Origin of the sequence: Microbispora corallina, assembly GCF_016863035.1 — a bacterium.
Lineage (GTDB): Bacteria > Actinomycetota > Actinomycetes > Streptosporangiales > Streptosporangiaceae > Microbispora > Microbispora corallina.
This window is the reverse complement of record NZ_BOOC01000019.1, coordinates 1-56,656: the sequence shown is the minus strand read 5'-3', so window position 1 is coordinate 56,656 and position 56,656 is coordinate 1. Positions and strand designations below refer to the sequence as shown.

Genomic DNA, 56,656 nt, shown 5'->3' with positions numbered 1-56,656 from the left:
TGAACCTTGGCAGCTTCAACTACATGATCCTCGCCACCGAGGGATACCAGAGCAGCGGCAGCTCCAACATCACGGTAGGCGGCTCCACCCCCTCGCCGTCGCCCACGCCGTCCCCGTCGCCCTCTCCCTCTCCTTCGCCCTCGACGTCGCCGACGCCCGGCGGAGGGAACGGCGCCTGCAGCGTGTCCTACGTGAAGAACGAGTGGAACAACGGCTTCACCACCGACATCAAGATCACCAACACCGGCAGCAGCACGATCAACGGCTGGGCCCTGACCTGGTCCTTCTCCGGCAACCAGCAGATCACCAACTCGTGGAACGCCACCATCAGCCAGAGCGGCTCGTCGGTCACCGCCCGCAACGTGTCCTACAACGGCTCACTGGCCCCCGGCGCGTCCACCTCGTTCGGCTTCCAGGCCACCTACAACGGCAGTAATCCCAACCCCTCGGCCTTCAGCCTCAACGGCTCGGCCTGCACCGCCGGCTGATCCGGCCGTACGACACGCTCATGAGAAAGGCGGGGGGAGCGGGCGCACGCGCCCGCTCCCCCGTCATGTGGGGCGAACGGGACGAACGACCATTCACGTCTACGTAACACCCGATTCCCGGTTGTAGGCGATTTGGTCGGAACGGGCGCCGCCATATGGGCGCGGCCGGAAATCCGCCGCGCAGCATAACTACGCGATTGACAACGCAGTCGGGAATCCGCGATTCTTCACCCCGATGTCCGATCGGGGCGGAGTTAGGGTGGATTTCCACGTACTGGGGCCGCTCGAGGTGTCCCGCGACGGCCGGCAGGTCCCTGTCAGCGGAGCTCCGAAACTCCGGCTCACCCTCGCCGCGCTGCTGTCCAAGGCCGGTCAGCCGGTGTCGATCGACTGGCTGATCGCCGCGGTCTGGGGCGACCGGCCGCCGGCGTCCGCGCGGCGCAACATCCACCTCTACGTCCACCAGCTGAGGCGGGCGTTCGGCGCCCACGTCCTGCCGGGACGGCCGGGCGGGTACGCGATCGTCACCGACTCGCTCGACGCCGCGCGCTTCCGCGGCCTGGCCGCGCAGGGGAGCGCCACCCTCGACGAGGGAGACCTCGGACTCGCCCGTGACCGGCTGCGCGCGGCCCTCGACCTGTGGCGGGGGCCGGCGTTCGCCGAGTTCGGCGACTGCGCGCCGATCGCCGAGGAGGCCCGGCGGCTGGAGGAGGCGCGGCTCACCGTCCACGAGCGGCTGGCGGAGGCCGAGCTCGGCCTGGGACGGCACCTGGAGGTCGCCACCGAGCTGGCCGAGCTGACCCGGGAGCATCCGTACCGGGAGAGCCTGCGCGGCCACCTGATGCTCGCGCTGTACCGGTCGGGCCGCCAGGCGGAGGCCCTGGAGGTCTTCCGGCAGACCCGCGACCTGCTGACCGCCCAGCTCGGCATCGAACCCGGCCAGGCGCTCCAGCGGCTGCACGAGGCGATGCTCCGCGGCGACGAGGACCTCCTCCCGGCCCCGCGCCCACCTGCCGGGGACGGGGACGGCTGGGCCGCGGACGACTGCCCGTACCGCGGCCTGGTGGCGTTCCAGCCGGAGGACGCCGACTGGTTCTTCGGCCGCTCACCCCTGGTCGAACGACTCGGCGAGCTGGTCGGGCGGCTTCCCGTGGTCGGGGTGTTCGGCGCGTCGGGAAGCGGGAAGTCGTCCCTCCTGCGTGCCGGCCTGCTCGGCGAGATCTCCGGCGGACCCGGCGAGCCGTGGCGCGGCATGATCATGACGCCCGGTGACCGCCCCCTGGACGCCCTGGCCGAGCTGGTCGCCAAGGCGACCCGCGGCGACTTCGAGACGCTCCGCGACGACCTGGCCCGCGACCCCGCCGCCGTGAACGCGGCCGTCGGCGCCGCCCTCGACGTCGCGCCGGACGCGTCCCCGCCGGCCCGCCTGCTGCTGGTGGTGGACCAGTTCGAGGAGACCTACACCCTGTGCGACGACGACGGGGAACGGCGCCGGTTCGTGGAGGCCCTGCTGGCCCTGGCCCTCGGGGACGGCGGCCGAGCCGTTCTCGTCCTCGGCGTCCGGGTCGACTTCCTCGCCCACCTGAGCCAGCACCCGGACCTGGTGGACGCCCTGCGGGGCGAGGCCCAGCTGCTGGTCGGGCCCGTGTCGTCGTCGGACCTGCGGGAGATCGTCGTACGGCCCGCCGAGCAGGCGGGGCTCACCGTGGAACCCGACCTGCTGGCCACCGTGCTGGCCGACGCCGCCGAGGAGCCGGGGAGCCTGCCGCTGGTCTCCCACGCCCTGCTGGAGACCTGGCGCGGCCGTTCCGGCCGGAGTCTCACGCTCGCGGCCTACCAGGCGGCGGGCGGCGTGCGCGGGGCGATCGCGCAGAGCGCGGAACGGGTCTTCGGCGAGCTCGGCCCGGCGGAGCAGCAGGCCGCGCGCCGGATCTTCCTGCGCCTGACCGCGCTCGGGGACGGGACGGAGGACACCAGGCGTCCCATCTCCCGGGCGGAGCTCGTCGGCCTGGCCGACCCGGGCGTCACCTCCACGGTCCTGGACCGGCTCGCGGCGGCGCGGCTGGTCGTCCTCGCGGAGGAGACGGTCGACGTGGCGCACGAGGCGCTGATCCGCGCCTGGCCCCGGCTGCACGGCTGGCTCACCGACGACCGCGAGAACCTCGTCGTCCACCGTCGGCTCACCGACGCCGCGCACACCTGGCGGGAGCTGGAGCGCGACTCCGGCGCGCTGTACCGGGGCGCCCAGCTCCTCGTCGCCCGGACGTGGGCGGAGGACCATCCGCAGGAGCTGAACGAGGTCGAGAGCGCCTTCCTCCGGGCCAGCCGGGCCCTGGAGGAGAGCGAGCGCACCGCGACGAGACGCCGCACCCGGCTCCTGCAGCGCCTCCTGGCCGGGATGGCCGTGCTCTTCCTGCTCGCCCTGCTCGGCGGAGGCGTTGCCCTACGGCAGGGTCAGGAGGCCGCCCACCAGCAACTCGTCGCGCTGTCCCGGCAGCTGTCCCTGAAGGCCCGCTCGCTGCTGGAGACCGATCCCGACCTGGCCGGCCTGCTCGCGATCGCCGCGTTCCGGCTCAACCCCGAGCCGGAGACGCGGGGCGCCCTGCTCAGCGTGGCGGCCGCCGCGCGCCGCCGGGTCGAGCTGAACGCCGAGGGGCCGGCGGTCTTCGGCCTGGCCTTCAGCCCGGACGGGACGCGGCTGGCATCGGCCGGCACCGACGGCACGGTCGGCCTGTGGGACCTGCGCACCCTCACCCGCGTCGCCACCTTCTCCGGCCCCCCCAAACCGGCGGGGTCGGGGGAGATCAACGCCAGGGCGGTGGCCTTCAGCCGCGACGGCCGGCTGGTCTCCTCCGTCATCAGGGACGCCACGCTCGGGTCGAGCAGGGGCGCGGTCGTGGTGTGGGACGTGGCCTCCGGCCGGCCGGTGTTCCAACGTGAACGGGAGCGGCTCACCGACGCGTTGGCGCTGAGCCCCGACGGGACGAAGGTCGTCGTGGGGGTCGCCGGGGGTGGCGTCGAGCTGTGGGACCTGCGCACCGGCGGCAGACGCGTGCTGAAAGGACACCACGAGGAGGTCGTGGCGCTCGCCTTCAGCCCCGACCAGGGGTTCCTGGTCTCGACCACGGGCGGCGCGGAACGACCCCTCGTCTGGGACGTCGCCACCGGCTCCCGGGTCGCCGCGCTCCCCGCCACGAACGTCCACCGGCTGGGCTTCGACGCCGCCGACGGCACCCTCGCCACCGGGTCGGCGTATCACGGCGTGGGGTTCTGGCGGATCCGCCGCGACGGGGTGACCCGGCTGCCCGGGCTGCCCAAACGGACGCCCTACACGTGGGACATGTCCGCCCCCGCCCATGGCCGGATCGCCGTCGCTGACGAGGACGGCCTCATCACGGTCTACGACGTCGCACGACGGCAGCCCATCGAGACGTACCAGGACAGGAGCCGCACCGAGACGCTGTCCCTCGCCTTCAGCCCCGACGGCACCATGCTCGCCTCTGCCGGGCTGGGCCGGACCATCGTGCTCCGCCGCCAGGCCGTCCCGCCGTTCAGCGGGCACAGCGCGGCAGTGAACGACATCGAGATCAGCCCGGACGGCCGCGTCGTCGCGTCGGCGAGCAGCGACCGCACCGCCCGGCTGTGGGACGCGCGCGGAAACCCGATCGCCACGCTGGGAGACCATCCCGACCAGGTCAGGGCCCTGTCCTTCAGCCCGGACGGCCGGCTGCTCGCGACCGTCACCCGCAGCCACACCCTCAGCGTCTGGGACCTCGCCGCGCCGCGGCGGCTCAGCACGGTCTCCTACCAGGGGCTGGGCGCGACCACCGACGTCGGCTTCGACCCGAGCGGGCGTTTCCTCGTCGCGACCGCGCTCGGCCGGTTCCGGTGGGACGTGCGGGATCCCGGGAAGCCGGTGGACGCGCCGTTCGCGGGTCCCGGGTACCTGGTCTCGGCGCTGGCGTTCAGCGCGCGCGACCCGCTGCTCGCGACCACCGGCCCCGCCGGCGACCTGCAGGTCTGGGACCTGGCCAGGGACCGGGAGGTCCGCGCGCTGAGAACCCGGCAGGGCTCGGTGCTCGACGTCGCCTTCAGCCCGGACGGCCGCCTGATCGCGACGGCCGGCGCCGACCGCACGGTCAAGCTCTGGGACACCTGGACGGGCACCCTGCGCGCCACGCTGACCGGGCACACCGCCCCGATCCAGGTCCTCGCCTTCAGCAGGGACGGCCGGTCGCTCGCGTCCGCCGGCGACGACCACACGATCGTCGTCTGGGACGTCGCGTCCGGGAGGCAGAGCGTCACGCTCACCGGGCACACGGCCCCGATCAGAGGCCTGGCCTTCACGGCCGACGGAGACCTGATCTCCGGAGGCGACGACGGCAGGATCATCCGCTGGTCGCTGCTGCCCGGCCCGCTCGTGGGGAGGCTCTGCCAGGAGATCGGCCGCGACCTCACCCGGGCCGAGTGGGCGACCTACCTGCCCACGGTCGGCTACCGCCCGACGTGCCCCCGCTGAGCCCCGGGGGGCGGACGGGCGACCGCGCGACGCCGCGCCCGTCAAGCGCCGGGAGCCTCAGTCGAGCACGAGGAACTGCCTGCCGTCGATCAGCTCGCGGACCGCGTCGAGGTGGCCGGCGTGGGTCGCCGTCTCGACGAGGACGTGCAGGATCGCCTGGCGCAGGTCGCCCGGCGGCCGGTCGTCGCGGTAGTCCGGCCACCAGCGCGGCGCCTGGTCCGGGCTGCTGGAGGCGATGACCTCGTCGGCCCGCGCCGTCTCCTCGCGGTAGAGGCCGAACACCTCGGAGGCGGGCCGGTCGTCGGGCACCCGCCACGCGTCCGAGGGGGTGGCGAACGAGGCCACCGCGCCGGGGTCGCCGCCGAAGACCGCGCCGAACCAGAAGCGCTCGACGTCGAGGGCGAGGTGGCGGACGAGGCCGGCCGGGGTCCAGGCCGACGGAAGGACCGGGCGCCGCAGGTCGGCCTCGTCCAGGCCGTCCAGGATGTCGAGGACGTGCCGCCGCTTCCAGTTCAGGTAGCCGAGGAGGGACGAAACCTCACTCGATGCCGGTGTCGGGCTCACTCGCGCTCTCCCAGATGTGGACTACGGGGTCGGTACGGCCGGAAGGTCCCGCGAGGAGCGTGGATGCCGTTCGCCCACGCGTCCGCAGGAGTCTCCCTTGCAGGTGGTCAGTCGGCAGAGAGGGCGTCCAGCAGCCGCTGGAGGGCGCGGCGGTCGCCGCTGATCTCCAGCCGCTCCCCGAACTCTCCGGGCGGCGTCCCGTCGATCACCAGGCCCATGAGGACGGCGGGACCGGCCCGCAGGGCGGCGTCCCACCGCTCCGGCTCGCCCCTGCGGATCGCGAGCTCGCCGCCGGACGTGCGGAGGGTGAAGACGTCGCCGTCGACGTCCACCAGGAACGTGGCGTCGAGGTCGCCCAGGCGGGCGGGTTCGAGATGGCTCTTCAGGGCCAGCATCAGCGAGTCGGTCCCCAGGGGCTTCGCCGGCTCCTTCTCCGGCGACCGGCGGCCCCACCGGCCCAGGTGCACGAGGAGCGGCTCCAGGTCACGGCCCCACTCGGTGAGCTCGTAGACCCAGGCGCGGGCCGGCGGCCCCAGCTTGCGCCGCCGGATCACCCCGCCCTCCTCCAGGTCGCGCAGCCGCTGCGAGAGCACGGTGGGACTGGCGTTGGCCAGGCCGGCCTGCAGGTCGCTGTAGCGCTTCGGGCCGAAGAGCAGATCCCGGACGATCATCAGCGCCCAGCGCTCGCCGACCAGGTCGAGGGCGCGCGCGACGGCGCAGGAGTCGCCGTACGTGCGTGCCGTTGTCACGTCCTCATCCTACTCATCCCGAAGCAGATGCTTGCTTCCCTGTAGCCCGGTGACGGATGAGGCGGCGACGGTCCGCCGCCGCCTCATCCGCCGGGGGAAGGGGGTGAGGCGTCAGTTGGGCAGCCAGTTACGCGTGGCGGTCATGTCGTCACCTCCTCTCGTGAGCGGTACGAGCGCCCCGTCCCGGTCGCGCGTACCGATCGCAGTACGCCGAGGACGCTCAACGTCCCGATCGCCCCGCCCGCGGCGATCACCGCGTACGGCGGGAGCACGTCCGCCGCCGCTCCACCGGCGGCCATGCCGAGGCCCTGGAGGGTCATGACCCCTCCGCCCAGCACGGACATCGCGCGGCCGCGCAGGCGTTCGGGCACCGCGTCCGCGAACCACCGGTCCATGCCGAGCGTGTAGGCGGCGCACGCACCGGTGAGCAGCATGAGTCCCACCGCCGCCGGCAGCGCCGGGCGCAGCGCGAAGGCGGCCATCGGCAGCGCCGACACGGCGGCGAGCGGGAGCGCGATCCGGTCGCGGGCGGCGGGCCCGAGCAGCGTGCCGGCCAGCACCTCGCCCGCGACGGTTCCCGCGGGCATGGCGGCCAGGAACAGGCCGAACCCCGCCGCGCCGGCCCCCGCGGCGTCCGCGAAAGGCGCGGCCGCCCCCTCGGCGACGACGAAGAACATGGGCGGGATCCACCACATCAGCAGCAGGGCGCGGATGCGCGGGTCGCCCAGCAGCCGCCGGGTCGCGCCGGTTCCCGGCGCCGCGGCCCGCGCGGCACGGGCGGGCCGGTCGCCTGTCCCGAGGCGCAGCAGGAGCGCGGACCCGAGGAAGGTGCCGACGGCCACGCACAGCGCGGCGCGGGGCGGCAGCCACACCAGCGCCAGGCCGCCCAGGCCGTACCCGGCGATCTGGGAGGACTGCGCGACGATCCGCACCAGCGAGCGGCCCAGAACGTACGCGTCGCCCCGCAGGATGTCCGCGAGGCTCGCGGCCCGGGTGCCGGTGAACAGGGGGGCGATCGACGCCACGGCGAACCGGAGGACGAACAGGGCGGCCGCCGGAGTCGCCGGTACGGCCATCAGCGCCATGCACGCGGCGCAGAGCAGGTCGCAGGCGACGAGAAGCCGGCGGGGCGGGTACCGGTCGGCGAGGCCGGAGAGCAGGGCCGCGCCGACCGCGTACGGCAGGAAGCCGAGCGCGAAGACGAGACCGGTCAGCAGCGCCGAGCCGGTCTGGCGGAAGACCAGGACGGCCAGGGAGATCTCGGCGAACACGCCGCCCGCGACCGACAGGACGTGGGCGGCGAGGATCGTCCGGAACTCCCGCACCGCGAGGACGTCGCGGTAGGTGACCGGTGCGGAGTCCTCCTCCGGGTGGAGGTCCTCCCGCACCTCTCGCGGGCGGACGCGGCGACCGGCAGGCGGGTCCGTCACCACCACCGGTTCCCGTGCGCGTCCCAGGGCGCCTCTCGCCCGCCGGGCGCGCTCGTCGGGGCGGCGTCCGCGAGGAACGCCTCCGCGTGGCGGCGGGCGAACTCGGCGAAGCTCGTGGGCCGTACCCCGAAGGTCCTGTGGGTGTCCAGCAGGACGTGCGACTCGGGGCGCCGCCTCCGTTCGGCGAACAGCTCGCGCAGGATACGGATGGTCGGTTCGGGTATCCCGGCCTCCGCGCTCTCGCGCAGCTTGTCCTCCGGGGACAGCTCCACGTGGCGGAAGGCGGTCCCGGTCGCCTCGGAGATGCGCTCGACGACCTCCTTCATCGTCAGCGCCTCCGGGCCGGTCATGTCGTACGCCCTGCCCTCGTGGCCGTCGGAGGTCATCAGTGCCACCGCGACCTTCGCGACGTCCTCGATGGCGACGGGCGACAGCCGGCTGTCGCCGATGGGAATGCGCAGCTCCCGCCGCCGCGGGTCCACCCCGGTGAGGGTGCCCGGCAGGTAGACCTCCATGAACTGACTCGGGCGCAGATGGGTCCAGGCCAGGCCGGACGCCTCGAGGTGGCGCTCGATGTCCCGGTGCTCGCGCGTCCTCGTGAAGCTGTCGATGTCGAAGCCGACGCCGGACTCCCTGCTGGAGTACTTCACGATGTGCGGCACCCCCGCGGCCTTGGCCGCGTCGATGAACGTGCACTGCGTCTCCGGCATCCGCTCCCTCTCCGAGGAGATCAGGAGCACGCGCTCCACGCCGCGCAGGGCGGCCGTCAGGGTCTCGGGGCGCAGCATGTCGCCCTCGACCACCTCCACACGCGGCAGCCTGTGGAGCTTCCTGGCCTTGTCCGGGTTCCTCACCAGCGCGCGGACGGGAACGTTCTGCCGCGCGAACTCCTGGACCACGATCGATCCACTGAGCCCCGTCGCTCCGGTGACAAGAATCATGGCTAAGACGGTAGTGTCATCTCCTACAGAAAAACAAGTAATTGGTATTGAATATGGAGAAGATGGGTCGCCAGTGAGAGGGGTCCGATGCCGGACTACATGCTGTTGCTGTACACGCCCGAGACCGGCGAGGACGAGCGCCCGGAGCACGACCGATGGGCGGAGTTGCCGCTCTGGGCCGAGCTGACCGAGAGCCTCCGGCGGGCCGGGCTGCTCGTCGCCCACGGCCCGCTGCACCCGGTCGCCGCCGCGACGACCGTACGCGTCCGGGACGGCGAGGCCGAGCTCACCGACGGGCCGTTCGCGACGACGAAGGAGGTCCTCGCGGGTTACTACGTCCTGCGGTGCGCCGACCTCGACGAGGCGCTGCGCCACGCGGCGCGGATGCCGACGGCGCGCCACGGCTCGGTTGAGGTGCGGCCGATCGTCGACCCGGCCCGGCTCACGGCCCTCGGCGAGGGGTGGGCGTGACCGGCCGGACCGTCCCGGATCACCCGTCTCCGGACGCGGCCGCCGCGGCGGCCGCCCGGGTGTTCCGGGAGGAGCGGGCCGCCGTCCTGGCGACCCTGATCAGGTATGCCGGCGACGTCCAGCTGGCCGAGGACGCCGTGCAGGACGCGTTCGCGGCGGCGCTCGCGACCTGGCCCCGCGACGGAGTCCCGGAGAGCCCGGGCGCGTGGATCACCGTGACCGCCCGGCGGCGGGCGATCGACCGGTTGCGCCGTGACCGGTCGGTCGCCGACCGCGCCGAGCGCCTCGCGGAACTGCTGCGCCTCGACGGGCAGGAGCATCCCTTCGCCGGCGACCCCGGCCCGCTCGACGACGACCGGCTGCGGCTGATCTTCACGTGCTGCCATCCGGCGCTGGACATGCCGGCCCGGGTCGCGCTGACGCTGCGCGTGGTCGGCGGCCTGACCACGGGTGAGATCGCGCGGGCGTTCCTGGTCGCGGAGCCCACGATGGGCAAGCGCGTCGTCCGCGCGAAGCGCAAGATCGCGGACGCACACATCCCCTACCGGGTGCCGGCCGGCGAGGAGCTCCCGGGCCGCGTGCGCGGCGTCCTCCGGGTCGTGTACCTGATCTTCAACGAGGGCTACGCGGCCGGCGGGGGAGACCGCCTGGTCCGCGGAGAGCTGTGCGACGAGGCCCTCCGCCTGGGCCGGCTCGTCTGCGAACTGATGCCCGGCGAACCCGAGGCGTGGGGCCTGCTCGGCCTGATGTCGCTGCACGACGCCCGCCGCGCCGCCCGCGTCGACGGGCGCGGCGGCTACGTGGCGCTGCACGACCAGGACCGGTCGCTGTGGGACGAGGGCCGCCTCGCCGAGGGCATGCGGGCGCTCGAACGCGCCGTGCGGCTCGGCCGTCCCGGGCCGTACCAGCTCCAGGCCGCCATCGCGGTGGCGCACATCCAGGCGCCCGGCGACGATCCCGCGCAGTGGGCGCGGATCGCCGGCCTGTACGACGCCCTCGGCAGGCTCAGCCCCTCGCCCGTCGTGGAGCTGAACCACGCCGTCGCCGTTGGCTTCGCGTACGGCGCCGCGGCCGGTCTGGAGCGGCTCCGGCCGCTGCTGGGCGATCCCGCACTCGAGCGCTACCAGCCGCTGCACGCCGCGCACGCCGAGCTGCTCCGGCGGGCCGGCGACGTTCCGGGCGCCGCGCACTCCTACGAACGGGCCATCGCGCTGTCGGGCAACGCGGTCGAGCGCGCCGAGCTCACGCGGCGGCTGGAGTCGCTGACCGGCTGACGCCGCCGCCGGGCGTCCGGCTGGGCCCGGCCATGAGGAGGGCCCGGAATGAAGGCGCCGGCTTTTTCGGCGACCGACTCATTGTTGCTTTCGCCGTGTCCGGCGCAATAAAGTGCATATCGTGACTGCCGGGTCGGCCATGGGCCACGCACGAGTGAGGCGCCCGGCCGCGGCGTGAGCGCCCGGCGGCCGAGAGGCCCGCCTTTTCCCCGGTCACCCTGCTCTTTATTTCCCGTCGGCCGCGCTGCCGACGCCGCACGTCCCGTGCCCCTTTTCGCCTTTTCGCCGTGCCGCGAGACCGTTCCGCCGTGCGGTGAATTCCCCTGCCCGCCGGCGATTCGCCATGCCTGGAAATCGCCGTGCCCACAATCCGGAGAAGAAACAGAGAATGCCGATCGATTTCAACACACAGGTCGTCGAGGAGTTCCGCGCGAACGGCGGACGAGTGGGCGGCCCGTTCGAGGGCGGCCGCCTCATCCTGCTCACCACCACCGGCGCGCGGTCCGGACGGCCGCACACCACGCCGCTGGGCTACCTCCCCGACGGCGGGCGGATCCTGGTGATCGCCTCGGCCGGAGGCGCGCCCCGGCATCCGGCCTGGTTCCACAACCTGGTGGCCCGTCCGCGGGCCACCGTCGAGGACGGCGTCTTCACCTACGAGGCGGACGCCGTCGTGCTGGAGGGCGCCGAACGCGACGCGGCCTTCGACCGGGCGGCCGAGGCCGACCCCGGCTGGGCGGCGTACCAGGCCAAGACGTCGCGGGTCCTTCCCGTCGTCGGGCTCGTGCCGGTGCCCGGGCCGCCGAAGCCGGCCGCGGCCTCACCGGGCGGGGCGCTCAAGGCGATCCACGACGCCTTCCGGCGGGAGCTCGCCCTGATCCGCGCCGAGCTGGGGCGATCGGGGCCGGGGCTGGGCGCCCAGCTGCGGGTGAACTGCCTGACCCTCTGCCAGGGACTCCATCACCACCACACGGGGGAGGACGGGGCGATCTTCCCGTTCCTCGCCGAGCGCCGTCCCGGGCTCGGCCCCGTCCTCGAACGGCTGCGCCGGGAGCACGAGGAGATCGCCGCGCTCCTGGCCCGGCTCCGGGAGGCCGTCTCCGCGACCGGCGCCGACCCCCGGGACGTGGCCCGCGAGGTCGGCCACCTGACCGCGGAACTCGAACGCCACCTGACGTACGAGGAGGAGCACCTGATCCCGGTCCTCGACGCGCCGGGCGGCTGAGGCGCGCCCTTGCTATGGTGATCGCCATGTTCTGCGCGTGCTTCACGAGGATCCGCCGCTCCTAGCGGCGGGCCGTCCTCATCGTCTGACCGGCTCCGCCGCCCTCGGTGTCCTATCGCCGGAGCGGCGCCCTTTTCCGCGCGCTCCCGGCTCTCCATCCGGTCATTCGCGGAGCACACCCATGCGTCACCCCTATCAGGGCGGACGGCACGAGCTCGGTCAGAACTTCATCGCCGACCGCTCGGTCATCGCCTCCATCGAGCACATCGTCGCCCGGACGACCGGCCCGATCGTCGAGATCGGAGCCGGCGACGGCGCCCTGACCGTGCCGCTCAGCCGGTACGGCAGGCCCGTCACGGCCGTGGAGGTCGATCCCGGGCGGGCGCGCCGCCTGGACCGGCGGACGCCGGATCACGTGGCCGTCGTCACCGCCGACATCCTCAATTTCCGTTTCCCCCGGCACCCCCATGTGGTGGTGGGCAACCTGCCGTTCCATCTCACGACCTCGATCATGCGCCGGCTCCTCGCGGCCGACCACTGGACGGCGGCCGTGCTGCTCGTCCAGTGGGAGGTCGCCCGGAGGCGCGCGGGGGTCGGCGGGGCCAGCATGCTGACCGCGGCCTGGTGGCCCTGGTACGACTTCGCGGTGCACTCCCGGGTGCCCGCCCGGTCGTTCCGGCCGGTTCCCTCGGTCGACGGCGGCCTGCTGACCGTGACCCGCCGGGCGTCGCCGCTGGCCGGCCCGCGAGAGCCGTACCAGGACCTCGTCCGCCGGGTGTTCACGGGCCGCGGGCGCGGGCTGCGGGAGATCCTCGGGCGGGCCGGGCTCGACCAGGCCGCCGTACGGCGATGGCTCCGCGAGACCGGGCTGTCGCCGTACGCGCTGCCCAAGGACCTGACAGCCGACGACTGGGCCTCGCTGTGGGAGGCCCGCGTCACAGGTCGAGCTGGTACCGGTGCTCCTGATGGGTGGGGACGTAGCCGAGGGCGTCGTTGACGCGGCGCATCGGGGCGTTGCCGTCGGCGGTGTCGGTCAGCAGGCCGTCCAGGTCCGGATGGCGCTGCCGCGCCTGCCGGATGGCCTCGGCCTTCATCCACAGGCCGAGGCCGTGGCCGCGGTGCTCGGGGAGCACGCCGGTGCCGTAGTGCTGGCCGTCGCCCCTGCCGTCGCCGGCGACCACCAGTTCGGTGAAGCCGGCGATCGAGCCGTCCGAGGCGTCCACCGCGACGACGGTGTGCAGCAGGTCGCCGCGTTCTGCGACGGCCCGGGCCACGGCACGGACGCGCTCGGCGTCCCAGGTGCCGGGGACGTGGTCCGCGTCGCCCATCGGCATGTCGTCCATCGCCCGGCGCGACGCGGCGAACGTCTCGGCCAGGTCGTCCGGTACGACGCCGTCCCACGACACGAGCAGGTAGCCCGGGTGCGGCCGATCGGCGATTCCCGCCAGGGCGTCCGGGTCGACGGCGGCGAGGGACAGCCGCGCGAACGTCAGCGTGAGGACCCGGCGGAAGCCACGCGCGGCCAGGAAAAGCTCGCCGGGCGAGCCGGCCTCGACGTGGGCGTACACGCTCCGGCGGCCGTCGTCCCGCGCTCCGGCGACGGCCTCCGCGAGGAGTCGTGTGCCGACGCCGCGGCGCCGCTCCACGGGATGGACGGCGAGGTCGAGCTCGGCGGGGAGGGCCCGGCGGGTGAACAGGCGCAGGAACGCCGAGCCGGCCGGGGTTCCGTCGGGGTACGAGGCCAGCCAGGCGAGGCGCCGGCTCGACGAGGTGAGGTGGGGGTCGGTCAGCGCTGTGATGCGAAGGGACACGTCGTCTCCGTCGTGAGGAGGTGGATCGGGGCAGGGCGCGAGGTCGGCTGCCGAAGGCTCCTGCGCATGTGCCGTACACCTCCTTCACAACGAGGTCCGCCGATGTCACGGCGACGGGCCGACCGGTGGCGACGAGAACGCCGCACGGCGGAGGGCCGGGTCAGGGGCGGGCGATGACGGCGTATCTCTCGTCGTCGATCGGGCCTCCCCACAGGTCCGGGTCGGGCAGCGGTTCGACGTCCACCTCTCTGACGAGGGGACGCAGCGACCCCGCGAGCCGCTCGGCCGTCACGCCGCCGAGCCAGGGAAGCGACTCCGATCCCGGCACGTACGGCGGGCCCTCGTGCGCGTGCCAGTGCCCCTCGACGAGCACGAGCCGCCCGCCGGGACGCAGCAGGCCGAGCCAGCGGCGCAGAGCCAGGCCGGGCTCGGGGAGCGTCCACAGCAGGTGCCGGACGAGCACCACGTCGAACGACGATCCGACGCTCGCGGGCGGGTCGCTCGCGTCGCCCGCGACCGCCGTGAAGGCGTGGCCGGCCGCGGAGAGCTTCCTGCACGCGTGCTCCACCATCACGGGTGACAGGTCCACGCCGACCGGCCGGTGCCCCTGCTCGGCCAGGAGCAGCGACAGCGAGCCGGTGCCGCATCCCAGGTCGAGCACGTCGGCCGGGGCGGGAGGCATCCAGGCGCGCAGCCGGCCGGCCCACGCCGCCCGCACGGAGGGGTCGCGCAGGCCGTGGTCGGCCTCCTCGTCGAAGGTGGGCGCGGCCGCGTCCCAGTAGGACGAGACCGCAGCGGGATCGACCGTTTCCATGCCTGCGATCCTGCCACCCGACACCGACAAACCCCTCCCCCTCCCGCATCGGAAACCGTCGCCTCACCGGCAGAACCGTCCCGTCGCCGCTCACGGCCGGGCCGCCTCCCCCCGGGCGCAGGGGCACGCGCGACCGTCCTCGCCCGGCGGCACGGGCCAACGGGCCTCGCCCTGGGCCGTGCACATCGGGGGTGGCAGGTCGGCCGCAGGGGGCCGGGCTCCGGGCGGCCGGGGAAAGTCCCGGAAAAACACGGGCGGCATCGGGGAACAACACGCCCCGCGGGGTGGTTACATAGACCGTGGCCGGTGTGCAGGTGTCCCCGGGCCTCACCTAATTTGCCTTCGCGGACTACCGTTCGGCTGGAGCCGCGTTGTGCCTTTCGCCGAGAGGCGACCCGGCACCGGCACCACACGTGCGGGACCCCGGCAGGAGTAACCTCCTGCCGGGGTCCTCGCGTTTCCGGCGCCGCGGCGCGGCCAGGCCCCGGCGCGCCCCCCTCGGCCCCGCCGGCTCGCGCGGACGGGTGGTCCCCCATGACGAGAGCACGAGGAGACGCATGACCGAGTTCCACACGCCGGGCACGCTGCCCCCCACGAACGGCTACAGCCACGTGGCCTCGGTGGCGCCGGGCAGCCGGCTCGTCTGGACCTCGGGCCAGGTTCCCCTCGCGCCCGACGGGACGCCGGCTCCCGCCGGCGACTGGGAGGCCCAGACCCGCCTCACGATGCGCAACGTCGGCGCGGCGCTGGAGGCCGCCGGGGCGACGTGGGACGACGTGTTCAAGCTCACCATCTATGTCGTGGACACCTCGGCCCTCCCCACCGTCCGGAGGGTCCGCGACGAGTTCGTGAACGTGGAACGGCCCCCGACGAGCTCGCTCGTCCAGGTCGCCGGCCTGTTCCGGCCCGACCTCCTGGTCGAGGTCGAGGCCGTCGCCGCCGTCCCCTCCGACCGTCCGCCGGCGTCCGCCGTCCCCTCCGATCGCTGACCCGGCCGCCTCCCCGCCGGCCGCCCCCGTCACCCCCGCGGAAAACGGGTTGCCCTCGCCGGCGGCGCTGCGCGAACCTCCCTGGGATGAGCGAGAACCGACAGTTCAGGGCCGGTCCCGACGGCGTCCCGGCGATCAGCTTCGTGGAGGCGGTCCGCGACGGACGGCCCAAGGCCGACCTGGTCGAGGTGCTCGGCCCGGGGGCCGTCGACGTGATCATGTCCCAGCTGCGCGGCTGGACCGTCGCCGGCCCCGTCGACCTGGCGGAGCGGCTTCTCGACAGGGGAGCGGTCCTCGTCAGGCACGCTCACGAGATGAGGTGCGACCTGCCGGGCAGGCCGCCCGTGCCCTCCGCTGCCCCTGACGGCCATCGGTTCACGCCGTGCGACCGGCCGGCCGAGGACCTCCTACCGGCCTGGCTGGCCGCCTACCCGCCCGGTCACCCCGACCACCGGCCGCGCGACCCCGGGACGGACTCCGCCGGCGAGCTCGCCCAGATCCTGGCCGGGAAGGTCCTCGGGCCCGTGCTGCCGTGCAGCGCCCTTGCCGTACGGGAGGACGGGGACGAGGTCGTCGCGGCCGTCGTGATCACTGACAGGGACGGCCTTCCCTGGGTCATCGAGGCCTTCCGTCACCCGGCGCGGTCGCCGCGGGGGCTCGGGGCGCCGCTGCTGGCGCACGCCCTCGGCCGGGCGGAGGCGTCCGGCCTGGCCTCGGTCGGCCTGGCCGTCACCGAGGGGAACCCGGCCCGGCGCGTCTACGAGCGCCTGGGCTTCCGGGTGGTCCGCACGACCGTCACCGTCCGCGTATGAGGACCGGTCACAGCGACGAGACGAACGACCGCAGCTCCCGCTCGTAGCGGGCGGGGTCGGCGTTCCACGAGCCGGTGTGGCCGCCGCCGGTCGTCCGGACGAGCGTCACGAGGTCGGGCCGCGCCTTCGCGAACGCCAGCGCGGGCTCGACCGGCACGGTCGCGTCGTCGGCGTCCACGAAGATCAGGGCGGGCGTCTTGAAGTCGCGGGCGTGCCGCACCTGGTCGAGGTCGTCGAACGACAGGCCGGTCCGCCGCTCGACCACCCACTCGCCCACGCTGACCAGAAAGCCGGGAACCCCCATCTGCCGTGCGCCCAGCGCGATCGGCGCCCGCCAGTCGATGACCGGGCTGTCGAGGATCATTCCCCTGATCGGCGCGTCGGGCAGACTCCGCACGGTCATCGGGACGATCCCGCCGCCCATCGACCATCCGTACAGCACGACGCCGGTCGCGCCGTGCGAGCGGGCGTACGCGATCGCCGCGGCGACGTCCTCCCATTCGGTCGCCCCGAGGTGCAGCTTGCCGTCCGGGCTCGCGGGCGCGCCCACGTCGTTGCGGTACGTGATCCCGAGCACGGGCATCCCCAGGCTGTGGAAGACCGGGAGCACCCGCAGCGCCTCGGCGGGGTTCGCGTTCCGGCCGTGCACGGCGATCACCCAGGTCGGGGACGTGCCCTCGGTCCGCCACGCGGGGAACCCGCCGAGCGCGGAGGGGACCGTGACATCGGTGTACGGCACGCCGGCCGCGGACGGCTCCGCGTGCCCCCACAGCCACCGGTCGAGGTAGGCGCGCACGCCCGGCCGCAGGTCGCCGCGCAGCACCCGCGCGACCTTCCTGGTGACCGTCCCCGCGTCCGAGGCGACCGCGGGACCCAGCAGCGCGTTGCCGTCCGCCCAGGTCAGGCCGTACGTACCGGGGGAGGCGGTGTCGGCGCCGCCCTTCAGCGTGACCTCGTCCCCACGGACGGCCGTCACCTCGAGCGGGTATTCCGGGGTGTGGACGGGGTCGATGACGAGACCCGAGTAGTACCAGCCGGCCGCGCCGACGGCGAGCACCCCCACGGCCCCGACCGCGCCGACCGTCCACAACAGGCGGCGCCGCCACCGGGGGTTCACGTACACGCCGCGAATCTAGTCCCGAAAAATCACGATTTGTGAGCGTGGGCACGGAGAGAGCCGCGTTTGCCGCGACGCCGGCTGCCACCTCCCGCGACGCCGGCTGCCCGCCGGCAGTGCCTCAGGCGCGGACGACGCCCTTGGTGCGCATGAGGAACTCGGCCAGGTAGCGGTCGTGCGGGACCCACGACGCCATCCAGTACGTCGGGACGTCGCCCAGGTAGACGTTGCTGATCGTCGGCTCCTCCATCAACCGGTCGATCAGGTCGCCGTCCTCGGTGACGGCGGTGAGGACGAGGCTGTTGCGCAGCGGCCCGATGCCGTCCGCCCGCGACCAGGGGGCGAACCACACGCAGGGGAAGGACATCTCGATCCCCGTCTGCGGCGCGTCCGCGCGGTCGACCAGGAACACGGCCGGCCGCAGCACGGCGCTGCCGTCGCCGAGGTCGTCCGCCACGCCCTCGCCGCCGAGCAGGGCCTTCGCCCCGGCCGCGTGGTCCAGCAGGTACTTCTCGATGTCCCGGGCACCCGAGGCCGACTGGGCCGGGAGCACCGCCTCGTCGTGCTGGGGCGGCAGGGTGGGGATGGCCGACAGCCGCTCGGCCACCGCCTCGGCCACCGGCGCCGGGTCGCCCTCGACGAACACGGCCGTGGTGTTCACGCAGGCGGTCCCGCCGTGGGCGCTCACCGAGTCGACGACGGCGTCGACGTGGGACTCCCAGTCGTCCCCGGTGAGCAGGATCTTGGACCGTCCGGGCCCCTGCGGCAGCACGGTGTCGTGGCCGCCGTACTTGGCCACGACCTCCTCGCCGCCGTACACCATGGCCAGGTCGGCGTTCCTGATGACGTCGTCGGCCACCGAGTAGTCCGTCGGCAGCAACGTCACCTGGTCTCCGGCGAAGCCGGCCTCGCGCAGCGCGGTGATCAGGCGGTGCGGCGTGAACGGCTCACGGCGCGAGGGCCGCACGGCAACCCGGTAGCCCAGCGCCAGCGCCTCCAGCCACAGCGTGTGGACGCCCGGGTGGTTACCCGCCGCGTGGACCGCGAAGACGTCGCCGCGCCGCGTCCACACGGCCCGCCCGGATCGGGTCAGCGGGTCGCGCCAGTCGTTGACCGCGCCCGTCGGCCGGGCGTACTGCGTGGCCCGGTACGCCTCGGCCGCGCTCTCCTCGATCCGCCGCGTGGCCGCCCGCACCACGGAGATCGGCATGCCGGAGACCCGGCTGACCGTGTGCTGGTAGTCCTCGACCCGCATCCCGCCCACGTCCGCGGTGGCGAACAGCTCGCCGGCCCGCCGCAGCGCCCGCGCCCGCTCGTCCGCCGGCATGGCCGGGGCGTCGTGCTGCGCGGCCATCGTCCGCTGGACGAACAGCCGCGGCACCAGGCTCAGCTCGGCGACCGGCGCGCCGCCCAGCTCGGTGACGGTGAGGCGCTGCCGGGTCCGGTACGGCCCGCTCGGGCCCAGCGCGTCGAGGTCGACAGGCCCAGTCATCAGTACACCCCCTCGATGACCTGCTCGTTCTCGAACGTGCGGAGTGGCCCGACGTCGGCCACCGAGTCGCCCAGCTGTCCGGGCGGCCCCTCGATCCGGGTGGCGAGGTCGCGCTCGAGGTTGTTGGGCAGGAGCATGCCCTTGCTCACGTGGTTCATCACGACCTGGCCCCGCTCGCCGTACGGCACGTCCTCGCCCGTGTCGGGATCCACCACGCGGAGCGACACGTACGGCGAGAACGCGTCGAAGACGCACGGGTCGTCCTCGGTCAGCCCGGCGCGCTCGGCGAGGCCGCTGAGGATCATCGTGCTGCCGTACATGCCGTAGAGCCGGACCTTGGGGAAGACCTCGGTGCGCAGCAGGTGCCGGGTGTCGGGGTCCATGTGGGCGCCGCCCCACACGATCACGGAGATCTTCTCGTTGACCAGGTCGACCAGGCGGTTCCTGCGGGCCAGCCGTTCGAGCAGCGGCGGGGTGGTGATCAGCACGCCGGCGTCCTGGGTCTCCAGCGGGAACGTCGCCTGGTCGATCAGGTGCTCGGCGTACCTCTCGGCCTCGTCGAGGCGGCCCTCGGCGATGCACTTCTTCACCCAGCGGGGGTCGAGGTCGATCGAGAACCGGACGCCGCCGCGGGCCAGGGCCTGCCGCGCCACCAGCTCGCCGAAGATGTGCGGCCCGGACGGGCCCACGAACAGCCAGTTGACGCCGCGGGGATAGGACCGCTCGTCCATGTCGCGCATGGCCCGCCTGGTCACCCGGTCCAGCCAGTCGGCCAGCAGGACGACCCTCTTGGGGGGACCGGTGGTGCCGCCGCTCTCGTAGACGCCCACCACGCAGGGCTCGGGGCCGTATCCCCGGGGGATCAGGTCCTCCACCCGGACGTCGCGCAGCTCGTTGGCGACGTTGGGGAACATCCGCAGGTCGTCCAGGGTGTGGACGTCCCGGCGCGGGTCGAAGCCGAGGGTCCGCGCCCGTTTCAGCCAGTACGGCGAGCCGGTGTCCGGGTCGAAGTGCCACCGCATGGCGGCCTCGATGAACTCCCGCGCGTCCGGGACCTCGTCCGGCGGGTCGTCGAGCACGGGATCCGCGTGAGATGACATGGCGAGCCTCTCGACGATGCGATGCCGCTCCGCTTGACCAGCCTATTTCGGGTTCCGTGGCCGTTCGGTCAAGCCGCCTTTGGCCGATTCCCGTTCTTGCGGAAAATGTCGGCCCCCCAGGGACGGCCGCCCCACCCGAAAGCGCCATGGACATCCGCCGGAGTTGTCCTGATAATTCGGGAGAACTGTTGCTCGTGAGCCTCTGTCACCGGGCTCCGCCTCCCATCGCGTCGTCGATGCCCGGTGACCTCGCACGCCCGGGCGACAGAAGGGCTGTCCCCCACGTGAAACGAACCCCCCGCCCGCTGATCCTCGCTTTGTCGTTCCTGCTGGCGATCGCCGGCGTCCTCGTGACGCAGACGACGGCGAGCGCCGCCAACCTCCTCGTCAACCCGGGCTTCGAGACCGGGTCCCTCTCGCCCTGGTCCTGCACCGGAGGGCTCGGCTCGGTGGTGAGCTCCCCGGTCCGCTCCGGGACGAAGGCCCTGTCCGGAGCCGCGAGCTCCTCCGACACGGCGCAGTGCAGCCAGACCGTCGCGGTCAGGCCCAGCACGTCGTACACGGTCTCCGCCTGGGTCCGCGGCGCCTACGTGTACCTCGGGGTCACCGGCGGCCCGTCCACCTGGACCCCCTCTGCGGCCGCGTACACGCAGCTCACGCTCTCCTTCACCACCTCGTCCAGCCAGACCACCGCGGTGGTCTACCTGCACGGCTGGTACGCCCAGGGGACCTACTACGCCGACGACGTGAACGTCGACGGCCCGGGCGGCACCACCTCTCCCTCTCCCTCTCCCTCTCCCTCACCGTCACCGTCTCCCTCACCGTCACCGTCTCCCTCACCGTCACCGTCGCCCTCCCCGTCTCCTTCGCCGTCGCCCTCTCCCTCGCCGTCTCCGTCGCCCTCTCCTTCGCCGTCAGTGACCCCGACAGGGAGCACCTGCGCGGTGAAGTCGCGGCCGGCGGGCAAGGTCCTGCAGGGCTACTGGGAGAACTGGGACGGCGCATCCAACGGCGTCCACCCGCCGCTCGGCTGGATCCCGATCACCGACTCCCGCATCAAGGCCCACGGCTACAACGTGATCAACGCGGCCTTCCCGGTCATCCGGTCCGACGGCACCGTCCTGTGGGAGGACGGCATGGACGCCGGCGTCAAGGTGGCCACCCCGGCCGAGATGTGCCAGGCCAAGGCCGCCGGGGCGACGATCCTGATGTCCATCGGCGGCGCGGCCGCGGGCGTCGACCTCGGCTCCAGCGCCGTCGCCGACCGCTTCGTGGCGACGATCGTCCCGATCCTGAAGAAGTACAACTTCGACGGCATCGACATCGACATCGAGACCGGGCTCACCGGCAGCGGCAGCATCACCACGCTGTCCGCCTCGCAGGCCAATCTCATCCGCATCATCGACGGCGTGCTGGCGCAGATGCCGGCGAACTTCGGCCTGACCATGGCCCCCGAGACGGCGTACGTGACCGGCGCCAGCGTGACCTACGGCTCGATCTGGGGCGCGTACCTGCCGATCATCAAGAAGTACGTCGACAACGGCCGCCTGTGGTGGCTCAACATGCAGTACTACAACGGCAGCATGTACGGCTGCTCGGGCGACTCCTACTCCGCGGGCACCGTCCAGGGCTTCACCGCGCAGACCACCTGCCTGAACAACGGCCTGACCGTCCAGGGCACCACGATCAGGGTCCCGTACGACAAGCAGGTGCCCGGCCTGCCCGCCCAGGCGGGGGCCGGCGGCGGCTACATGGCGCCCAGCCTGGTGTCGCAGAGCTGGAACGCCTTCAACGGCGGCCTCAAGGGCCTGATGACCTGGTCCATCAACTGGGACGGGTCGAAGGGCTGGACGTTCGGCGACAACGTCAAGGCGCTGCAGGGCCGGTGACGGCCCGCCGCCGGCCGCGTCCGCGCGGCCGGCGGCACCCCGCCGACCCGGCGGTTAACCGGTGGCGTCGGCCCGGCGCCTGCTCCTACCCTGGCCGGTGGCCCCCTCCGTCCGATTGAACGTGCAGGCTCACCGTGATCGAAGTCGCCCATCTGACGTACGTCCTGCCGGACGGCAGGCCGCTGCTCGACGACGTGTCGTTCCGCGTGGGGGAGGGCGTCAAGGCGGCCCTCGTCGGACCCAACGGCGCGGGCAAGACCACGCTGCTCCGTCTGGTCGCCGGCGACCTCCAGCCGGTCGAGGGCTCGCTGAACCACGCGGGCGGGCTCGGCGTGATGCGCCAGTTCATCGGCAGCCTCCGGGGCGGCGACGGCGGCCCTGGCCGCGACGGCCGCGACAGCCGCACGGTCCAGGACCTGCTGCTGAGCGTCGCGCCGGTCCGGGTGCGCGAGGCGGCCGCCCGGCTGCACGAGGCCGAGCTCGTCATGATGGAGCGGGACGACGAGAAGACCCAGATGCGGTACGCCCAGGCGATCACCGACTACACGGACGCCGGGGGCTACGACATCGAGGTGCTCTGGGACACCTGCACCATGGCCGCGCTCGGGGCGCCGTACGACAACGTGAAGTACCGGGACGTCGCCACGCTGTCGGGCGGCGAGCAGAAGCGGCTGGTGCTGGAGGCCCTGCTGCGCGGCCCCGACCAGGTGCTCCTGCTCGACGAGCCCGACAACTACCTCGACGTGCCGGGCAAGGTCTGGCTGGAGAACGCGCTCCGGGAGACGCCCAAGACCGTCCTGCTGGTCTCCCACGACCGCCAGCTGCTGGCCAACGCGGCCGACCGGATCGTGACCGTCGAGGCCGGCAACGTGTGGGTCCACGGCGGCGGCTTCGGCACCTACGCCCAGGCGCGCAGGGAGCGCAACGAGCGGCTCGACGAGCTGCGCCGCCGGTGGGACGAGGAGCACGCCAAGCTCAAGCGGCTGGTGGTCATGCTCAAGCAGAAGGCGACGTACAACGACGGGATGGCCCCCGCCTACCACGCCGCGCAGACGCGGCTGCGCAGGTTCGAGGAGGCCGGCCCGCCGGAGGTCGCGCCGAAGGACCAGCTCATCAGCATGCGCCTGCGCGGCGGCCGGACCGGCAAGCGGGCCGTGATCTGCGAGGGCCTCGAGCTGACCGGGCTGATGAAGCCCTTCGACCTGGAGATCTGGTACGGCGAGCGGGTCGCGGTGCTCGGCTCGAACGGGTCGGGCAAGTCCCACTTCCTGCGGCTCGTCGCGGGGGAGGACGTCGCGCACACGGGCGCCGCCCGCCTGGGGGCCCGTGTGGTCCCGGGGCACTTCGCCCAGACCCACGCCCGTCCCGAGCTGGCCGGGCGCACGCCCTGCGAGATCGTCATGACCGAGCACGCGCGGCTCAAGAACGAGGCCATGAAGGCCCTCGCCCGCTACGAGCTGGCCGGGCGTACGGCCGAGCAGCGGTTCGAGACGCTGTCGGGCGGCCAGCAGGCGCGGCTGCAGATCCTGCTGCTGGAGCTGTCCGGCGCCACGCTGCTGCTGCTCGACGAGCCGACCGACAACCTCGACCTGGCCAGCGCCGAGGCGCTGCAGCAGGGTCTCGACGCGTTCGACGGGACCGTGCTGGCCGTGACCCACGACCGCTGGTTCGCCGCCGACTTCGACCGCTACCTCGTCTTCGGCTCCGACGGGCGGGTGTACGAGGCGCCCGAGCCGGTCTGGGACGAGACCCGGGTCGTCCGGCAACGATAAGTGGATAAATAACAGTAAAAACGGTAAACGACGAAAATCGCGTCTCCAGGGATACGCGATGGAGGCCGGTAAAGATACCGTACGGCCTGCGCGTGTCCCCGGGGTCGCCGTCCCATTCAGGGGTTATGACGGCTAAGTGACGCGACGTTGCCGAATGACGATCGCACTCGCCGCCATCGCCCTCGTGATGGCCGGGTGCGCGAGGGAAGACACTTCGCCGGACCTCCGGCCGCTCGCCGTCGAGGAGCAGGCCTCCTCGATCTCGCAGTCGGGCGCCGGCTACGTGGTGAGCTGGGCCGGGCTGCTGGCCAACCCGAACCGCTGGCACTTCGGGGAGAACGCGAGCGCCGTGATCAGTGCCGTGGACGCCGCCGGCAAGGAGGTCGTCCACATGGAGCAGCCGCTCGACGCGGTGCCGCCGGGCCGCACACTGCCCTTCAGCGGCCAGGTGGTGGCCACCGGGAAGCCGGTCCGGGTCACCATTCGCTACCGGCCCGCCTCGTGGCGGCCGACCCCGCGCATCCCTTCGGCGTTCCTGGCCTTCCCGGTGTCGGACATCCTCACCGAGAAGGTGTCCAACGGCTCCTATCTGGTCACCGGTTACGTCACCGACCCGTTCGCCAAGGCGGCCCCGAGCCTGTCGGTGACCGCCCTGCTGCGCGACGCGGCCGGCAAACTCCTCGGGGGCGCCACCTCGTACGTGGACCGGGTCGCCCCCGGCGCGCGGCGCCGGTTCGTCATCACCGTGGACGGCCTGAACGGCGCCAAGGTGGCCAGGACCGACATCACGGCCGGCACGTGGGGAGCGACGGCCAAGCCGTACGTGGACCTCGTGCGCGGCGGCGCCGCCCCGCTCCACACGGTCATGCCGAGTACCGAGCCGTTCGAGAAGGACCGCGGGTACCAGCCCATGGCCGACCGCCGGCAGTGAGCGGGCCGGACGCGCCGGGAGGCGATGCCGGGCCGCCGGCCTCCGGCGGCGCCGCGGGAGCGCCGCAGGGCGACGCGCGGCCGGGGGGACGCGACGCGGAGGCCGCCGCCCCGCTGCCGGGGGGCGTGCCGTCGCCCGGTTACCGTAGCGGGATGACGACCGCGCGGATCGTGCTCTTCGGGGCCACCGGGTTCACCGGCAGGCTCACCGCCGAGGCCCTGGTCAGGCGCGGAGCACGCCCGCTCCTCGCCGGACGCGACCAGGGCCGGCTGGACGCCCTGGCCGCCTCCCTGGGGACGGACCCGCCGACGGCCGTCGCCGACGTGAGCCGTCCCGAGTCGGTGCGCAGGCTCATCGAGCCGGGCGACGTGCTGATCTCGACGGTCGGCCCGTTCCTGCGCTGGGGCGAGGCGGCCGTCACCGGCGCCATCGACGCCGGAGCCGTCTACCTCGACAGCACCGGGGAGCCGCCGTTCATCAAGCGGGTCTTCCAGCGGTACGGCCCGGCGGCGGCGGCCCGGGGCGCGGCCCTGCTGACCGCCTTCGGGTACGACTACGTGCCCGGCAACCTCGCCGCCGCCCTGGCCCTGGACAAGGCCGGGACCGAGGCCGTCCGGGTCGACGTGGGGTACTTCGTGAGCGGTGACATGGCCCGCCGGGCCAGCGCCGGCACCCGCGCCTCCGCGCTCGGCATGATCCTCGAGCCTATGCACGGCTTCCGGGAGGGCCGGATCGTCCGCGAGGAGGGGCGCACCCGGGTCTTCCGGGTGGGCGGCCGGCGGCGGCACGGCCTGGCCGTGGGGGCGTCGGAGCACTTCACGCTGCCGCCCGCCCATCCCGGGCTGCGCGAGGTCAACGTGTACCTCGGCTGGCTCGGCGCGCTGACCAGGCCGGCCGGTCTGCTGGCCCGGGCGACCCCGTTCGTCGCCGCGATCCCCGGCGTGCGCCGCGCGACCGAGGCGCTGGCCGACCGGGTGCTGCGGTCGGGGGGAACACCGTCCGCCGCCGGCCCGGACGTCTCGTCCCAGATCGTCGCCGAGGCGTACGACGGGCGCGGACGGCTGCTGGCCGCGGTCGAGCTGGACGGCGGCGACCCGTACGACTTCACGGCCGAAATCCTGGCCTGGGCGGCGGTCACCGCGCTGGAGGACGGCGTGCGGGGGACGGGAGCCCTCGGGCCGGTGGACGCCTTCGGCCTCGACGCGCTGACCCAGGGCTGCGCGGAGGCGGGGCTCAACGAAGCGGCCTGATCGGAAAAATCCCTTTCGCCGGGCTAATTCTCTGGATTTTCCATCAAAGCGGCAAAACGTAAATGCTGTCGATGTAGTCACGCGACTTCGCGAGAATCGGTAGAGCGGGCAGTTACTGAGCCTTTACGCTCAGTTATATGAATGATGGCGTCCTGGTCGAGGCATTGCGTGCTCGCGATCCGGGAGCTCTGGCCGCCCTTTATGACACTTATGCCGAGAACATCTACCGCTACTGCCGATCGCTGCTGTCCGGTCCCGACGGCGCTCAGGTCGCGCTGCGCGACACGCTGATCGCGGCGGAGGCCCTCGTCGGCTCGCTGAGCGTCCCCGCCGCGTTCCGGCCCTGGCTGTACGCCCTCGCGCGAGGCGAGTGCATGCGCCGGCACACCCCCGGCGAGGAGGAGCGGACGCGGTCCCTTCCCTCTCCCGCCCCCGCCACCATGCCGTTCGCGAGCCCCGCGGCGGACGGGGCCGACGCCGACCTGCGGCTGGTCGCCGCGAGCGCGGTGGGGAGCCTGTCGTACCGCGACCGCGAGATCCTCGAGCTGACCGCGCGGCACGGCATGTCGCCGGCCGACCTGGCCGCCGTGTTCGGCGGGGGCCAGCGCCACGCCGAGGCCCTGCTGGACGCGGCGACCGACCGCCTGCGCGACGCCGTCACCGCCGAGGTCCTCGCCCGCAGGTCCTCCCGCGACTGCGAGCGGGCCGGCGCGCTGCTCGCCGGCTCCACCGGTGAGCTGACCTCCGAGACGCGCGCCCACCTCGTCAGGCACCTGTCCCGGTGCGAGACCTGCTCGCGCCATCGCCTGCGGCAGATCTCCCCGGCCAAGGTCTTCGGACTGCTGCCCCTGGTCTCCCTCCCGGACACGCTGCGCGTGCGGGTGCTCAGCTCGTTCATCGATCCTGAGCTCGTGCCGTACCGGCGGTACGTCGCGCGGCGGGTGGGCAGGCTCGACCCCTCCGGCTTCCCCGTCGTGGGGACGCGCCGGGAGGGCCGGCTGGCGCAGGCGCTGGCCGGAGCCGTGGCCACCGTCGCCGCGGTGGCGGCGATCGCGCTGGTGTTCGCCCAGTTCGCCGATACGCCGAAGGAGTGGGCGGCCGACATCGGGGCGCGGCGTCCGGCGCCCGCCGGCACGATCCCTGCCCCTTCGACGTCCGGTTCGGGGACACCGGAGGACACGCCGGCCACGGCCCTGCCGAGCGTCGTCCGGTCGCCGCTTCCTCCGCTCTCCCGCGACCTGGTGGAGCCGGTCGTCCCGGTCATGCCCGCCGGGCCCCAGCCGCTGCCGCATCCGATGCCCCAGCCCTCGCCGACGCACCGGCCGACCGTCCCCCCGCCGCCGCCCCGGCCCCCCACGGGCGTGCCGTCGAGCCCGGCGCCCGGCGGGCCGTCCGGTCCGTCGCCCACGCCGTCCCCCACCGCGTCCACGGTCGACCCCACCGGCGGGCCCACCCCCACCGCGAGCCCGACGGACTCCGGCCCCGAGGGCGGTCCGCCGCCCGCCCACTGGCACGAACGCAACCCGCGGCCCTGGCGGCGGGGCGGGGAAGGGCCGGGCCGCGACCACCAGCACCATCCGGGCTCCGGACACGACTGCCCCGAGACACCGGGCGGGTCTCCCACGCAGACGCCCACCACGAGTCCCGCGACCACGCCGTCGGCGAACCCCTCTCAGGAGGCGCCGCGCGACCCGGGCGACCGGCGGGACGGCCGGGGCGGCGACCGCCGCGGCGGCCCGCCCAGAGGCTCGTTCGTCGGCTCGTCGGGTCGTTCGCCCGGGGGTTCGTCCGGGGGTTCGTCCGGGGGTTCGTCCGGGGGTTCGTCCGGGGGTTCCTCACGTGGTTCCGACGACGGCGGCCGCGGCCGGTCCGGCGGTGATCGGCGCGACCGCACCGGCGACGGCTCCCGCGACGGCTCCCGCGACGGCTCCCGCGACGGCTCCGGCAGCGGCACCGGCTCCCACAATGGCTCCGGCGCATCCGATGGCTCCGGCGACTCCGGCTCGGGTGCCTCGGGTTCGTCCGGTGGTTCGGGGTCCCGGGACGGCTCCGGCTCTCGGGACGGCTCCGGCTCTCGGGACGGCTCCGGCTCTCGGGACGGCGGCGACGGGACGGGAGGCGGCGGAGGCGGGACGCCCGGCGGCGGCGCCGCGACCCCGCCCGCACGGCCGACCCAGCAGGCGTCCGGGCGCCGCCACCGCCGCTTCACGCCGCCTCGCTGACCGGCGAGGCGGCGGGGAGGGTACGTCGTCACCGGCTTCCCCGGGGTGACGCCCGGCCCTCCGGGATCGCGACCGATCGCGGTCGGCCGCGGTTACAGAACGTGACCGACCCGGGCCTCCCGGGCGGACCAGAAAAGCGCGTCCTACCTGGGCGATCTACTGCATATGCCGATTACTGTCCGCGTCTTAGATGTGTACGGAGAGTAGCGGCCGGGAAGTGAGGGGAGTGGAGCAAGGAAGGGGTAGGAATGCCACTCCTCAAAGCATCGGGCCTGGTCGTGGGGCTCGGGTCGGGTCTCGTCCTGACCCTCTGCCCTCCCGCCGGGGCCGATCGGGGGCCTTCCGCGAGTGAGGTCGCGAAGGCACGGCAGCAGGCGGACGACCGCGCCCACGAGCTGGGCAGAGCGGAGGCCGACCTGGCGACGGCCCAGGCCCGCCAGGAGGACCTGGCGGCGGAGGCCGAGCGGCTGGTCGAGGCGTACAACGGCGAGCTGGTGCGGCTGGCGGCGGCGAAGCAGAGCTACGACCAGGCCGAGCTCCGTCTGCGGCAGGCGGGCGAGCAGTACGACCAGCTGCGGGACTCGGTCGCGACCGATGCGGCGCAGAGCTACGGCGGGCTGGGCGTCGACCCGTCGAGCGCCGCGCTGATCGCGGGATGGGGCGACCTCGGCGGGTTCCTGCGAAGAGCCAGCGTGCTCGCGCAACTGGGCGACGAGCAGGAGGCGAGACTCCAGCGACTGCGCGACGCGCAGCGGGTGTACGCGATCCTCAGGACCCAGGCCGAACGGGCCTACGACGAACAGGTGAACAGCGCTGAGCAGGTCCGGCTGGCGAAGGAGGCCGCGGAGCAGGCCGTACAGGATCAGACCGGGCGGACCCGCGAGATCGAGCAGCAGAAGGAGGAGATCTCCCGGCGGCTCGACGCGGCCCGCTCCCAGGTCGACCGGCTGAAACAGGTCAGAGACGAGCAACACCGGTCGAGGGTGCGCAAGGAGCGGACGACCCGCGTCCGGTCGGTGGCCCGGCGAAAAGGCGTGGTGGTGCCGTCGTGGGCCGGGAGGGCCGAGGCTGGACGGGGCGGCACGGCGGCCCAATGGGCCCTGAAACAGCTCGGCAAGCCGTACGTCTGGGCCGCGGCCGGCCCCTCGGGATTCGACTGCTCGGGCCTCACGATGCGGGCCTGGCAGCGGGCGGGGGTGCCGCTCGACCACTGGACGGGCACCCAGTGGAACGCCGGCAGACACGTCCCGATCAAGAGTCTCCGCACCGGTGACCTCGTCTTCTACGGCCGCGTGAGCCGCAACCCCGGCACGATCCACCACGTGGGCATCTACATCGGCAGAGGGCTGATGGTCCACGCCCCCCAGACGGGGGACGTGGTGCGCATCGCGCCCATCTGGCGCCGCGACCTCATCGGCGCCACCCGGCCGGGCTAGGAGTGGTCGTCCCGTGGACCGGCCACCCGCTCCGGCCGCCCGTACGGCGGCTCCTCGCGGCGGGATCCGCGGAACGTTCCCCGGCTCAGTGTTCCTTCCCCTCCTCGGTCTCCTCGGTCTCCTCGAACCGCTTGATCGACGCCAGGATCTCGGCCTCGGCCTCGGTGCGGCCCACCCAGTTCGCGCCCTCGACCGACTTGCCGGGCTCCAGGTCCTTGTAGACCTCGAAGAAGTGCTGGATCTCCAGCCGGTCGAACTCGGCGACGTGGTGGATGTCCCGGATGTGCTCCATGCGGGGGTCGGTCGCGGGGACGCACAGCACCTTGTCGTCGCCGCCCTTCTCGTCGGTCATCCGGAACATCCCGACGGCCCGGCACTTGATCAGGCACCCGGGGAAGGTCGGCTCCTGGAGCAGCACGAGGGCGTCGAGAGGGTCTCCGTCCTCACCGAGGGTGTCCTCGATGAAGCCGTAGTCGGCGGGGTATTGGGTCGAGGTGAAGAGCAGACGGTCCAGTCGGATGCGGCCGGTCTTGTGGTCGACTTCGTACTTGTTCCGTTGTCCCTTGGGAATCTCAACGACAACGTCGAACTCCACTGGTTCCTCCGCTCGAGCCCCCGGTTTCCCGGGCTGGCGTTAATGTCTCGTAAGCGTGATTCCGGTCGGCGCGAAATGAGGGTGACGTGGTGCGACGTGAGCGGTGGGTGGTGGTCGCCACCCTCGCCCTGCTGCAGATCTTCGTCGTCCTCGCGGGCAGCTATGTGATCACGCATGACGCCGCGAGGACGCCGGACCCGATCGCGTCTCCGGAACCGGCCCCGACCCCCCTGGTGACCGCGGGTCCTGTTCTGGCCGCGGCGGGGGACGGGGCTGTCCCCGCCAAGGGTACTTTGACGAGCCGCCTCGGCGGCGCGATGGGGGACCCCGCGCTGGGCAGGAGCGTCGCCGGGGTCGTGCTCGACGCGCGGACCGGCGCCACCCTCTTCGACGGCCGATCGTCGCGGCCCGTCACGCCCGCCTCCACCACCAAGATCGTCACCGCGGTGAGCGTGCTGTCCTCCGCGGGCCCCGACGCGAAGCTGGCCACCACGGTCGTGAAGGGCGCCAAGCCCGGCTCGATCGTCCTCGTCGGGGGAGGCGACCCCACCCTGGCCGGGCCGAAGGCCGACCGGGACGACGACGTCTACCCTCGGCCGGCGTCCCTGGCCCAGCTCGCCTACCGCACGGCCAAGGCCCTCAAGGCGTCCGGGATCACCTCGGTCGACCTTTCGTACGACGCCTCGCTGTTCGGCGGCCCGACGACCGGACCCGGCTGGAAGCCCAACTACGTCCCCGAGGGGACGGTGGCCCCGGTGACGGCCCTGACCATGGACGAGGGGCGTGCGCCGACCGGCGGCCGCTTCGCCGACCCGCCGCGGGCGACCGCGGACGCCTTCGCCGGGCTGCTGAGGAGGAACGGCCTGAAGGTGGGCAAGAGCGTCGACGAGGGCAGGGCGCCCGCCGGGGCGGCCGAGGTGGCCCGGGTGGAGTCCCCGCCCGTCTACGCGCTGGTCGAACGCATGCTCACGCTCAGCGACAACGACCTCGCCGAGGCCCTCTCGCGCCAGGTGGCGATCAAGGAGGGCCTGCCCCACACGTTCCTCGGCGAGGTGGACGCCGTCCACCGGGTGCTGGGCCGGCTCGGCGTCGACCAGGGCATCGAGGTCAACGACGGCAGCGGCCTGTCGACCAGGAACCGCATCACCCCGGCCGCGCTCGCCCGCCTGCTGGCCGCGGCCGCCTCCCCCGCGCACCCCGCCCTCCACTCGCTGATCAGCGGTCTGCCGGTCGCCGGCTTCACCGGAACCCTGCACGGCCGCTACGGCAAGGGGGGAACACAGGCCGGGGCCGGATTGGTCCGCGCCAAGACGGGCACGCTGACGGGGGTGAACACCCTGGCGGGCATCGCGTACACGACCGACGGACGGCTCCTGACCTTCGCGTTCATGGCCGACGAGGTGGCCGACGCGCAGGGGGCGGTGACCGCGCTGGACACCATGGCCACGATCGTCTCCCAGAGCTGACCGGTGCGCTCGCACGGGCCCGGGGTCGCTCCGCGGCCGCGCGGAGCGACGAGGGCCGCGATGAACGTGGCCCTCGTCTTTCCGGAAGCCCGTTCCTCGCTTCCTCACTCCTCAGTCCAGACACGGCCGCGCCCCTCGCAACACGGCTCGCGCGGCGCGACCGACGAGAACGTACGGTGGTGGGTATGCAGGTGATCGACTGGGATCTGGCCGTGACGACCGGTGTCCGCCTCGTGCGCCCCGGGCCTCAGGTGAGCCGGGAGGAGGCCAGGCAGGCGGTCGCCGAGCTGAGGCGGCTGTCCCGCGACGCCGAGGGCCACGTGCGGGAGTTCACCCGGATCGACTCGGCGCCGCCCGAGGCCGCGACGGTCGTGGACCGGCCGGGGTGGATCCGGGCCAACGTGGACGGCTTCCGGGTCGTGCTCGAACCGCTGACCGACAAGATGTCGAACATGCCGGCGATCGTCGGGGCCGTGGGCTCCCGCATCACCGGCCTCGAGGTGGGCGCCGTGCTCGCCTTCCTCGCCTCCCGGGTGCTGGGACAGTACGAGCTGTTCCTGCCGCCCGACCCGTCCGGCGCCGCCCCCACGGGCCGCCTGACGCTGGTCGCGCCCAACATCGTCCACGCCGAGCGCGAGCTGGGCGTCGACCCCCGCGACTTCCGGCTGTGGGTGTGCCTGCACGAGGAGACCCACCGGGTGCAGTTCACCGGGGTCCCCTGGCTGCGGGAGTACGTGCGCGGCCAGATGACCGAGTTCCTCCTCGCCTCCGAGATGGACCTCACGACCCTCCTCGAGCGGCTGCGCGCCGCCTCCGACGCGGTCGCCGACGCCTTCAAGGGCGGCGAGGGCAACCTCATCGAGGCCATCCAGACCCCCGAGCAGAAGGCCGTCCTCGACCGGGTCACCGCCGTGATGACGCTGGTCGAGGGCCACGGCGACTACGTGATGGACGCGGTCGGGCCGTCCGTCGTCCCGTCGGTCGCCGATATCCGGGCCAAGTTCCAGCGCCGGCGCGAGGGCGGGTCGCGGATCGACCAGCTCGTCCGGCGCCTGCTCGGCATCGAGCTCAAGATGAAGCAGTACGCCGAGGGCTCCCGGTTCGTCCGCACGGTCGTGGACGAGGCGGGCATGGAGTCGTTCAACCGCGTCTGGACCTCCCCCGAGACCCTCCCCGACCGGCAGGAGATCGCCGAGCCCCGCCTCTGGATGTCCCGGGTGCTCGCGGCCTCCTGACCGACGTCCCCGTCACGGGCCGGGGCGGCCACAATGGCTGCATGGGCCCGCATCCCGCCGTCGCCGACGTCCGCCGCGCCGTACGGCTGTCGCTCGCGGACGTGCCGTCCGGGGCGCTCGTGCTCGCGGCGTGCAGCGGCGGCGCCGACTCGCTCGCGCTCGCGGCGGCCCTGGGGTTCTCCGCCCCCCGGCTCGGCCTGCGGGCCGGGCTGCTCACCGTGGACCACGGCCTCCAGGAGGGCTCGGCCGGGCGCGCCGCCGATCTCGTACGGCTCTCGCCCTCGCTGGGCCTGGACCCCGCCGAGGCCCTCACCGTCGCCGTGGGCCGCGCGGGCGGCCCCGAGGCCGCGGCCCGCGACGCCCGCTACGCCGCGCTGTCCGCGGCCGCCGGACGGCTCGGGGCGGCCGCCGTCCTGCTCGGCCACACGCTCGACGACCAGGCGGAGACCGTGCTGCTGCGGCTGGCCAGGGGCAGCGGAACCCGGTCCCTGTCGGGCATGGCGGACGTCAGCGGGCTCTACCGGCGTCCCCTGCTGGGCCTGACCCGCTCGCGCACCCGGGAGGCGTGCGAGGCGCTCGGCCTGAAGCCCTGGGACGACCCCCACAACGACGACCCGGCGTACGGCAGGGTCAGGGTCAGGCGCGACCTGCTCCCGGCGCTGTCGGCCGCGCTGGGGCCCGGCGTCCCCGAGGCCCTCGCCCGTACGGCGCGGCTGTGCCGGGACGACGCGGACGCCCTCGACCAGTGGGCCGGCGAGGTCCACGACCGGGCGCGGGGCCCGGGCGGAGAGCTGTCGGTGAGCGTCCTGGCGGCCGTGCCGGGCGCGGTGCGGCGCCGGGTGATCCAGCGGGCGGCGGTGGAGGCGGGGGCGCCGGCGTCGGCGCTCGCCGCCGTGCACATCGAGGAGGCCGAGCGGCTGGTCACGGCCTGGCACGGGCAGAAGTCCGCAGGGCTCCCCGGGGGGGTAAGCGTGGTCAGACGCTGTGGCACCCTGATATTCGCCGTCGACAACGTCTCACTCTAGTAAGGAAAACCCCAGGTGGATGCCGCCGACATGGGCAGGGACCTCGCCAGCGTCCTCATCCCGGAAGAAGAGCTCCAAGCGAAGATCAAGGAGCTCGCCGGCCAGATCGACGCCGACTACGCGGGGGAGGAGCTCCTGATCGTGGGCGTCCTCAAGGGCGCCGTCATGGTCATGGCCGATCTCGCCCGCGCGTTGCACGTCCCGGTCCAGATGGACTGGATGGCCGTGTCGTCCTACGGCGCGGGCACCAAGTCGTCCGGCGTCGTGCGGGTCCTGAAGGACCTCGACACCGACATCGAGGGCCGGCACGTCCTCGTCGTGGAGGACATCATCGACTCGGGCCTGACCCTGTCGTGGCTCATGAACAACCTGAAGTCGCGCAACCCGGCCAGCGTGGAGATCTGCACCCTTCTGCGCAAGCCCGACGCCGTGAAGGTCCCGATCGACGTCCGGTACGTCGGTTTCGACATCCCGAACGAGTTCGTCATCGGGTTCGGCCTCGATTACGCCGAGCAGTACCGCAACCTGCCGTTCATCGGAACCCTCGCTCCCCACGTGTACGGCGGGGAGTAAGCCCTGAGCGAAGTGACCCGGCAATCGTGCGTTATTCGCTCCCAGGTCCGGGAACACGGCATTGCCTGACGTACGTTGGAAGGGCAAAGCCGGAGACGCCCGGGAAGTTACCCGACGCGGTCGCCGGGTGTACCTTCGGATATCCGTGTGGTGCCTCACGGTTACCTACGGGTAGACAGAAGGAGCGGTAAGGGATGCCGCGTCCCCGGGGTTTCCCGGGGTAGGCCTTGGTCAGGAAGGGACGGGCCCGCCGGGGTTCCGCAACGGATGGATCTCAAGCGATTTACACGTGGCCCACTGCTGTGGATCCTGGGCATCGTCGTGCTTCTCCTGCTCGTCACCACGATGTTCGGCGGCGACGGAAACTACACAACCGCCGACACCTCCACGGTCGTCCAGCAGATTCAGCAGCACAACGTCAAGAACGCCACCGTGGTCGACAAGGACCAGCGGATCGAGCTCACGCTGAAGAGCCCGATCGACGTGGCGGGCAAGTCCACCGACCGGATCCAGGCCCCCTGGGTCGAGGGTCAGGGCGTCCAGCTCACGCAGGCCCTGGCGTCCGCGCAGCCGGACAAGGGCTGGACCGTCGAGGTGCCCAAGGAGAACTTCCTGGTCAGCCTCCTGGTGAGCTTCCTGCCGATCATCATCATCGTCCTCATCTTCCTGTTCATCATGAACCAGATGCAGGGCGGCGGCTCCCGCGTCATGAACTTCGGCAAGTCGCGGGCCAAGCTGATCACCAAGGACACTCCCAAGACGACGTTCGCCGACGTGGCGGGCGCCGACGAGGCCATCGAGGAGCTCCAGGAGATCAAGGAGTTCCTGCAGGCCCCGGCCAAGTTCCAGGCCATCGGCGCCAAGATCCCCAAGGGCGTCCTCCTGTACGGCCCGCCCGGAACCGGTAAGACGCTGCTCGCCCGGGCCGTCGCCGGCGAGGCCGGCGTGCCGTTCTACTCGATCTCCGGTTCCGACTTCGTCGAGATGTTCGTCGGCGTCGGCGCCTCCCGCGTGCGCGACCTGTTCGAGCAGGCGAAGGCCAACGCCCCCGCGATCATCTTCATCGACGAGATCGACGCCGTCGGCCGGCACCGCGGCGCGGGCCTCGGCGGCGGCCACGACGAGCGCGAGCAGACGCTCAACCAGCTCCTCGTCGAGATGGACGGCTTCGACGTCAAGGGCGGCGTGATCCTCATCGCCGCGACCAACCGGCCCGACATCCTCGACCCGGCCCTGCTGCGTCCCGGCCGCTTCGACCGTCAGGTCGTCATCGACCGGCCCGACCTGGAGGGCCGCAAGGGCATCCTGCGCGTCCACGGCCGCGGCAAGCCGTTCGCGCCGGACGTCGACCTCGACGTCATCGCGCGGCGGACGCCCGGATTCACCGGCGCCGACCTGGCCAACGTGATCAACGAGGCCGCCCTGCTGACCGCCCGCCAGGACCAGAAGCTCATCACGATGTCGACCCTCGAGGAGTCGATCGACCGCGTGATGGCCGGTCCGGAGCGCAAGTCGCGGGTCATGTCGGACCAGGAGAAGAAGATCATCGCCTACCACGAGGGCGGCCACGCCCTGGTGGCGCACGCGCTCCCCAACTCCGACCCGGTCCACAAGATCACGATCCTGTCCCGCGGCCGCGCCCTCGGTTACACGATGACGCTGCCGATGGAGGACAAGTTCCTCGCGACCAGGTCCGAGATGATGGACCAGCTGGCCATGCTGCTCGGCGGCCGCACGGCGGAGGAGCTCGTCTTCCACGAGCCCACCACCGGCGCGTCCAACGACATCGAGAAGGCGACCTCCATCGCCCGCCGCATGGTCACCGAGTACGGCATGAGCGAGCGGCTCGGCGCCCGCAAGTTCGGCAGCGGCAACGGCGAGGTCTTCCTCGGCCGTGAGATGGGCCACGAGCGCGACTACTCCGAGCAGATCGCCTCCGCGATCGACGAGGAGGTCCGCCGCCTCATCGAGAGCGCGCACGACCAGGCGTGGGAGGTCCTCGTCCAGTACCGCGACGTCCTGGACAACCTGGTCCTGGAGCTCATGGAGAAGGAGACGCTCTCCCGGGAGCAGGTCCTGGAGATCTTCTCGCCGGTCGTCCCCAAGGAGAAGCGGCCCTCCTACGCCGGTTACGGCAAGCGGCTCCCGTCCGACCGTCCTCCGGTGATCACGCCGAAGGAGCGGGCGAACGGCAACGGCTCGGCGCTGCCCGCCGGCAACGGCCCGGCGCCGTGGCTCGGCGACCAGGCGACGACCCAGCGGGACGAGGCCTGACCGTGGCCGAGCCGCACCCCGGGTTCGACCACGGGCGGATCGAAAAGGCCATCCGGGAGCTCCTGTTCGCGATCGGGGAGGACCCCGATCGCGACGGGCTCCGGGACACCCCGGCGCGGGTGGCCCGCGCCTTCGCGGAGCAGTTCGCCGGGCTGGGCCAGCGTCCCGAGGACGCGCTCACCACGATGTTCGACGCCGACCACGACGAGATGGTGCTGGTGAAGGACATCGAGGTGATGTCGACCTGCGAGCATCACCTGCTGCCGTTCCACGGCGTGGCCCACATCGGCTACACGCCCAACGAGAAGGGGCAGATCACCGGTCTGTCCAAGCTGGCCAGGCTGGTGGACGTCTACGCCCGCCGCCCGCAGGTGCAGGAGCGGATGACCTCCCAGATCGCCGACGGCCTCATGCGGGTCCTGGAGCCGCGTGGCGTGATCGTGGTCATCGAGGCCGAGCACATGTGCATGACGATGCGGGGCGTGCGCAAGCCGGGCGCGAAGACGATCACCTCGGCCGTCCGCGGCGACTTCCGGTCGAGCGAGGCGACCCGCGCCGAGGCCATGTCCCTCATCCTCCGCGGCTGAGCCCGAAGGTCCCGCCGGCGTCCCGGCGGGACCTTCCGGCTGCCCGCGGACACCGCGCGCGGCCCGGCCGTGCCCGCGGCGGGCGGCTCCGCGCGGCGCCGACGGGGACGCCGTCGATTCGTTACGGGCCGGGCGGACCCGCCGGACCGATGGCGACCGGCGAACCCCTAGGCTGGACTGCGAGCGATCGAGTGAAGCGAGTGAGCCGATAGAGACTGTGACCGCCGTCATCCGCCCACGTGCCGCGCGCGAGGAGGGGGAATGACGACACGGAGCGTGCCCGGTATGCCCGAGCCGGGGCGCTGCCTGGTCATGGGCGTGGTCAACGTCACCCCCGACTCGTTCTCGGACGGCGGCCACTGGTTCGACCCGGACGTCGCGATCCGGCACGGCCTCGACCTGGTGGCCGAGGGCGCCGACATCGTCGACGTGGGCGGCGAGTCCACCCGTCCGGGAGCCGCCCGCGTCCCGCTCGACGAGGAGCTGCGCCGCGTCGAGCCGGTGATCCGCGCGCTGTCCCAGGAGGGCGTCACGGTCAGCGTCGACACGATGCGGGCCGAGGTCGCCGAGGCCGCGGTGGGGGCGGGCGCCCAGCTGGTGAACGACGTGAGCGGCGGTCTCGCCGACCCCGCCATGCCGCGCGTGGTGGCCGCCTCCGGCGTGCCGTACGTGGTGATGCACTGGCGCGGGCACAGCAGCGACATGGACAACCGGGCGATCTACAGCGACGTGGTGACCGAGGTGTGCGAGGAGCTGCGCAAGCGGGTCGACTCGGTGCTGGCGGAGGGCGTCCGGGAGGACCAGATCGTGCTCGACCCCGGGCTCGGGTTCTCCAAGCAGGCCGAGCACAACTGGTCGCTGCTGGCCGGCATCGGCGCGCTCAACCGCCTCGGTCACCCGCTGCTCATCGGGGCGTCGAGGAAACGGTTCCTCGGGCGCCTGCTGCCGGGCCCGGACGGCAGCCCCCGTCCGTTCGACGGCAGCGACGACGCGACCCTCGCGGTGACCGCGCTCGCGGCGCAGGCAGGCGCCTGGTGCGTGCGGGTGCACAAGGTGGCGCCGAACGCCGACGCCGTGCGCGTCGCCGCCGCCTGGAGGGCAGCCGCTGGACGACACACCGACGAAGGCCGGTGAATGACATTGCCGACAGGGACGCCCATGAAGGACATCGAGGAGCTCAACCAGGCGTTCTACAACGCCATCGAGAGCGGCGACCTCGACAAGATGTCGGAGATCTGGATCGAGGACGCAGGCGCCCGCGTGGCCATGTGCGTCCACCCGGGCTGGCCGATGCTGACCGGCCGGTCCGAGGTGCTGCGCTCCTGGGCGCTGATCATGGCGAACACCCCGTACATCCAGTTCGTCCTGACCGATGTGCAGACGACGGTCATCGGCGACGTGGCGGTGCTGACCTGCGCGGAGAACATCCTGACCGCCGCGGACACCGACGAGCCCGGGTTCGCGGCGGGGCGGGTCGTGGCCTCGAACACCTACGTCCGGACCCCGAAGGGCTGGCGGCTGTGGCTCTACCACGGCTCGCCGGTCCTGCAGGGGGACGACGAGGAGGACCAGGAGGAGTAACGGTGGGCGTGCGGGCCCGGGTGAGCTGGGGGGAGAGCCGGTGACCGACAGCATCAGGCTGGCGGGGCTGCGGGCGCGGGGGCGGCACGGCTGCCTGCCGGCCGAGCGCGAGCTGGGCCAGGAGTTCGTCGTCGACGCGACGCTGTTCCTCGACACGGCTCCGGCGGCGGCCTCCGACGACCTGTCCAAGACGGTGGACTACGGCGCGCTGGCCCAGGAGCTCGTGTCGATCGTCGAGGGCGAGCCGGTCGACCTGATCGAGACGCTCGCCGGGCGGCTGGCCGCCGCCTGCCTCGCCCACGACCTCGTGGAAGAGGCGGAGATCAGCGTGCACAAGCCGGCGGCGCCCATCCCCCTGCCGTTCGGCGACGTGGTGGTGACCATCAGAAGGGGTCGTGCATGAGGGTCGTGCTCGCGCTCGGCAGCAACCTCGGCCGCCGGATCGACTACCTGCAGGGCGCGCTCGACGCCCTGTTCGAGGCTCCGGGGCTGACGTTCGTGGCGGTGTCCCCGGTGTACGAGACCGATCCCGTCGGCGGGCCCGAGCAGGGGCCGTATCTCAACGCCGTGGTGATCGGGGAGAGCATGCTCGACCCCCGGACGCTGCTCGACCGGGCCCAGGGCGTGGAGAACGCGTTCGGCCGCGTCCGCGAGGAGCGCTGGGGGGCGCGTACCCTCGACGTCGACCTGATCATGGTCGGCTCGCTCCTGTCGGACGACCCCGAGCTGACGCTGCCGCATCCGCGCGCCCACGAGCGGGCCTTCGTCCTGGTCCCCTGGGCGCAGGCCGACCCGGCGGCGGTGCTGCCCGGGCGCGGGTCGGTGGCGGCCCTGCTGGCCGGCGTCGACCAGAGCGGGGTACGGCTGCGCGCCGACCTGTCGCTCGTACCCCCTGTGTGACGAGGAGCCCTGTGAAGCCCAGCAATCCCGGTGTGCTCGTCGGCCTCGTCGTCGTGTTCGCGCTCCTCACGTGGGGCGTGCTGCAGGAGGCCTATTCGACGCTTCCGACCGTGCCGTGGACCGCGATCCCGACCACGCTGCTGCTGGCGGTCGGCGAGGCCTACACGGGCTGGCTGACCCGGGCGCGGATCCTGCGGCGACCCGGCACGAAACCGGTCGAGCCGCTCGCCGTCGCCCGGCTGGCGGCGCTGGCCAAGGCCACGGCGTACGCCGGGGCGGCGTTCGCGGGCGTGTTCGCCGGTTTCGTCCTCCACGTGATCAACCTGCTCGACCTGCCCAAGCCGCGGCAGGACGCGCTCGTCGCGGGCGGGTCGTTCGTCTCGTGCGTGATCCTGATCTGCGCCGCGCTGTTCCTGGAGCACTGCTGCCGGGTGCCCGGCGAGCCCTCCGCCGAGGCCTGACCGCTCACTTGTCGATGTCGCCGACCACGAAGAACATCGAGCCGAGGATCGCGACCATGTCGGAGACGAGCTGCCCCGGCAGCATCTCCCGCAGGACCTGGACGTTGTTGTAGGACGCGCTGCGCAGCTTCAGCCGCCAGGGCGTCTTCTCCCCGCGGGAGACCAGGTAGTAGCCGTTGAGGCCGAGCGGGTTCTCCGTCCACGCGTACGTGTGCCCCTCGGGCGCCTTGAGGATCTTCGGCAGCCGCTGGTTGATCGGCCCGGGGGGCAGCCGCCGCAGCCGCTCGACGCAGGCGTCGGCGAGGTCGAGCGAGACCTTGACCTGGTCGAGCAGCACCTGGAACCGGGCGTTGCAGTCGCCGGCCGACCGGGTCACGACCTTCACCGGGAGCTCGCCGTACGCCAGGTAGGGCTCGTCGCGCCGCAGGTCGAGGTCCACGCCGGACGCGCGGGCGATGGGGCCGCTCACGCCGAACTGCATGATCGTCTCCCGGTCGAGCACGCCGACGTCGCGGGTGCGGGCCAGGAAGATCTCGTTGCCGGCGATCAGGTGCTCGATGTCGGGCAGCCGCCGCCGTACGGCGGACACGGCGGCCGTGACGCGGTCGAGCCACCCGAGCGGGAGGTCCTCCTTGAGGCCGCCGACCCGGTTGAACATGTAGTGCATGCGACCGCCGGAGATCTCCTCCATCACGTGCTGGAGCGTCTCCCGTTCCCGGAACGCGTAGAAGACCGGGGTGATCGCGCCCAGCTCCAGGGGGTAGGAGCCGAGGAACATCAGGTGGTTGAGCACCCGGTTGAGCTCGGCCAGCAGCGTTCGCGCCCACACGGCCCGGGGCGGGACCTCCATCCCGAGCATGCGTTCAACGGCCAGCACGACGCCGAGCTCGTTCGCGAACGCCGACAGCCAGTCGTGCCGGTTGGCCAGCACCACGATCTGCCGGTAGTCGCGGACCTCGAACAGCTTCTCCGCGCCCCGGTGCATGTACCCGATGATCGGCTCGGCCGTGACGATCCGCTCGCCGTCGAGGACGAGCCGCAGCCGCAGCACCCCGTGGGTCGAGGGGTGCTGCGGGCCGATGTTGAGGATCATGTCCTCGGTGGCCAGCTCCCGCGCCTGGACGTGCCCCGCCCCCGCGCCGATGCCGACCACCCGCTCCCGCGGCGTCCCTTCCATACAGCCCATGCTGTCACGACCGTACGGCGGGGCGAAGAGCGTCATCCGGCGGCTAGGTCCCGCAGCGCCTCGATGAGGCGGTCGACGTGCTCCTCGGTCGAGCCGACGCCGATCGAGGCGCGCACCGCGCTCGCCGTGCCGTCCGCGCAGCCGCCGTCGGCGGTCCCGAGCAGGTGGCGGACGAACGGATGGGCGCAGAACTTGCCGTCCCTGACCCCGATGCCGTGCTCGGACGACAGGAACTCGGCGACCTCCCTCGCCGTGCGGCCCTCCACGGTGAACGACACGATGCCCACGCGCGGGTGGTCCGGGCCCCACAGCGACAGCTCCCGTACGCCCTGGATCGACGCGAGGCCGGCGCGCAGGCGGGCGAGCAGGCGCTCCTCCTCGCGCACGAGCGGGGTCCACCCGGTGGCCGTGAGCGCGTCGCAGGCGGCCGCGAGGGCGACGGCGCCGAGCACGTTGGGCGTGCCGGCCTCCTGCCGGGCCTCGGGGTCGTCGCTCCACTCGGCCTCGTCGCCCACGGCCGTCACGGCGCCCCCGCCGCGCAGGTACGGCTCGGCCTCGGCCAGCCAGTCGCGGCGGCCCACCAGCGCGCCCGCGCCGAAGGGCGCGTAGAGCTTGTGCCCGGAGAAGGCGACGTAGTCGAGGTCGAGCGCGGTCAGGTTGAGCCGCCGGTGCGGCACGAGCTGGGCCGCGTCCACGGCGATGCGGGCGCCGTGCCGGTGGGCGACGTGGGCCAGCCCGGCGATCGGCCACAGCTCGCCCGTGACGTTGGAGGCCGCGGTCACCACGAGCAGGGCGGGGCCCTCGACGGCCGCCAGGGCCTCGTCGGCCGCCCGGATCGCCTCGCCGGGGAAGGCGGGCGGGGCCAGCCGCACGGCCCGGGGCCAGGGCAGCAGGGAGGCGTGGTGCTCGCTGTCGAAGACCACGACCGTGGTGTCCTCGGGCAGGCAGCGGGCGAGCAGGTTCATCGCGTCGGTGGTGTTGCGGGTGAAGATCAGCGCGTCGTCCGGGCGGGAGCCGACGAAGGCCTTGACCGTGTGCCTGGCCTGCTCGTACCGCGCGGTCGTGAGCTGCGAGGCGTACCCGGCCCCCCGGTGGACGCTGGAGTAGGCTGGAAGCGCCGCGGCGACGGCGGCGTTCACCGGCTCCAGACAGGGGGCGCTGGCGGCGTAGTCGAGGTTGGCGTACCGGACGAGCCGGCCGCCCCTGACCGGAACCTCCAGGTCGGCGCCCAGAACGGCCGGGATCTCCCGGGCGCGGGCCGCGAACGGCGCCGAGCCGTCCCGCCCGATCGGCTCAGCGATGGTTCCGGCGGGGGTGCAGGTGACAGCGGACAACGTCAGGCCTCCTCGGAGTCAGGACTCCGGCCATGGCGTCGTACGGCGGAGCCCGCGCTTGCCCGGCACACCTCGTGCCGAGCCCGGTCATCACCCGGGGCACCCCGCCGCGAGCGCGAGGGTTGCCGGCCAGCGAGCCGGGGCTTGACGCTGGCACTCATAACCTGAGCCGCACTATAACCAGACGACCGCCCCCATCCGCAAATCCGCAGTTCGGCAAGGCTCTCGATTGCGGAACCGCGCGGGTGCGGCCGCCGTCCCGGGTCCGTATGGTTGCTTTGTGCGGTTTGATCCCTGGAATCCCGAGTTCGTCGCCCACCCGTACGACGTGTACCGCGACCTGCGCGACCACGACCCGGTGAGCTTCTTCGAGCCGACCGGCCAGTGGCTGGTCGCCCGCCACGCCGACGTGAACGCGCTGCTGCGCGATCGCAGGCTGGGCCGTTCCTACCTCCACGTCGCCTCTCACGAGGAGTTCGGCAGGCAGGCCGAGCCGGAGTTCCAGGAGCCGTTCTGGCGGGTGATCCGGGCCGGGATGCTCGACGTCGAGCCGCCCGTCCACACACGGCTGCGCCGCCTGGTGTCCAAGGCGTTCACCCCGCGGATGGTCGAGTCGCTGCGGCCCCGGGTGCGCGCGATCGCGACCGGACTGGCCGAGGAGTTCGCCGAGCGGGGCGGGGGCGACCTGCTCGCGGAGGTCGCCGAGCCGCTCCCGGTGACCGTGATCGCCGAGATGCTGGGCGTCCCGGAGGCCGACCGGCATCTGCTGCGGCCCTGGTCGGCCGACATCTGCGGGATGTACGAGCTCAACCCGTCGGCCGAGGTCCAGCACACGGCCGTGCGGGCGGCGGCCGAGTTCTCCGGCTACCTGCGCGAGCTGGCCCGGGCCCGCCGCGACCGGCCGGGCGACGACATGATCTCCGCGCTCGCCCAGGTCGTGGACGAGGGGGACCGCCTCACCGAGGACGAGCTGATCGGAACCTGCGTGCTGCTGCTGAACGCGGGCCACGAGGCCACGGTCAACGTCACCGGCAACGGCTGGTGGTCGCTGTTCCGCAACCCCGGGGAGCTCGACCGGCTGCGCGCCGATCCCGGCCTGCTGCCGACGGCCGTCGAGGAGCTCATGCGCTGGGACACCCCGCTGCAGATGTTCGAGCGCTGGGTGCTGGAGGACGTCGAGATCGGCGGCGTGCGCATTCCCCGGGGCGTCGAGGTCGCGCTGCTGTTCGGCTCGGCGAACCGGGACCCCGAGGTGTTCGACGACCCCGACAGGTTCGACGTGGGCCGGGCGGACAACCCGCACATCTCGTTCGGGGCGGGCATCCACTTCTGCCTGGGGGCGCCGCTCGCCCGGGTCGAGCTCGTCGAGTCGTTCGGCGCCCTGCTTCGGGCCGCTCCGAAGATGGAGCTCGCCGAGGAACCCGCCTGGAAGCCGAACTACATCATCCGGGGCCTGGAGTCGCTCAAGGTCGCCGTGTGACCGTCACAGGCCGCGCGACTGGCTGAGCCAGCCGAAGCCGCCGAGTCCCGCGGGGTCGATCAGCTCGGCCTCCTCCGACGACCGGCTGAGCGCGCGGACGTACCCGCGGGGGTCGGCGCGGGCGAGGTCGAGCGGCGGACGCGCGCCGAGAAGGCCGAGGGCGCGCAGGGCCTCCCGCTGCGTGGTCAGCAGGGTGGCGGTCGCGCCGGCCCGCTCGCCCGCGGCGGCGCAGGCGTCGAGCGCCACGTGCGCGGTGACGTCGCACGAGCCGTCCGGCACCGCGGGGACGACCGAGCCGTCGCGGTAGCCCGTCAGGCTGCCCGCGTAGGGACGGCCGGCGGCCAGGTGGGCGTAGTCGACGGCGACGGCCGTGCCGCGCTCCAGCCGCGACACCACCGAGGCCCAGGCCTCGTCCCTGGGGCGGCCGATCTCGGCCCGGCAGCCCGGGAAGCGCGGCGGCCACCAGCGTTCCAGCCAGGCCAGGTCCTCCTCGCAGGGGGCGGGGCCGAGCCGCTCGTCGCCCGTGGCGGGGTCGACCAGCACCACCCGGGGGCCGGAGGGGGTCACCTCGACGACGTCCACCGGCACGTCGTCGAGCCACTCGTTGGCCACCACGAGCCCGGCGACCCCGTGGGGCACCTCCCGCGCCCAGGCGACGGCGGCGTCCAGGCCCTCGGGGCGCGGGGACAGGTCGACGGCGGTCACCCGGAGGCGCTCCGCCAGCTCGGGCGGCGCGGCCGCGAGCACGCCCGCCGCCAGCGTCCCGTCGCCGCTGCCGACGTCCACCAGGTCGAGGACCGGCGGGCGTCCCAGGGCCTCGTCCGTTCGCGCGGCGAGCCGGACCAGGGCCTCCGCGAACGCGGCCGAGACGTGCACCGACGTCCGGAAGTGCCGATGTGGCCGTTCGCGCAGGTAGAAGCCGTCGGGGCCGTAGAGGGCGCGCTGCGTCGCCGTGCGCCAGGTGACCCACACAGCGCTTCACGTTACCGAACGGCGGCCACCGTGACGAAAAGTAGCGACTTTCGTACTCGTGGCTCAACATAAGCGAGGGGGAAACGGGACAAAATTCGACCGTCGGGCCGAGGCCGGGCCGGCGCGTCCGCCGCCGCTACTCTGGGCCGAGGGGAGGCGTCATGGACACAAGTGACCGCCCGGCGCGGCTCGCCGTGGGAGTGCTCGGCGCGGGACGCGTGGGCTCCGTGCTCGGGGCCGCGCTCATGCTCGCCGGGCATCGGGTCGTCGCGGCCAGCGGGGTGTCCGACGCCTCGCGGCGCCGGGCGGCCGAGCGGCTCGGCGTGGAGCTCAGCAGGCCGGACGAGGTGATCCGGCGGTCGGAGCTGGTGCTGCTCACCGTTCCCGACGACGTGCTGCCCGGGCTGGTCGCCGGGCTCGCCGCCACCGGCGCCGACCTGCGGGGCAAGCTGCTGGTCCACGCGAGCGGCGCGTACGGCCTGGCGGTGCTCGACCCGGCGGCCGAGGCCGGCGCGATGCCGCTCGCGCTGCACCCGGTGATGACGTTCACCGGCAGGGACGACGACCTGACGAAGATCACCGGATGCTCGTTCGGCGTGACGGCCCCCGTCCTGCTGCGCCCGGTCGCCGAGGCGCTCGTCATCGAGATGGGCGGGGAGCCGGTCTGGATCGCCGACCAGGACCGGGCCCTCTACCACGCGGCCCTCGCCGGCGCCGCGAACCACATGGTCACGCTCGTCGCCGAGTCGCAGGAGCTGCTCGCGAAGATCGGCGTCGAGCACCCCGGCCGGATGCTCGCGCCGCTGCTGGGCGCCGCGCTCGACAACGTTCTGCGGCTGGGGATCAGCGGCCTGACCGGCCCGGTCGTGCGCGGCGACGCCGGCACCGTGCGCCGGCACGTCGACGCCCTCATCCTGGCGGCACCCGAGGCGGCCGACGCGTACGTGGCCCTCGCTAGGCTCACGGCGGACCGGGCGCTCGCCGCCGGGCTGCTCAAGCCCGAGACCGCCGAGCGCCTCCTGGACGCGCTGGGAGGCAACATTTGGACGTGATCGTCGCGGGCGACCGCACGGAGCTCGTCAAGGCGAAGGACGCGCTCGGCGGCGGCCGGATCGCCCTGGTCCCCACCATGGGCGCCCTCCACGAGGGCCACCGGTCCCTCATCAGGCTGGCCCGTGAGCTGGCCGACCACGTCGTGGTCAGCGTCTTCGTCAACCCCCTGCAGTTCGGTCCCAACGAGGACTTCTCCCGCTATCCCCGGACGTTCGACGCCGACCTCGCGGCCTGCGCCGAGGAGGGCGTACGGGTGGTGTTCGCCCCTTCGGCGGAGGACATGTACCTGCCCGACCGCCAGGTGCAGGTCTCCGCGGGACGGATGGGCGCGATCGTCGAGGGCGCGTTCCGGCCCGGCCACTTCGACGGCGTGCTGACCGTTGTGCTCAAGCTGTTCAACCTGGTCCAGCCGGACGTCGCGGTCTTCGGGCAGAAGGACGCCCAGCAGCTCGCGCTGATCCGGCGGATGGTGGCCGACCTGAACGTGCCGGTCGAGATCGCCGGCGGCCCGACCGTCCGCGAGCCGGACGGGCTGGCGCTGTCGAGCCGCAACAGGTACCTGTCGCCGGCCGACCGGGTCACGGCGCTCGCCCTGTCCCGGGCCCTGCGGGCGGGATCCGGGCGGGCCGTCCCCTCGGAGATCCTCCGCGCGGCCGCCGCCGTGCTGGACGAGGCGGCCCGGCTCGACCCGCCGCTCCTGCTCGACTACGTCGCCCTCGTCGACCCGGCGACGTTCACCCCGGTCGAGGACGGCTTCCGCGGCGAGGCCGTGCTGGCCGTGGCGGCCAAAGTGGGCACGACGCGGCTGATCGACAACCTGGTCGTCGCCGTTTCCTGACCTTCGGATGGGGGTGGCGACGGAGCATCGCCGTGAGGGCGTTATCGTCATATTGACGAAAGGGGATCCCTCATGGTGGCGATTCCGAGGAGGCTCACCGCCCCCGCTCCCGGATGGAGCGCGAACGCGGACGTCGTGGTGATCGGGTCGGGCATCGCCGGCCTCACGGTCGCGCTCCGCTACGTCCACCTCTCCCCGCGGGGGCGGGTGCTCGTCATCACCAAGGACGTGCTGTCCGCCGGGTCCACCCGCTGGGCCCAGGGCGGCATCGCGGCCGTCCTCGACCCCGAGGACACCCCCGACGAGCACCTGCGGGACACGCTGCTCGCCGGCGTCGGCCTGTGCGACGAGGACGCCGTACGGGTGCTGGTGACGGAGGGCCCCGACGCGCTCAAGCGGCTGATCGGGCACGGCGCCGAGTTCGACCGGGACACCGACGGAGAGCTCCAGCTCACCCGTGAGGGCGGCCACCGCCGCAACCGGATCGTCCACGCGGGCGGCGACGCCACCGGCGCCGAGGTCCAGCGGGCCCTCGTCCAGGCCGTGGTGGCCGAACCGCGCATCGAGGTCGTCGAGCACGCGCTCGCCCTCGACCTGCTCGCGGACGCCGCCGGGCGGGCCTGCGGGGTCACCCTCCACGTGATGGGCGAGGGCGCGGGGGACGGCGTGGGCGCGGTCCACGCGGGCGCCGTCGTGCTCGCCAGCGGCGGCATGGGCCAGGTCTACGCCGCCACGACCAACCCGGTCGTCTCCACCGGGGACGGCGTGGCGCTCGCGCTGCGGGCCGGGGCCGTGGTCCGCGACATCGAGTTCGTCCAGTTCCACCCCACGGTCCTGTGGCTCGGCGAGGGCTCGACCGGCCAGCAGCCGCTCGTCTCCGAGGCCGTGCGCGGCGAGGGGGCCGTGCTGGTCGACGGCGCCGGCGAGCGGTTCATGCGCGGGGTCCACGAGCTGGCCGACCTCGCCCCGCGCGACGTCGTGGCCAAGGCGATCATGCGCAGGATGGACGAGACCGGCGCCGACCACGTGTACCTGGACGCCCGGCACTTCGGCGAGGAGAAGTGGCGGACGCGGTTCCCCACGATCCTCGCGGTCTGCCGCGAGCACGGCATCGATCCCGTGACCGAGCCGATCCCCGTGGCCCCCGCCGCCCATTACGCGAGCGGCGGCGTCCGCACCGACCTGTACGGCCGCACGACCGTCCCGGGCCTGTACGCCTGCGGGGAGGTGGCGTGCACCGGCGTCCACGGCGCCAACCGGCTGGCCTCCAACTCGCTCCTGGAGGGGCTGGTCTTCGGCGAGCGGATCGCCGCCGACCTGGCCGCGGCCGACCTCGCCCCCGGGGAGCCGGCCGGCGACGGCCGGCCGGAGGGGCTGGTGGATCCGCGTACCCGGCAGCGGGTGCAGAACCACATGAGCCGCGGCGCCGGCGTGCTGCGCAGCGACGCCAGCCTCGCGCAGGTCGCCCGCGCGCTGCGGGACGCCCGGTGGACCCCGGTGGCGGTCGAGCCGTGCACCGGGTCGTGGGAGGCGACCAACCTCCTCACGGTGGCCACGGCCCTCGTCGCGGCCGCCGCCGAACGCGAGGAGACCCGGGGCTCCCACTGGCGGGAGGACCATCCCGAGCGGGACGACGACCACTGGCGCCTGCACATCGACATCGCCCTCACAGCGGAAGGACTGGTTATGCGGCACGAGGCCCACGAGGACACCCGTCCCGACACGTCCCCGGCGCATGCCGCGCCTGCGGGCGACGAGCTTCCGCCGGCGCTGCGGGACGAGCTGGCCGCGATCGGCGTGGACCCGGGCGACCTGCTGAGGCTGGTGCGCACGGCCCTGGAGGAGGACCTGGGCGACGGGCTCGACGTCACCTCGGCCGCCACGATCCCCGCCGGCCAGGCGGCGACGGGCGACCTCGTCGCCCGCGCCGAGGGCGTGGTGGCCGGCCTCCCGGTCGCCGAGGCCGTCTTCCGCCAGGCGGGGCCGCGGATCACAGTCGAGAGGCGGGCCGCGGACGGCGACCGGGTGCGCCCCGGCGAGGTCCTCATGACCGTCTCCGGCCCGGCCCGCGACCTGCTCACCCTGGAGCGCACGGCCCTCAACCTCCTCACCCACCTGTCCGGGGTCGCCACCGCGACCAGGCGGTGGGCCGACGCGATCGCCGGCACCCGCGCCCGCGTCCGGGACACCCGGAAGACCCTGCCCGGCCTGCGGGCGCTGCAGAAGTACGCCGTGCGGTGCGGCGGCGGGGTCAACCACCGCATGGGCCTCCACGACGCCGCCCTCATCAAGGACAACCACGTCGTCGCCGCCGGCGGGGTGGCCGAGGCCTTCCGGGCCGTGCGCGAGGCGTTCCCCGGGCTGCCGATCGAGGTCGAGGTGGACCGGATCGACCAGATCGAGCCCGTGCTCGCCGAGGGCGCCGAGGAGATCCTGCTCGACAACTTCACCGTCGAGCGGCTCGCCGAGGCCGTACGGCTGGTGGGCGGCCGGGCGCGGCTGGAGTCGAGCGGCGGCCTCACCCTCGACACGGCGCGGGCGGTGGCCGAGACCGGGGTCGACTACCTGGCCGTGGGCGCCCTCACGCACTCGGCCCGGGTCCTCGACGTCGGTCTGGACCTCCGTGGGGAATGACCCGCGAGACGGAAGATCGCAGGGACGCCCGCTGGTGCATAATCGGGGAATGCTGCTCACCATCGACGTCAGCAACACCCACACGGTGCTGGGCCTGTTCGAGGGTGATGAGGTGATCGAGCACTGGCGGATCGCCACCGATCCCCGCCGTACGGCGGACGAGATCGCGGTCGTCCTCCAGGGGCTGCTCGGCCAGTCGCCGATCCTCAAGGACGCCGACATCAGCGGCATCGCGATCTGCTCCACGGTCCCGTCGGTCCTCAACGAGATGCGTGAGATGTCGCGGCGCTACTACGGCGACGTGACGGCCGTCGTCGTCGAGCCCGGGGTTCGCACCGGCGTCCCGGTCCGGATGGACAACCCCAAGGAGGTCGGCAGCGACCGCATCGTGAACGCGCTGGCCGCCGCCACCCTGTACGGCGGCCCGTGCGTGATCGTCGACTTCGGCACCGCCACGTCGTTCGACGCCGTGTCGGCCCGCGGCGAGTACGTCGGCGCGGTCACGGCCCCCGGCCTGGAGATCTCGGTCGACGCGCTCGCCACGGCCGGGGCGCAACTGCACAAGGTCGAGCTGATCCGCCCCCGGTCGGTGATCGCCAAGAACACCGTGGAGGCCCTCCAGTCCGGCATCATCTACGGCTTCGCCGGGCTGGTGGACGGGATCGTCGACCGGATGACCGCTGAGCTGTCCGCCGACCCCGACGACGTGACCGTGGTGGCGACCGGATCGGGCGCCCCGCTCGTCGTCGGCGAGGCCCGCACGATCGACGTCCACGAGCCGTGGCTCACGCTGATCGGCCTGCGTCTGGTGTACGCGCGCAACACCGCCTGAAGCACTCCTCCGAGTACGGGACCATAGAAGACAGGATCCGTCTCAGAGAGGACTGCCGTGATGGACGCCGACTGGGTGGCGCGTTTCGCTGACGAGGTCATCGCCGAGGCCGAACGGCGCGCGCCGGGCAAACCCATCGTCTGCGCGTCCGGCCTCAGCCCCTCCGGGCCCATCCACCTGGGCAACCTGCGCGAGGTGATGACCCCGCACCTGGTCGCCGACGAGATCAGGCGGCGCGGGTACGACTGCGTCCACGTCCTGTCCTGGGACGACTTCGACCGCTACCGCAAGGTCCCCGTGGGCGTCGACCCGTCGTGGGCCGAGCACATCGGCAAGCCGCTGACCTCGGTGCCGGCCCCGCCCGGCAGCGAGCACCCCAACTGGGCGGAGCACTTCAAGGCCCCGATGGCGGCCGCGCTCGCCGACCTGGGCGTGGAGTTCCACGGCATCAGCCAGACGCAGATGTACACCTCCGGCGCCTACCGCGAGCAGGTGCTGCTCGCGATGCGCGAGCGCAAGAGGATCGACGCGATCCTCGACCAGTACCGCACCAAGGCCAAGCCCAAGGCCCAGGCGCAGGCCGTGGACGCCGACGAGGCCGCGGCGCTGGAGGGCTCGGGCGCGGCCGGCGAGGACGACGGGTCGGGCGCCGGGGGCTACTACCCGTACAAGCCCTACTGCTCGGTCTGCGACCGCGACGTCACCACGGTCACGGCGTACGACGACGCCACCACCGAGCTGACCTACACCTGCGCGTGCGGGCACACCGAGACCGTGCTGCTGTCGGAGCACACCCGGGGCAAGCTCGTGTGGAAGGTCGACTGGCCGATGCGCTGGGCGTACGAGGGCGTGGTGTTCGAGCCGTCCGGCGTCGACCACAGCTCGCCCGGTTCGTCCTTCGTCGTCGGCGGCCAGATCGTCCGCGAGGTGTTCGGGGCCGAGCAGCCCATCGGGCCCATGTACGCCTTCGTCGGCATCAGCGGCATGGCCAAGATGAGCAGCTCCAAGGGCGGCGTGCCCACCCCCGCCGACGCCCTGTCGATCATGGAGCCGGCGCTGCTGCGCTGGCTGTACGCGCGGCGGCGGCCCAACCAGTCGTTCAAGGTCTCCTTCGACCAGGAGATCCAGCGGATGTACGACGAGTGGGACACGCTCACCAGGAAGGTCGCGGACGGCACCGCCCTCCCGGCCGACCAGGCGGCCCACCGCCGGGCGACCACGACCGCCTCGCTCACCCTGCCCGACACCCCGCGCCGGCTGCCGTACCGGACCCTCGCGTCGGTGGTCGACATCACCACCGGGCACGAGGAGCAGACGCTGCGCATCCTGCGCGAGTTCGACCACGAGATCGCCGGGCTCGACGAGCTGCGGCCGCGGCTCGACAAGGCCCAGCACTGGGTGACCACGTACGTCCCGGCGGACGAGCGCACCCAGGTCCGCGAGGAGCCCGACGCCGAGCTGCTCGCCTCGCTGGGCGACGTCGAGCGGGAGTCGCTGCGGCTGCTGGCCCAGGGCCTCGACGAGCACTGGTCGCTCGACGGGCTGACGACGCTGCTGTACGGCGTGCCGAAGGTCCAGGCGGGGCTCGACATGAGCGCCAAGGCCGCGACGCCGGAGCTGAAGGCCGCCCAGCGGGCGTTCTTCGTGCTGCTGTACCGGCTGCTCGTGGGGCGGGACACCGGGCCGCGCCTGCCCACGCTGCTGCTCGCCGTCGGCCGCGACCGCGTCCGCCGGCTCCTGGCCGCCTGACCGCGGTCGCCGCGACACCGCGAGGGCTCGCGGAGGTTCCGGGAGCCCTCATGGCGTTCCAGGTGCCCGGCCGGCTTCGCGCGAGATCAGGGAACGAGCACGAGACGGCCGCGCAGGCCGCCCGCGGCCAGGCGCTCGTACGCCTCAGTGGCCTTCTCCAGGGGGTGGACGCCGGCCACCCTGGTGGTGAGCCGCCCGGCCTCGGCCAGCCGCGCGATCTCCGCGAGCCTGCCCCCGTCGGCCCGGATGAAGACCGTGGACACCCGGATGCCGCGCAGGGGGACCGGCGCCGCCCCCGCCGCCACGGACACGAACGCGCCGCCCCCGCGGACGGCGTCGAGCGCGGCCACCCCCACGAGCGCCGCGTCGACGGCCGCGTCCACCCCGCCCGGGACGGCGGCCCGTACGGCCGGCCCGAGGTCCTCCCCGCGCGGGACGAACCACTCGGCCCCGAAGCTGCGCACCAGGGCCTCGTCCCCGGCGGACGCCGAGGCGGCGACCCGGACGCCCCGGGCCGCCGCGATCTCCACGAGATAACCGCCGACCCCGCCGGCCGCGCCGGTCACGAGCAGCGTGTCGCCCGCCGTGAGCCCCGTCAGGTCGAGCGCCTGGACGGCCGTAAGCGTGTTCAGCGGCAGCGTCGCCGCCTCCACGGCCGGGATCCCGGCGGGCGCCGGCGCGACGGCCGACGTGTCCAGCACGACGAGGTCGGCCTGCGCCTTGACCGGCAGCGGCAGCCGGTCGGACAGCCCGATCACGAAGTCCCCGGGACGCACATGCGGCACCCCCGGGCCCACGAGGTCGGCCACCCCGGCGACGTCCCAGCCGAGGCCGTACGCGTCGAGGGGCTGGACCAGGCCGAGCGCGGTCAGCGATCCCGACGCGGTGGCGAGGTCGACGGGGTTGAGCGCGGCGGCCTCCATACGGATCCTCACCTGCCCCGGCCCCGGCTCGGGGTCCGGCGCCTCCACGAGTTGCACCCTCCCGGACCGTGCGACGAGCGCGCGCATGACTCCTCCTTGTGCCTCCCACGGGCGGATCTTCCCGAGCGAGCGTAGGAAGGACTACTCTCTATCGGGAAGTAGGCACCTCAGAGTGCGTAAGGGAGAGAGCATGGCCACGCAGACCGCCGCCCAGAGGCGCGAGGAGGCACGGCTGGCCTACAACGCGTACCTCGCGGGCTGCCCCTCACGGAAGCTGCTCGACACGCTGAGCGACAAGTGGGTCAGCCTCGTGCTCGCGGCCCTCGCCGACGGCCCGTGCCGGTACAGCGAGCTGGCCAGGACCGTCGCCGGCGTGAGCCAGAAGATGCTCACGCAGACACTGCGGACGATGGAGCGCGACGGGCTGGTCTCCCGGACCATCACGCCGTCGGTGCCCGTCCGGGTCGACTACCGGCTCACGTCACTGGGCGAGGACCTCGTGCCGCTGATGCAGGCGATCAAGAGCTGGGCGGAGATCCACATGGACGAGGTCGAGGCCGCCCGGCAGGCGTACGACAGCTCCGCCGCCTCGGGGGACGCCTGACCGCGGAGGGCGATGCTTGACGACCTTCCTGGCTGGCGTTTACCTTCCCTGAAGGGTGGGCCGACCAGTCATCGTCGTGGGGGAGGGCAGACGATGGGTTTTCCCGACGTGGTCTCCCGGGGTGACGACGTCGCCTCGGACCTTGATCGTGCCGGTCTCACCGATGAGGACCTGCTCCTTCTCTCCGAACTCGCCAAGGGCGTGACAGCCGATCGGGTCGGGCGCAGCCTCGACGTGAGCGGCCGCACGGTGCGCAGGCGGTTGCGGGGGATCTGCGACCGCATCGGCGTGGCGACCGCGATCGAGGCCGTCGCCTGGGCGGCGCGCCGCCGTCTCATCTGACGATCTCCCGCTCGCCGCGGGCGACGGCGTCGCGCCCTGTCGCCATGCCCCTGGCAGGGGTCGCCCTGCTCAGGACCGGGCCGAACCGGCTGATGCAGGCCGCCGTACCGGCCGATTCAGGCGGCGGCGCGCACGGCCGGCGTTCAGTCCCGCCGTGCGCGGCCTCCGTTCAGTCGGCTCAGTCGGCTCAGTCGGCGATGCGCACGCCGCCCGCGAACGGGCGGTTGCCGAGCGGCGCGACCCGCACGACGTCGCCGGTGTGCGGGGCGTGGACCATGTAGCCGCCGCCGATGTAGATGCCGACGTGGTGCAGGTCCGGGTAGAAGAAGACGAGGTCGCCGGGCCGCAGCTCGTCACGCGAGATGTGGGTGCCCGCGGTCCACTGGTCGCCGGTGTAGTGCGGGAGGCTGATCCCGACCTGCTGGTAGGCCGCCATCACCAGGCCCGAGCAGTCGAACGACGACGGTCCGGCCGCGCCCCACACGTACGGCCGCATCTGCTGGCTGAGGGCCCAGCGCGCGGCCTCGGCGGCCTTGCCGTCGCCGACGACGGGGAACGAGATCCGGGTGGCCCGGCCGGTGCTGACGCTGCCGGCGACCCTGCTGTAGAGGTTGCTCTCTGCCCTCTTGACCAGCTTCTCGATCTTGGTTCGCTGCCCGTCGAGGCTGGTCAGCAGCTTCTTGACCTCGCTCTGGCGGGCGGTGGCGCTGGCCTTGGCCCGGGCGGCCGCGTCCATGGCCTTGGAGACCTCGGCCACCTCCTGGCCCTGCTGCATCTCCAGCGCGTACGTGGTGGAGGCCTGGTCGAGGTACTGGCTGGGGTCGGTGTTGCCGATCAGCGCCAGCGCGGAGCCGAGCCCGCCGGTCATGTAGGAGTTCTGGGCGAGCAGGCTGGCCTTCTGCCGCTTGACCTCGAGCTCGGCCTCGCTCTTGGCCAGGTTCTTCTTGGCCAGGTCGGCGGAGCGCTGGGCGGCCTTGAGCCGGACCCGCTCGCCGTTGTACTGCTCGGTGAGGGTCTCGATCTGGGTGTACAGACGCTCGACCTCGGCGGACAGCTGCTTGAGGCTCGGCTTGGGATCGGCGGTGGCGGCGACGACGGGGGCGCCGAACGTGACGAGGCCGATGGCCACGCTCACGAACGCCGTCCTGCGGATGATCGACCCGGCCGTGGTGCCTCCGGGCCTGCGGTCCCGGGCGTGCTTACCCGCGGACCGTCCTCCACGCATGCGCAACCAAGCTCCTCTCCTCGTCGTGCCGCGCTCACGGACCCGACCTGGGCGTGAATGGTCACGCGGGTCCGTACGGCACTCCTGGGCGCCTACCGGGTTAGCTGACGGGTTCGGGCCGGAGCAGCCCTACCTTTCGGATTCACCCCTTGTCGACACGGGCCGCACTCGGCCCGACTCGCAGTTGGGTCCCCGGCTCCCCTCCACACGCTCGGTGCTTCGAAGACTCGGCGTCCGGTCCTCGCGATTGGGGCTCGCGCGACCGGCATCGTCGCAGGACACTAATGCACCGCGAGTTGTTGCTCAACCAGAACTCCCAATCCCGTCTACGTTCCACAACCGAACGATCACGGGCGGGTCACGGGAGCGGATCGCCATAGACCCCGTTTAACCTGCAACTAGTCCGTTTTGACGGATTTCCGTTTCGCGTTATCGCAGGTCCAAGCCGGGGCAAAACTCATACCCAACTGGTTCACCCACTGGGTCTCGCTGCGCGTACGCGTGGAAACGCACGGTAACGAACCGGTGTCGTGAACCGCTTTAGGGTGTGGCCGTTAATCCGGGCACGGGTCGTGGGCCGGTGGGGGCGGACGGCGGCCCGGCTAGGCTGACCGACCATGGAGCAGGTCGCGGAGCAGACGCACGCCGAATCCGGCCGCCCGGAGGTCATCGTGCGCCGGGCGCGGACGCCGGACGTGCGCGTGATCCGCCGTCTCGTGGACGCCTATTCCGGCGTCGGACCCCGCCTGCTCGAGAAGACGACGGTCACCTTGTACGAGGACGTCCAGGAGTTCTGGGTGGCGGAGATCGCCGGGCAGGTCGTCGGCTGCGGCGCCCTCCACGTCCTGTGGGAGGACCTGGCGGAGATCCGCACGGTCGCGGTCGACCCGTCGGTGCGCGGCCGGGGCGTGGGCCACCGGATCGTCGCCGCGCTCATCGAGGCGGCCCGCGCGCTCGGCGTCCGGCGGGTCTTCTGCCTCACCTTCGAGGTCGAGTTCTTCGGCCGGCACGGGTTCGTGCCGATCCAGGGCACGCCCGTCTCCCCCGAGGTGTACGCCGAACTACTCGCCTCCTACGACGAGGGCGTGGCCGAGTTCCTCGACTTGGAGCACGTCAAGCCGAACACGCTCGGCAACACCCGGATGCTCCTTCACCTCGACCGGAGATCTTGACCGTCGCCATAACGGGCTGCAAAGGTGACTGTTGATACACCTGTCGCTACTTTTGGCAATATCAGCGTGTGCTACTGACGTGCGGCGCATGCGTTTCTGAAACGAGGTGACACGGTGAGCACCGGACAGCCGCCGTACCCCCAGGACGAGTCGGACGGCACGCCACCTCCGCCTTCCCCTCACGGGTACAACACGGATAAGCCCGCCGAAGAGTACGACCCTGACGTCACGGTGGTCAGCTACCGCACCCCGGGGCAGCACACCGGCCCCCAGCAGGCGCCCGGATACGGCCAGCAGCCGCCCCAGCAGGGCTACGGTC

Annotated in this window: 49 protein-coding genes, 1 pseudogene and 2 riboswitches; of the genes and pseudogenes, 35 read left to right on the top strand and 15 right to left on the bottom strand. The window is 73.1% G+C overall.

All coding sequences use genetic code 11. The features are described from left to right. Both Mco01_RS20515 and Mco01_RS20510 read left to right on the top strand, forming a co-directional pair. The coding region (locus tag Mco01_RS20515) for a cellulose-binding domain-containing protein (protein WP_204058517.1) at window positions 1-488 on the top strand (488 nt) is incomplete at its 5' end. 259 nt (window positions 489-747) lie between these two features. Continuing rightward, complete coding sequence (locus tag Mco01_RS20510; RefSeq protein WP_204058516.1) at window positions 748-5,007, top strand: nSTAND1 domain-containing NTPase; 4,260 nt, start codon at window positions 748-750, stop codon at window positions 5,005-5,007. Window positions 5,008-5,064: 57 nt separating this feature from the next. Here Mco01_RS20510 and Mco01_RS20505 read toward each other — a convergent pair whose 3' ends face one another. From Mco01_RS20505 to Mco01_RS20490, 4 genes are all read right to left on the bottom strand, one after another. Beyond that, window positions 5,065-5,571 (bottom strand): DinB family protein, encoded by a 507-nt coding sequence (locus Mco01_RS20505; protein WP_204058515.1) that lies wholly within the window; start codon window positions 5,569-5,571, stop codon window positions 5,065-5,067. Between the two features lie 107 nt (window positions 5,572-5,678). Then, window positions 5,679-6,320, bottom strand: coding sequence for a winged helix-turn-helix transcriptional regulator (locus tag Mco01_RS20500; protein ID WP_204058514.1), 642 nt, complete (start codon window positions 6,318-6,320; stop codon window positions 5,679-5,681). A gap of 140 nt (window positions 6,321-6,460) precedes the next feature. Next, the gene (locus tag Mco01_RS20495) at window positions 6,461-7,750 is read right to left on the bottom strand and encodes an MFS transporter (protein WP_204058513.1); all 1,290 of its coding nucleotides are present in this window, start codon (window positions 7,748-7,750) and stop codon (window positions 6,461-6,463) included. After that, entirely contained in the window at window positions 7,747-8,691 is a 945-nt protein-coding gene (locus tag Mco01_RS20490; RefSeq protein ID WP_204058512.1) for an SDR family oxidoreductase, read from the bottom strand. Before Mco01_RS20490 ends, Mco01_RS20495 begins: the two co-directional genes overlap by 4 nt. A gap of 87 nt (window positions 8,692-8,778) precedes the next feature. On the opposite strand from Mco01_RS20490, the gene Mco01_RS20485 reads away from it, so the two are divergent. The 4 genes from Mco01_RS20485 to erm all read left to right on the top strand — a co-directional run bounded on the left by Mco01_RS20485 (window position 8,779) and on the right by erm (window position 12,658). Then, complete coding sequence (locus Mco01_RS20485) at window positions 8,779-9,162, top strand: YciI family protein (RefSeq protein WP_204058511.1); 384 nt, start codon at window positions 8,779-8,781, stop codon at window positions 9,160-9,162. Continuing rightward, window positions 9,159-10,436: an RNA polymerase sigma factor gene (locus tag Mco01_RS20480; RefSeq protein ID WP_204058510.1), complete on the top strand. Its 1,278-nt coding sequence runs from the start codon at window positions 9,159-9,161 to the stop codon at window positions 10,434-10,436. The genes Mco01_RS20485 and Mco01_RS20480 overlap by 4 nt, the downstream gene beginning before the upstream one ends. Window positions 10,437-10,824: 388 nt before the next feature. Beyond that, on the top strand, window positions 10,825-11,661 hold the full coding sequence (locus Mco01_RS20475; RefSeq protein ID WP_204058509.1) for a nitroreductase/quinone reductase family protein: 837 nt from the start codon (window positions 10,825-10,827) through the stop codon (window positions 11,659-11,661). A gap of 181 nt (window positions 11,662-11,842) precedes the next feature. Further along, on the top strand, window positions 11,843-12,658 hold the full coding sequence (erm, locus tag Mco01_RS20470) for a 23S ribosomal RNA methyltransferase Erm (RefSeq protein WP_204058508.1): 816 nt from the start codon (window positions 11,843-11,845) through the stop codon (window positions 12,656-12,658). Here erm and Mco01_RS20465 read toward each other — a convergent pair. Next, a complete protein-coding gene (locus Mco01_RS20465; protein WP_204058507.1) occupies window positions 12,597-13,472 on the bottom strand; it encodes a GNAT family N-acetyltransferase in 876 nt (291 codons plus the stop codon). The two genes, erm and Mco01_RS20465, sit on opposite strands and share 62 nt — an antisense overlap. 160 nt (window positions 13,473-13,632) lie before the next feature. Continuing rightward, window positions 13,633-14,286 (bottom strand): class I SAM-dependent methyltransferase, encoded by a 654-nt coding sequence (locus Mco01_RS20460; RefSeq protein WP_204058506.1) that lies wholly within the window; start codon window positions 14,284-14,286, stop codon window positions 13,633-13,635. A gap of 557 nt (window positions 14,287-14,843) precedes the next feature. On the opposite strand from Mco01_RS20460, the gene Mco01_RS20455 reads away from it, so the two are divergent. Together Mco01_RS20455 and Mco01_RS20450 are read left to right on the top strand one after the other, a co-directional pair. Then, window positions 14,844-15,275, top strand: coding sequence for a RidA family protein (locus Mco01_RS20455; RefSeq protein ID WP_204058505.1), 432 nt, complete (start codon window positions 14,844-14,846; stop codon window positions 15,273-15,275). Window positions 15,276-15,361: 86 nt separating this feature from the next. Further along, complete coding sequence (locus tag Mco01_RS20450) at window positions 15,362-16,087, top strand: GNAT family N-acetyltransferase (protein WP_204058504.1); 726 nt, start codon at window positions 15,362-15,364, stop codon at window positions 16,085-16,087. A gap of 7 nt (window positions 16,088-16,094) precedes the next feature. On the opposite strand, the gene Mco01_RS20445 is transcribed toward Mco01_RS20450, so the two are convergent. From Mco01_RS20445 to Mco01_RS20435, 3 genes are all read right to left on the bottom strand, one after another. Continuing rightward, window positions 16,095-17,210 carry an alpha/beta hydrolase family protein gene (locus Mco01_RS20445; RefSeq protein WP_204058503.1) on the bottom strand — a complete coding sequence of 372 codons (1,116 nt, stop codon included), beginning with the start codon at window positions 17,208-17,210 and terminating at the stop codon, window positions 16,095-16,097. A gap of 115 nt (window positions 17,211-17,325) precedes the next feature. Next, complete coding sequence (locus Mco01_RS20440) at window positions 17,326-18,696, bottom strand: aldehyde dehydrogenase family protein (RefSeq protein ID WP_204058502.1); 1,371 nt, start codon at window positions 18,694-18,696, stop codon at window positions 17,326-17,328. Next, on the bottom strand, window positions 18,696-19,796 hold the full coding sequence (locus tag Mco01_RS20435) for an AMP-binding protein (RefSeq protein ID WP_204058501.1): 1,101 nt from the start codon (window positions 19,794-19,796) through the stop codon (window positions 18,696-18,698). Before Mco01_RS20435 ends, Mco01_RS20440 begins: the two co-directional genes overlap by 1 nt. 284 nt (window positions 19,797-20,080) lie before the next feature. Between Mco01_RS20435 and Mco01_RS40475 the strand changes: the two genes are divergently transcribed. The 6 genes from Mco01_RS40475 (at window position 20,081) to Mco01_RS20405 (ending at window position 29,296) form a co-directional block, all read left to right on the top strand. Then, window positions 20,081-21,685 (top strand): carbohydrate binding domain-containing protein, encoded by a 1,605-nt coding sequence (locus Mco01_RS40475; RefSeq protein ID WP_239103767.1) that lies wholly within the window; start codon window positions 20,081-20,083, stop codon window positions 21,683-21,685. Window positions 21,686-21,819: 134 nt separating this feature from the next. Then, on the top strand, window positions 21,820-23,457 hold the full coding sequence (locus Mco01_RS20425; protein WP_204058499.1) for an ABC-F family ATP-binding cassette domain-containing protein: 1,638 nt from the start codon (window positions 21,820-21,822) through the stop codon (window positions 23,455-23,457). A gap of 154 nt (window positions 23,458-23,611) precedes the next feature. Continuing rightward, a complete protein-coding gene (locus Mco01_RS20420) occupies window positions 23,612-24,388 on the top strand; it encodes an FxLYD domain-containing protein (protein WP_239103766.1) in 777 nt (258 codons plus the stop codon). Between the two features lie 152 nt (window positions 24,389-24,540). Beyond that, window positions 24,541-25,638 carry a saccharopine dehydrogenase family protein gene (locus Mco01_RS20415; protein WP_204058497.1) on the top strand — a complete coding sequence of 366 codons (1,098 nt, stop codon included), beginning with the start codon at window positions 24,541-24,543 and terminating at the stop codon, window positions 25,636-25,638. Window positions 25,639-25,775: 137 nt separating this feature from the next. Further along, complete coding sequence (locus Mco01_RS20410; RefSeq protein WP_204058496.1) at window positions 25,776-27,860, top strand: sigma-70 family RNA polymerase sigma factor; 2,085 nt, start codon at window positions 25,776-25,778, stop codon at window positions 27,858-27,860. A gap of 248 nt (window positions 27,861-28,108) precedes the next feature. Further along, entirely contained in the window at window positions 28,109-29,296 is a 1,188-nt protein-coding gene (locus tag Mco01_RS20405) for a C40 family peptidase (RefSeq protein ID WP_204058495.1), read from the top strand. 85 nt (window positions 29,297-29,381) lie between these two features. Here the strand turns inward: Mco01_RS20405 and Mco01_RS20400 are convergent, their stop codons facing one another. After that, window positions 29,382-29,891: an inorganic diphosphatase gene (locus tag Mco01_RS20400; RefSeq protein WP_036324430.1), complete on the bottom strand. Its 510-nt coding sequence runs from the start codon at window positions 29,889-29,891 to the stop codon at window positions 29,382-29,384. Window positions 29,892-29,977: 86 nt separating this feature from the next. Between Mco01_RS20400 and dacB the strand changes: the two genes are divergently transcribed. From dacB to Mco01_RS20345, 11 genes are all read left to right on the top strand, one after another. Next, window positions 29,978-31,357 (top strand): D-alanyl-D-alanine carboxypeptidase/D-alanyl-D-alanine endopeptidase, encoded by a 1,380-nt coding sequence (gene dacB / locus Mco01_RS20395; protein WP_239103765.1) that lies wholly within the window; start codon window positions 29,978-29,980, stop codon window positions 31,355-31,357. Window positions 31,358-31,542: 185 nt separating this feature from the next. Next, window positions 31,543-32,592: an Rv3626c family coenzyme F420 biosynthesis-associated protein gene (locus Mco01_RS20390; protein WP_204058494.1), complete on the top strand. Its 1,050-nt coding sequence runs from the start codon at window positions 31,543-31,545 to the stop codon at window positions 32,590-32,592. Between the two features lie 41 nt (window positions 32,593-32,633). Further along, window positions 32,634-33,617, top strand: coding sequence for a tRNA lysidine(34) synthetase TilS (gene tilS / locus Mco01_RS20385; RefSeq protein WP_204058493.1), 984 nt, complete (start codon window positions 32,634-32,636; stop codon window positions 33,615-33,617). A gap of 15 nt (window positions 33,618-33,632) precedes the next feature. Further along, entirely contained in the window at window positions 33,633-34,190 is a 558-nt protein-coding gene (gene hpt / locus Mco01_RS20380) for a hypoxanthine phosphoribosyltransferase (RefSeq protein WP_036324426.1), read from the top strand. 267 nt (window positions 34,191-34,457) lie between these two features. After that, entirely contained in the window at window positions 34,458-36,464 is a 2,007-nt protein-coding gene (gene ftsH, locus Mco01_RS20375) for an ATP-dependent zinc metalloprotease FtsH (protein ID WP_036324425.1), read from the top strand. Then, a complete protein-coding gene (gene folE, locus Mco01_RS20370; RefSeq protein ID WP_372444886.1) occupies window positions 36,422-37,051 on the top strand; it encodes a GTP cyclohydrolase I FolE in 630 nt (209 codons plus the stop codon). Before ftsH ends, folE begins: the two co-directional genes overlap by 43 nt. A gap of 261 nt (window positions 37,052-37,312) precedes the next feature. Then, the gene (folP, locus tag Mco01_RS20365) at window positions 37,313-38,185 is read left to right on the top strand and encodes a dihydropteroate synthase (RefSeq protein WP_204058492.1); all 873 of its coding nucleotides are present in this window, start codon (window positions 37,313-37,315) and stop codon (window positions 38,183-38,185) included. Between the two features lie 24 nt (window positions 38,186-38,209). After that, window positions 38,210-38,632, top strand: coding sequence for a nuclear transport factor 2 family protein (locus Mco01_RS20360; RefSeq protein ID WP_036324421.1), 423 nt, complete (start codon window positions 38,210-38,212; stop codon window positions 38,630-38,632). 40 nt (window positions 38,633-38,672) lie between these two features. Beyond that, the gene (gene folB, locus Mco01_RS20355) at window positions 38,673-39,035 is read left to right on the top strand and encodes a dihydroneopterin aldolase (RefSeq protein ID WP_036324419.1); all 363 of its coding nucleotides are present in this window, start codon (window positions 38,673-38,675) and stop codon (window positions 39,033-39,035) included. Then, window positions 39,032-39,532, top strand: a complete 501-nt coding sequence (gene folK, locus Mco01_RS20350; protein ID WP_204058491.1) for a 2-amino-4-hydroxy-6-hydroxymethyldihydropteridine diphosphokinase — start codon at window positions 39,032-39,034, stop codon at window positions 39,530-39,532. The genes folB and folK overlap by 4 nt, the downstream gene beginning before the upstream one ends. A gap of 11 nt (window positions 39,533-39,543) precedes the next feature. After that, window positions 39,544-39,993: a DUF3180 domain-containing protein gene (locus Mco01_RS20345; protein WP_204058490.1), complete on the top strand. Its 450-nt coding sequence runs from the start codon at window positions 39,544-39,546 to the stop codon at window positions 39,991-39,993. 4 nt (window positions 39,994-39,997) lie between these two features. Here Mco01_RS20345 and Mco01_RS20340 read toward each other — a convergent pair whose 3' ends face one another. Beyond that, window positions 39,998-41,170 carry an NADH-quinone oxidoreductase subunit D gene (locus tag Mco01_RS20340; protein WP_204058489.1) on the bottom strand — a complete coding sequence of 391 codons (1,173 nt, stop codon included), beginning with the start codon at window positions 41,168-41,170 and terminating at the stop codon, window positions 39,998-40,000. 41 nt (window positions 41,171-41,211) lie between these two features. After that, complete coding sequence (locus Mco01_RS20335; protein WP_239103768.1) at window positions 41,212-42,468, bottom strand: aminotransferase class V-fold PLP-dependent enzyme; 1,257 nt, start codon at window positions 42,466-42,468, stop codon at window positions 41,212-41,214. Between the two features lie 94 nt (window positions 42,469-42,562). Next, window positions 42,563-42,678: riboswitch (SAM riboswitch) on the bottom strand. Window positions 42,679-42,793: 115 nt separating this feature from the next. On the opposite strand from Mco01_RS20335, the gene Mco01_RS20330 reads away from it, so the two are divergent. Beyond that, a complete protein-coding gene (locus Mco01_RS20330) occupies window positions 42,794-43,993 on the top strand; it encodes a cytochrome P450 (RefSeq protein ID WP_204058487.1) in 1,200 nt (399 codons plus the stop codon). A gap of 3 nt (window positions 43,994-43,996) precedes the next feature. Here the strand turns inward: Mco01_RS20330 and Mco01_RS20325 are convergent, their stop codons facing one another. Continuing rightward, entirely contained in the window at window positions 43,997-44,965 is a 969-nt protein-coding gene (locus Mco01_RS20325; protein ID WP_204058486.1) for an SAM-dependent methyltransferase, read from the bottom strand. Between the two features lie 161 nt (window positions 44,966-45,126). Here Mco01_RS20325 and Mco01_RS20320 point away from each other — a divergent pair, with 161 nt between their 5' ends. From Mco01_RS20320 to lysS, 5 genes are all read left to right on the top strand, one after another. Beyond that, window positions 45,127-46,017 (top strand): Rossmann-like and DUF2520 domain-containing protein, encoded by an 891-nt coding sequence (locus tag Mco01_RS20320; RefSeq protein WP_204058485.1) that lies wholly within the window; start codon window positions 45,127-45,129, stop codon window positions 46,015-46,017. After that, the gene (panC, locus tag Mco01_RS20315; RefSeq protein ID WP_204058484.1) at window positions 46,008-46,856 is read left to right on the top strand and encodes a pantoate--beta-alanine ligase; all 849 of its coding nucleotides are present in this window, start codon (window positions 46,008-46,010) and stop codon (window positions 46,854-46,856) included. The genes Mco01_RS20320 and panC overlap by 10 nt, the downstream gene beginning before the upstream one ends. A 72-nt stretch (window positions 46,857-46,928) precedes the next feature. Then, on the top strand, window positions 46,929-49,490 hold the full coding sequence (locus Mco01_RS20310) for an L-aspartate oxidase (RefSeq protein WP_204058483.1): 2,562 nt from the start codon (window positions 46,929-46,931) through the stop codon (window positions 49,488-49,490). A 49-nt stretch (window positions 49,491-49,539) separates the two neighbouring features. Next, on the top strand, window positions 49,540-50,322 hold the full coding sequence (locus Mco01_RS20305) for a type III pantothenate kinase (RefSeq protein WP_204058482.1): 783 nt from the start codon (window positions 49,540-49,542) through the stop codon (window positions 50,320-50,322). 60 nt (window positions 50,323-50,382) lie between these two features. Beyond that, window positions 50,383-52,071 (top strand): lysine--tRNA ligase, encoded by a 1,689-nt coding sequence (gene lysS, locus Mco01_RS20300; RefSeq protein ID WP_239103763.1) that lies wholly within the window; start codon window positions 50,383-50,385, stop codon window positions 52,069-52,071. 86 nt (window positions 52,072-52,157) lie between these two features. Here the strand turns inward: lysS and Mco01_RS20295 are convergent, their stop codons facing one another. Beyond that, the gene (locus Mco01_RS20295; protein ID WP_204058481.1) at window positions 52,158-53,081 is read right to left on the bottom strand and encodes an NADP-dependent oxidoreductase; all 924 of its coding nucleotides are present in this window, start codon (window positions 53,079-53,081) and stop codon (window positions 52,158-52,160) included. 103 nt (window positions 53,082-53,184) lie between these two features. Here Mco01_RS20295 and Mco01_RS20290 point away from each other — a divergent pair, with 103 nt between their 5' ends. Together Mco01_RS20290 and Mco01_RS20285 are read left to right on the top strand one after the other, a co-directional pair. Then, window positions 53,185-53,598, top strand: coding sequence for a winged helix-turn-helix transcriptional regulator (locus tag Mco01_RS20290; protein WP_204058480.1), 414 nt, complete (start codon window positions 53,185-53,187; stop codon window positions 53,596-53,598). A gap of 93 nt (window positions 53,599-53,691) precedes the next feature. Next, window positions 53,692-53,940, top strand: a complete 249-nt coding sequence (locus tag Mco01_RS20285) for a helix-turn-helix domain-containing protein (protein ID WP_239103762.1) — start codon at window positions 53,692-53,694, stop codon at window positions 53,938-53,940. 187 nt (window positions 53,941-54,127) lie between these two features. On the opposite strand, the gene Mco01_RS39815 is transcribed toward Mco01_RS20285, so the two are convergent. Continuing rightward, window positions 54,128-55,165, bottom strand: coding sequence for a C40 family peptidase (locus tag Mco01_RS39815; protein ID WP_204058479.1), 1,038 nt, complete (start codon window positions 55,163-55,165; stop codon window positions 54,128-54,130). Window positions 55,166-55,239: 74 nt separating this feature from the next. Continuing rightward, a riboswitch (cyclic di-AMP (ydaO/yuaA leader) is annotated at window positions 55,240-55,408 on the bottom strand. Between the two features lie 374 nt (window positions 55,409-55,782). On the opposite strand from Mco01_RS39815, the gene Mco01_RS20275 reads away from it, so the two are divergent. Continuing rightward, window positions 55,783-56,337, top strand: a complete 555-nt coding sequence (locus Mco01_RS20275; RefSeq protein WP_204058478.1) for an amino-acid N-acetyltransferase — start codon at window positions 55,783-55,785, stop codon at window positions 56,335-56,337. 114 nt (window positions 56,338-56,451) lie between these two features. Then, window positions 56,452-56,656, top strand: a pseudogene (locus Mco01_RS20270) (hypothetical protein); the annotation flags it as partial.

Bases quoted from the DNA above. Each gene is read 5' to 3' on its own strand.
- Mco01_RS20275 (WP_204058478.1), top strand. From the start codon at position 55,783: ATGGAGCAGGTCGCGGAGCAGACGCACGCCGAATCCGGCCGCCCGGAG.
- Mco01_RS20450 (WP_204058504.1), top strand. From the start codon at position 15,362: ATGAGCGAGAACCGACAGTTCAGGGCCGGTCCCGACGGCGTCCCGGCG.
- Mco01_RS20455 (WP_204058505.1), top strand. From the start codon at position 14,844: ATGACCGAGTTCCACACGCCGGGCACGCTGCCCCCCACGAACGGCTAC.
- folP (WP_204058492.1), top strand. From the start codon at position 37,313: ATGACGACACGGAGCGTGCCCGGTATGCCCGAGCCGGGGCGCTGCCTG.
- Mco01_RS20410 (WP_204058496.1), top strand. From the start codon at position 25,776: ATGAATGATGGCGTCCTGGTCGAGGCATTGCGTGCTCGCGATCCGGGA.
- lysS (WP_239103763.1), top strand. From the start codon at position 50,383: ATGGACGCCGACTGGGTGGCGCGTTTCGCTGACGAGGTCATCGCCGAG.
- Mco01_RS20340 (WP_204058489.1), bottom strand. From the start codon at position 41,170: ATGGAAGGGACGCCGCGGGAGCGGGTGGTCGGCATCGGCGCGGGGGCG.
- Mco01_RS20475 (WP_204058509.1), top strand. From the start codon at position 10,825: ATGCCGATCGATTTCAACACACAGGTCGTCGAGGAGTTCCGCGCGAAC.
- Mco01_RS20420 (WP_239103766.1), top strand. From the start codon at position 23,612: ATGACGATCGCACTCGCCGCCATCGCCCTCGTGATGGCCGGGTGCGCG.
- Mco01_RS20305 (WP_204058482.1), top strand. From the start codon at position 49,540: ATGCTGCTCACCATCGACGTCAGCAACACCCACACGGTGCTGGGCCTG.
- Mco01_RS20405 (WP_204058495.1), top strand. From the start codon at position 28,109: ATGCCACTCCTCAAAGCATCGGGCCTGGTCGTGGGGCTCGGGTCGGGT.
- Mco01_RS20320 (WP_204058485.1), top strand. From the start codon at position 45,127: ATGGACACAAGTGACCGCCCGGCGCGGCTCGCCGTGGGAGTGCTCGGC.
- erm (WP_204058508.1), top strand. From the start codon at position 11,843: ATGCGTCACCCCTATCAGGGCGGACGGCACGAGCTCGGTCAGAACTTC.
- Mco01_RS20295 (WP_204058481.1), bottom strand. From the start codon at position 53,081: ATGCGCGCGCTCGTCGCACGGTCCGGGAGGGTGCAACTCGTGGAGGCG.
- Mco01_RS39815 (WP_204058479.1), bottom strand. From the start codon at position 55,165: ATGCGTGGAGGACGGTCCGCGGGTAAGCACGCCCGGGACCGCAGGCCC.
- Mco01_RS20460 (WP_204058506.1), bottom strand. From the start codon at position 14,286: ATGGAAACGGTCGATCCCGCTGCGGTCTCGTCCTACTGGGACGCGGCC.
- Mco01_RS20390 (WP_204058494.1), top strand. From the start codon at position 31,543: ATGCAGGTGATCGACTGGGATCTGGCCGTGACGACCGGTGTCCGCCTC.
- Mco01_RS20485 (WP_204058511.1), top strand. From the start codon at position 8,779: ATGCCGGACTACATGCTGTTGCTGTACACGCCCGAGACCGGCGAGGAC.
- Mco01_RS20290 (WP_204058480.1), top strand. From the start codon at position 53,185: ATGGCCACGCAGACCGCCGCCCAGAGGCGCGAGGAGGCACGGCTGGCC.
- Mco01_RS20435 (WP_204058501.1), bottom strand. From the start codon at position 19,796: ATGTCATCTCACGCGGATCCCGTGCTCGACGACCCGCCGGACGAGGTC.
- Mco01_RS20440 (WP_204058502.1), bottom strand. From the start codon at position 18,696: ATGACTGGGCCTGTCGACCTCGACGCGCTGGGCCCGAGCGGGCCGTAC.
- Mco01_RS20310 (WP_204058483.1), top strand. From the start codon at position 46,929: ATGGTGGCGATTCCGAGGAGGCTCACCGCCCCCGCTCCCGGATGGAGC.
- Mco01_RS20360 (WP_036324421.1), top strand. From the start codon at position 38,210: ATGAAGGACATCGAGGAGCTCAACCAGGCGTTCTACAACGCCATCGAG.
- Mco01_RS20285 (WP_239103762.1), top strand. From the start codon at position 53,692: ATGGGTTTTCCCGACGTGGTCTCCCGGGGTGACGACGTCGCCTCGGAC.
- Mco01_RS20490 (WP_204058512.1), bottom strand. From the start codon at position 8,691: ATGATTCTTGTCACCGGAGCGACGGGGCTCAGTGGATCGATCGTGGTC.
- tilS (WP_204058493.1), top strand. From the start codon at position 32,634: ATGGGCCCGCATCCCGCCGTCGCCGACGTCCGCCGCGCCGTACGGCTG.
- Mco01_RS20415 (WP_204058497.1), top strand. From the start codon at position 24,541: ATGACGACCGCGCGGATCGTGCTCTTCGGGGCCACCGGGTTCACCGGC.
- ftsH (WP_036324425.1), top strand. From the start codon at position 34,458: ATGGATCTCAAGCGATTTACACGTGGCCCACTGCTGTGGATCCTGGGC.
- folK (WP_204058491.1), top strand. From the start codon at position 39,032: ATGAGGGTCGTGCTCGCGCTCGGCAGCAACCTCGGCCGCCGGATCGAC.